The sequence below is a fragment of the Allobosea sp. RIT-PG3_2 genome (assembly GCF_057321085.1).
Genome location: NZ_JBXWCA010000002.1, coordinates 742452 through 797963 on the forward strand (window position 1 = coordinate 742452; position 55512 = coordinate 797963).

Annotated in this window: 54 protein-coding genes and 1 pseudogene (2 of these 55 running past the window's edge); 32 read left to right on the top strand and 23 right to left on the bottom strand. The window is 62.5% G+C overall.

Translation table 11 applies throughout. The features are described from left to right. The 7 genes from AC2FAN_RS09065 to AC2FAN_RS09095 all read left to right on the top strand — a co-directional run. Window positions 1–638 carry the 3' portion of a sn-glycerol-3-phosphate ABC transporter ATP-binding protein UgpC gene (locus AC2FAN_RS09065; RefSeq protein WP_199084949.1) on the top strand. The gene continues 415 nt to the left of window position 1, outside the view, so the window shows 638 of its 1053 coding nt (coding positions 416–1053); the start codon falls outside the window, past its left edge; its stop codon occupies window positions 636–638. A 75-nt stretch (window positions 639–713) separates the two neighbouring features. Beyond that, window positions 714–1652 (top strand): carbohydrate ABC transporter permease, encoded by a 939-nt coding sequence (locus AC2FAN_RS09070; RefSeq protein ID WP_199084950.1) that lies wholly within the window; start codon window positions 714–716, stop codon window positions 1650–1652. Between the two features lie 10 nt (window positions 1653–1662). Next, a complete protein-coding gene (locus AC2FAN_RS09075) occupies window positions 1663–2511 on the top strand; it encodes a carbohydrate ABC transporter permease (protein WP_199084951.1) in 849 nt (282 codons plus the stop codon). A 56-nt stretch (window positions 2512–2567) separates the two neighbouring features. Continuing rightward, window positions 2568–3866, top strand: a complete 1299-nt coding sequence (locus AC2FAN_RS09080; RefSeq protein WP_485173456.1) for an ABC transporter substrate-binding protein — start codon at window positions 2568–2570, stop codon at window positions 3864–3866. Between the two features lie 70 nt (window positions 3867–3936). Further along, entirely contained in the window at window positions 3937–4785 is an 849-nt protein-coding gene (locus AC2FAN_RS09085) for a fumarylacetoacetate hydrolase family protein (protein WP_485173457.1), read from the top strand. A gap of 242 nt (window positions 4786–5027) precedes the next feature. Further along, window positions 5028–7004 carry an alpha/beta hydrolase domain-containing protein gene (locus AC2FAN_RS09090; protein ID WP_485173458.1) on the top strand — a complete coding sequence of 659 codons (1977 nt, stop codon included), beginning with the start codon at window positions 5028–5030 and terminating at the stop codon, window positions 7002–7004. A gap of 79 nt (window positions 7005–7083) precedes the next feature. After that, window positions 7084–7848 carry a fumarylacetoacetate hydrolase family protein gene (locus tag AC2FAN_RS09095; protein WP_485173459.1) on the top strand — a complete coding sequence of 255 codons (765 nt, stop codon included), beginning with the start codon at window positions 7084–7086 and terminating at the stop codon, window positions 7846–7848. 161 nt (window positions 7849–8009) lie between these two features. Here AC2FAN_RS09095 and AC2FAN_RS09100 read toward each other — a convergent pair whose 3' ends face one another. Genes AC2FAN_RS09100 through AC2FAN_RS09110 form a run of 3 tightly spaced genes read right to left on the bottom strand, consistent with a single transcriptional unit; the run spans window position 8010 to window position 9269 of the window. Then, window positions 8010–8402 (bottom strand): PPC domain-containing DNA-binding protein, encoded by a 393-nt coding sequence (locus AC2FAN_RS09100; protein ID WP_485173460.1) that lies wholly within the window; start codon window positions 8400–8402, stop codon window positions 8010–8012. Then, on the bottom strand, window positions 8395–8949 hold the full coding sequence (locus tag AC2FAN_RS09105; protein WP_485173461.1) for a PPC domain-containing DNA-binding protein: 555 nt from the start codon (window positions 8947–8949) through the stop codon (window positions 8395–8397). Before AC2FAN_RS09105 ends, AC2FAN_RS09100 begins: the two co-directional genes overlap by 8 nt. Beyond that, entirely contained in the window at window positions 8946–9269 is a 324-nt protein-coding gene (locus tag AC2FAN_RS09110; RefSeq protein ID WP_485173462.1) for a hypothetical protein, read from the bottom strand. The genes AC2FAN_RS09105 and AC2FAN_RS09110 overlap by 4 nt, the downstream gene beginning before the upstream one ends. Before the next feature lie 107 nt (window positions 9270–9376). Here AC2FAN_RS09110 and AC2FAN_RS09115 point away from each other — a divergent pair, with 107 nt between their 5' ends. After that, window positions 9377–9850 (top strand): Lrp/AsnC family transcriptional regulator, encoded by a 474-nt coding sequence (locus AC2FAN_RS09115; protein WP_485173463.1) that lies wholly within the window; start codon window positions 9377–9379, stop codon window positions 9848–9850. Between the two features lie 63 nt (window positions 9851–9913). On the opposite strand, the gene AC2FAN_RS09120 is transcribed toward AC2FAN_RS09115, so the two are convergent. After that, a complete protein-coding gene (locus AC2FAN_RS09120) occupies window positions 9914–10768 on the bottom strand; it encodes an alpha/beta fold hydrolase (RefSeq protein ID WP_485173464.1) in 855 nt (284 codons plus the stop codon). A 70-nt stretch (window positions 10769–10838) separates the two neighbouring features. After that, the gene (locus tag AC2FAN_RS09125) at window positions 10839–11726 is read right to left on the bottom strand and encodes an IclR family transcriptional regulator (protein WP_485173465.1); all 888 of its coding nucleotides are present in this window, start codon (window positions 11724–11726) and stop codon (window positions 10839–10841) included. Window positions 11727–11930: 204 nt separating this feature from the next. On the opposite strand from AC2FAN_RS09125, the gene AC2FAN_RS09130 reads away from it, so the two are divergent. The 9 genes from AC2FAN_RS09130 (at window position 11931) to AC2FAN_RS09170 (ending at window position 22170) form a co-directional block, all read left to right on the top strand. Beyond that, on the top strand, window positions 11931–13019 hold the full coding sequence (locus AC2FAN_RS09130; protein WP_485173466.1) for a TRAP transporter substrate-binding protein: 1089 nt from the start codon (window positions 11931–11933) through the stop codon (window positions 13017–13019). Between the two features lie 125 nt (window positions 13020–13144). Continuing rightward, window positions 13145–14314, top strand: a complete 1170-nt coding sequence (locus AC2FAN_RS09135; protein WP_485173744.1) for an acetyl-CoA acetyltransferase — start codon at window positions 13145–13147, stop codon at window positions 14312–14314. Continuing rightward, entirely contained in the window at window positions 14311–15948 is a 1638-nt protein-coding gene (locus tag AC2FAN_RS09140) for an acyl-CoA synthetase (RefSeq protein WP_485173467.1), read from the top strand. Before AC2FAN_RS09135 ends, AC2FAN_RS09140 begins: the two co-directional genes overlap by 4 nt. 75 nt (window positions 15949–16023) lie before the next feature. Beyond that, complete coding sequence (locus AC2FAN_RS09145; RefSeq protein WP_485173468.1) at window positions 16024–16776, top strand: SDR family NAD(P)-dependent oxidoreductase; 753 nt, start codon at window positions 16024–16026, stop codon at window positions 16774–16776. 46 nt (window positions 16777–16822) lie between these two features. Further along, entirely contained in the window at window positions 16823–17620 is a 798-nt protein-coding gene (locus AC2FAN_RS09150) for an SDR family NAD(P)-dependent oxidoreductase (RefSeq protein WP_485173469.1), read from the top strand. 159 nt (window positions 17621–17779) lie between these two features. After that, the gene (locus AC2FAN_RS09155; RefSeq protein WP_485173470.1) at window positions 17780–18658 is read left to right on the top strand and encodes an HpcH/HpaI aldolase/citrate lyase family protein; all 879 of its coding nucleotides are present in this window, start codon (window positions 17780–17782) and stop codon (window positions 18656–18658) included. 62 nt (window positions 18659–18720) lie between these two features. Next, window positions 18721–19653, top strand: coding sequence for an alpha/beta fold hydrolase (locus tag AC2FAN_RS09160; RefSeq protein ID WP_485173471.1), 933 nt, complete (start codon window positions 18721–18723; stop codon window positions 19651–19653). An 82-nt stretch (window positions 19654–19735) separates the two neighbouring features. After that, the gene (locus AC2FAN_RS09165) at window positions 19736–20335 is read left to right on the top strand and encodes a TRAP transporter small permease subunit (RefSeq protein WP_485173472.1); all 600 of its coding nucleotides are present in this window, start codon (window positions 19736–19738) and stop codon (window positions 20333–20335) included. 158 nt (window positions 20336–20493) lie between these two features. Further along, window positions 20494–22170, top strand: a complete 1677-nt coding sequence (locus tag AC2FAN_RS09170; protein WP_485173746.1) for a TRAP transporter large permease — start codon at window positions 20494–20496, stop codon at window positions 22168–22170. 286 nt (window positions 22171–22456) lie between these two features. Here the strand turns inward: AC2FAN_RS09170 and AC2FAN_RS09175 are convergent, their stop codons facing one another. Continuing rightward, window positions 22457–23899, bottom strand: a complete 1443-nt coding sequence (locus AC2FAN_RS09175; RefSeq protein ID WP_485173473.1) for a helix-turn-helix domain-containing protein — start codon at window positions 23897–23899, stop codon at window positions 22457–22459. A 117-nt stretch (window positions 23900–24016) separates the two neighbouring features. Here AC2FAN_RS09175 and AC2FAN_RS09180 point away from each other — a divergent pair, with 117 nt between their 5' ends. The 3 genes from AC2FAN_RS09180 (at window position 24017) to AC2FAN_RS09190 (ending at window position 28279) form a co-directional block, all read left to right on the top strand. Continuing rightward, window positions 24017–25546, top strand: coding sequence for an acyl-CoA carboxylase subunit beta (locus AC2FAN_RS09180; protein WP_485173474.1), 1530 nt, complete (start codon window positions 24017–24019; stop codon window positions 25544–25546). 273 nt (window positions 25547–25819) lie between these two features. After that, complete coding sequence (locus tag AC2FAN_RS09185) at window positions 25820–27820, top strand: acetyl-CoA carboxylase biotin carboxylase subunit (protein WP_485173475.1); 2001 nt, start codon at window positions 25820–25822, stop codon at window positions 27818–27820. An 81-nt stretch (window positions 27821–27901) separates the two neighbouring features. After that, window positions 27902–28279 carry a helix-turn-helix domain-containing protein gene (locus tag AC2FAN_RS09190; protein ID WP_485173476.1) on the top strand — a complete coding sequence of 126 codons (378 nt, stop codon included), beginning with the start codon at window positions 27902–27904 and terminating at the stop codon, window positions 28277–28279. Here AC2FAN_RS09190 and AC2FAN_RS09195 read toward each other — a convergent pair. Further along, entirely contained in the window at window positions 28263–29000 is a 738-nt protein-coding gene (locus tag AC2FAN_RS09195; RefSeq protein WP_485173477.1) for a TetR/AcrR family transcriptional regulator, read from the bottom strand. The two genes, AC2FAN_RS09190 and AC2FAN_RS09195, sit on opposite strands and share 17 nt — an antisense overlap. Window positions 29001–29292: 292 nt before the next feature. Between AC2FAN_RS09195 and AC2FAN_RS09200 the strand changes: the two genes are divergently transcribed. From AC2FAN_RS09200 to AC2FAN_RS09220, 5 genes are all read left to right on the top strand, one after another. Beyond that, window positions 29293–30954: an AMP-binding protein gene (locus AC2FAN_RS09200; protein WP_485173478.1), complete on the top strand. Its 1662-nt coding sequence runs from the start codon at window positions 29293–29295 to the stop codon at window positions 30952–30954. A gap of 6 nt (window positions 30955–30960) precedes the next feature. Then, window positions 30961–31701, top strand: a complete 741-nt coding sequence (locus AC2FAN_RS09205) for a nitroreductase (RefSeq protein ID WP_485173479.1) — start codon at window positions 30961–30963, stop codon at window positions 31699–31701. A gap of 28 nt (window positions 31702–31729) precedes the next feature. Continuing rightward, on the top strand, window positions 31730–32500 hold the full coding sequence (locus tag AC2FAN_RS09210; RefSeq protein ID WP_485173480.1) for a 3-hydroxyacyl-CoA dehydrogenase: 771 nt from the start codon (window positions 31730–31732) through the stop codon (window positions 32498–32500). 28 nt (window positions 32501–32528) lie between these two features. Then, a complete protein-coding gene (locus AC2FAN_RS09215) occupies window positions 32529–33719 on the top strand; it encodes an acetyl-CoA C-acyltransferase (RefSeq protein WP_485173748.1) in 1191 nt (396 codons plus the stop codon). Between the two features lie 96 nt (window positions 33720–33815). After that, window positions 33816–35474, top strand: a complete 1659-nt coding sequence (locus AC2FAN_RS09220; RefSeq protein WP_485173481.1) for an MFS transporter — start codon at window positions 33816–33818, stop codon at window positions 35472–35474. A 143-nt stretch (window positions 35475–35617) separates the two neighbouring features. Here the strand turns inward: AC2FAN_RS09220 and AC2FAN_RS09225 are convergent, their stop codons facing one another. Together AC2FAN_RS09225 and AC2FAN_RS09230 are read right to left on the bottom strand one after the other, a co-directional pair. After that, window positions 35618–36115, bottom strand: coding sequence for an MbcA/ParS/Xre antitoxin family protein (locus tag AC2FAN_RS09225; protein ID WP_485173482.1), 498 nt, complete (start codon window positions 36113–36115; stop codon window positions 35618–35620). 545 nt (window positions 36116–36660) lie between these two features. Next, on the bottom strand, window positions 36661–37470 hold the full coding sequence (locus AC2FAN_RS09230) for an IclR family transcriptional regulator (RefSeq protein ID WP_485173483.1): 810 nt from the start codon (window positions 37468–37470) through the stop codon (window positions 36661–36663). Window positions 37471–37646: 176 nt separating this feature from the next. Between AC2FAN_RS09230 and AC2FAN_RS09235 the strand changes: the two genes are divergently transcribed. The 5 genes from AC2FAN_RS09235 (at window position 37647) to AC2FAN_RS09255 (ending at window position 41724) form a co-directional block, all read left to right on the top strand. Further along, a complete protein-coding gene (locus AC2FAN_RS09235) occupies window positions 37647–38660 on the top strand; it encodes a TRAP transporter substrate-binding protein (protein WP_485173484.1) in 1014 nt (337 codons plus the stop codon). Between the two features lie 7 nt (window positions 38661–38667). After that, window positions 38668–39378: a hypothetical protein gene (locus tag AC2FAN_RS09240; RefSeq protein WP_485173485.1), complete on the top strand. Its 711-nt coding sequence runs from the start codon at window positions 38668–38670 to the stop codon at window positions 39376–39378. 4 nt (window positions 39379–39382) lie between these two features. After that, window positions 39383–39898: a TRAP transporter small permease gene (locus AC2FAN_RS09245; protein ID WP_485173486.1), complete on the top strand. Its 516-nt coding sequence runs from the start codon at window positions 39383–39385 to the stop codon at window positions 39896–39898. Next, complete coding sequence (locus AC2FAN_RS09250) at window positions 39895–41172, top strand: TRAP transporter large permease subunit (protein ID WP_485173487.1); 1278 nt, start codon at window positions 39895–39897, stop codon at window positions 41170–41172. The genes AC2FAN_RS09245 and AC2FAN_RS09250 overlap by 4 nt, the downstream gene beginning before the upstream one ends. 282 nt (window positions 41173–41454) lie before the next feature. Next, a complete protein-coding gene (locus AC2FAN_RS09255; RefSeq protein ID WP_485173488.1) occupies window positions 41455–41724 on the top strand; it encodes a hypothetical protein in 270 nt (89 codons plus the stop codon). On the opposite strand, the gene AC2FAN_RS09260 is transcribed toward AC2FAN_RS09255, so the two are convergent. From AC2FAN_RS09260 to AC2FAN_RS09315, 12 genes are read right to left on the bottom strand one after another with little or no spacing between them, the layout of a single operon-like run. Then, window positions 41711–42508, bottom strand: coding sequence for an SDR family NAD(P)-dependent oxidoreductase (locus tag AC2FAN_RS09260; RefSeq protein ID WP_485173489.1), 798 nt, complete (start codon window positions 42506–42508; stop codon window positions 41711–41713). The two genes, AC2FAN_RS09255 and AC2FAN_RS09260, sit on opposite strands and share 14 nt — an antisense overlap. Before the next feature lie 42 nt (window positions 42509–42550). Next, window positions 42551–43252, bottom strand: coding sequence for an SDR family NAD(P)-dependent oxidoreductase (locus AC2FAN_RS09265; protein WP_485173490.1), 702 nt, complete (start codon window positions 43250–43252; stop codon window positions 42551–42553). Window position 43253: 1 nt separating this feature from the next. Then, window positions 43254–44324, bottom strand: a complete 1071-nt coding sequence (locus tag AC2FAN_RS09270) for an ABC transporter substrate-binding protein (RefSeq protein WP_485173491.1) — start codon at window positions 44322–44324, stop codon at window positions 43254–43256. A gap of 44 nt (window positions 44325–44368) precedes the next feature. After that, window positions 44369–45232: an amidohydrolase family protein gene (locus tag AC2FAN_RS09275; protein ID WP_485173492.1), complete on the bottom strand. Its 864-nt coding sequence runs from the start codon at window positions 45230–45232 to the stop codon at window positions 44369–44371. Then, the gene (locus tag AC2FAN_RS09280) at window positions 45229–46296 is read right to left on the bottom strand and encodes an ABC transporter substrate-binding protein (RefSeq protein ID WP_485173493.1); all 1068 of its coding nucleotides are present in this window, start codon (window positions 46294–46296) and stop codon (window positions 45229–45231) included. Before AC2FAN_RS09280 ends, AC2FAN_RS09275 begins: the two co-directional genes overlap by 4 nt. 41 nt (window positions 46297–46337) lie before the next feature. Next, window positions 46338–47210 carry an ABC transporter permease gene (locus AC2FAN_RS09285; RefSeq protein ID WP_485173494.1) on the bottom strand — a complete coding sequence of 291 codons (873 nt, stop codon included), beginning with the start codon at window positions 47208–47210 and terminating at the stop codon, window positions 46338–46340. Beyond that, window positions 47210–48022 (bottom strand): ABC transporter ATP-binding protein, encoded by an 813-nt coding sequence (locus tag AC2FAN_RS09290; RefSeq protein WP_485173495.1) that lies wholly within the window; start codon window positions 48020–48022, stop codon window positions 47210–47212. The genes AC2FAN_RS09285 and AC2FAN_RS09290 overlap by 1 nt, the downstream gene beginning before the upstream one ends. Window positions 48023–48052: 30 nt before the next feature. Further along, window positions 48053–49255: a sialidase family protein gene (locus AC2FAN_RS09295; protein WP_485173496.1), complete on the bottom strand. Its 1203-nt coding sequence runs from the start codon at window positions 49253–49255 to the stop codon at window positions 48053–48055. Next, on the bottom strand, window positions 49255–50415 hold the full coding sequence (locus AC2FAN_RS09300) for an iron-containing alcohol dehydrogenase (protein WP_485173497.1): 1161 nt from the start codon (window positions 50413–50415) through the stop codon (window positions 49255–49257). The genes AC2FAN_RS09295 and AC2FAN_RS09300 overlap by 1 nt, the downstream gene beginning before the upstream one ends. A gap of 13 nt (window positions 50416–50428) precedes the next feature. Beyond that, complete coding sequence (gene pdxA, locus AC2FAN_RS09305) at window positions 50429–51469, bottom strand: 4-hydroxythreonine-4-phosphate dehydrogenase PdxA (protein ID WP_485173498.1); 1041 nt, start codon at window positions 51467–51469, stop codon at window positions 50429–50431. Next, window positions 51466–52581: a four-carbon acid sugar kinase family protein gene (locus AC2FAN_RS09310; protein WP_485173499.1), complete on the bottom strand. Its 1116-nt coding sequence runs from the start codon at window positions 52579–52581 to the stop codon at window positions 51466–51468. Before AC2FAN_RS09310 ends, pdxA begins: the two co-directional genes overlap by 4 nt. A 7-nt stretch (window positions 52582–52588) precedes the next feature. Then, window positions 52589–53356 (bottom strand): HpcH/HpaI aldolase family protein, encoded by a 768-nt coding sequence (locus AC2FAN_RS09315; RefSeq protein ID WP_485173500.1) that lies wholly within the window; start codon window positions 53354–53356, stop codon window positions 52589–52591. A 242-nt stretch (window positions 53357–53598) separates the two neighbouring features. On the opposite strand from AC2FAN_RS09315, the gene AC2FAN_RS09320 reads away from it, so the two are divergent. Together AC2FAN_RS09320 and AC2FAN_RS09325 are read left to right on the top strand one after the other, a co-directional pair. Next, window positions 53599–54330 (top strand): FadR/GntR family transcriptional regulator, encoded by a 732-nt coding sequence (locus tag AC2FAN_RS09320; protein ID WP_485173501.1) that lies wholly within the window; start codon window positions 53599–53601, stop codon window positions 54328–54330. Between the two features lie 36 nt (window positions 54331–54366). Continuing rightward, window positions 54367–54465, top strand: a pseudogene (locus tag AC2FAN_RS09325) (branched-chain amino acid ABC transporter permease); the annotation flags it as partial. Between the two features lie 197 nt (window positions 54466–54662). Here AC2FAN_RS09325 and AC2FAN_RS09330 read toward each other — a convergent pair. Continuing rightward, on the bottom strand, window positions 54663–55418 hold the full coding sequence (locus tag AC2FAN_RS09330; protein WP_485173502.1) for an SOS response-associated peptidase: 756 nt from the start codon (window positions 55416–55418) through the stop codon (window positions 54663–54665). Window positions 55419–55472: 54 nt separating this feature from the next. Then, window positions 55473–55512 carry the 3' portion of a hypothetical protein gene (locus tag AC2FAN_RS09335; RefSeq protein ID WP_485173503.1) on the bottom strand. 278 nt of this gene lie beyond the right edge of the window, so 40 of the gene's 318 nt are visible here — the last part of the coding sequence; the start codon falls outside the window, past its right edge; it ends in the stop codon at window positions 55473–55475.

Genomic DNA, 55512 nt, shown 5'->3' on the forward strand with positions numbered 1-55512 from the left:
GTCAGCGCGTGGCGATGGGCCGCGCGATTGTCAGAAATCCGCAGGTCTTCCTCTTCGACGAGCCGCTCTCCAACCTCGATGCCAAGCTCCGGGTGCAGATGCGCACGGAGATCAAGGAGCTGCATCAGCGCCTGAAGACCACGACCGTTTACGTGACGCACGACCAGGTCGAGGCCATGACCATGGCCGACAAAATCGTCGTGATGCATGATGGGATTGTGGAGCAGGTCGGCGCCCCGCTTGAGCTGTATAACAACCCCGCCAACATGTTTGTGGCTGGGTTCATCGGCTCTCCGGCCATGAACTTCCTGAAAGGCAGCTGCGAGAACGGCCGGTTCCTGCTTGAGGACGGATCGACGCTGCCTCTGCCGTCACGCCTCGCGCATCTGTCGTCCGACGCGGTCTACGGTGTGAGGCCCGAGCATCTCGTTCGCAGCGATGACGGATTGGCTCTTACAGTAGCCGTTGTCGAACCTACGGGCGCTGAGACACAGGTCATTGCTCGGCACGGGTCGCACAGCATCGTTTGCATTTTCCGAGACTCGGATTTGCCGCAGCCTGGCGAAACCATTCGAGTCAGGCCGGATGTTTCGCGCGTTCATCTGTTCAGCGAACGCGACGGACGCCGCCTCTCCTGAGTGCCGAAGCATTTTCTCCCTGGCTGCATCGTGCGCGATTGCAGCTGTGGTCGAGAGAACTCGAACGGAATCAAAATGTCAGCAAGCCCCACACAGGCCGCGATCACCTCTCCCAGCGCTGGTCTTCTAGGCGACGCGCCGGATGCAAGCAGCCAAATTCGCTTCTCTTGGGCTCCCTATCTTTGGTTCGCCCCAGCGATCGTGATCCTGTTTCTTGTCACCCTCTACCCGACGTTCTTCGTCACCTGGCTTAGCTTTCAGAAAACTCGGTATTACGAGCTGACTGGTTTCGTAGGTCTGGCCAACTATGCTGAGGTTTTCGGTTCCTCAGCATTCTGGGACACCGTGTTCGTCTCGCTGGCCTACGTTGTAGGCTCGCTCGCAGGTGCGCTGGTTCTCGGTATGGCGGCCGCCCTCGTGCTAAACAACGCGGGCCCGACCGGCACCGTCCTGCGAGTGTTCATTCTATTCCCCTGGACGCTGTCGATGTCGGTTGTCGGCAGCATCTGGCTTTGGCTTCTGAACCCGTCTTTCGGACCTATCCCCTATCTGATGCACGTTGCCGGGATCGAGCCAGGCCTCATGTTGGGCGACCCGAGCCTCGCGTTGCCCCTTATCATTGTCGTCACCGCCTGGTGGTCGTTTCCTTACGTCATGGTCATGGCCACCGCTGCCATGCAGTCAATTCCGAAAGAACTCTACGAAGCCGTGGAAATTGATGGCGGAGGGGCGTTCATCAAGTTTCGGTATGTCACGCTGACGCAGATCCTCCCAACGCTGGGTAGCACCGCGCTTACCCTGTCGATTATGTACCTGACCCTGATGACTCTGATCATCGTCATGACCGGCGGCGGACCGCTTGGGTCGACGACGACCCTCAGTTTCGAGGCTTTCCGTGGAACCGTACAGGCCGTCAACATAGGCCCAACCGCGGTTGTCTCGATCGTCGTCCTCCTGATCAACGTCGCCCTTGGCGTGATCTACACCCGGCTCACTGGCCGCGTCACTGGATAGGATTTTGCAGATGAGCGCAGCTGTATCGACTGGCCGCCAGACAGGGCGCGTCCCCGCAATCCTCCTGTCGTTCGTTTTTGCGGTCGTTGTTCTCGGGCCGGTGGTCTGGGCTCTTGCGACCTCATTCAAAACTGAAGTTGAAGCGGTGGCCGTGCCGCCCACCCTCTGGCCCAGCGCGGCAACGCTGGAAAACTATTTCAAGGTCTTCCGCGATCAGTCGTTCGCTCGGGATTTCTGGAACTCTGTCATTTACGCCGTTGGAGCGGTGGCGGTCGCACTGCTGGTCGGCATTCCCGCTGGTTACGCTGCCGCTCGCTTTTCCTTCAAAGGCAAGCGAGCCCTCATGCTCGTGATCTTGGCGACATCGATGGTCCCAGGTGTCGCGTTGCTTGTGCCCACCTACTACCTGCTCGACACACTCGGGCTGCTCAACAGCGGCATTGTTGTGACGATCATCCTAGCGGCCCGGATCATTCCCCAGACTGTGTGGTTCATTGCCAACTTCGTAGAGGCCGTTCCGATCGAGATCGAAGACTCGGCGTTTATGGATGGGGCGAACCGCTTCCAGATCATTTGGAACCTGATTCTGCCGTTAATCCGTCCTGGTATCGCGGCCGTCGCGACGATTGGAATTGTGACAACTTGGAACGATTACATCACTGTCGCGGTGTTCGCGCCTGAAGTCGCTAAGAGGACACTTCAAGTTGCGCTAGTCAATCAAGTGTTCGACGCGATCGGAATCTCCTGGTCGTACATGATGGCCTTCGTTGTGATCGCGTCAATGCCGGTCATCCTTATGTTTGGCCTTGTCCAAAAATGGTTCATCTCCGGACTTACTGCCGGCGCGGTGAAGGGCTGACGGGCACTTTTCTATGCCTTGTCCGTGTAGAACTACAAACTAGAGAGGGAACAACTATGGACGTTAAGTCTCGTCGAGCAATTTTCAAGACAGCTGCCGCATTTGCCGTCTATGCGAGCGTTTCCGCCGCACTCACCGGCAACGCCGCCGCTCAGGGCACGGAGATCGTCTATTCGACCTTCCTCGACCCGAACAACGCCAGCGACCCGCGTGCCGCGGCCCAGACCAAGATGATCCAGGCTTTCGAGGCCAAGAACCCCGATATCAAGATCAAGCTGCTTGTTGACCCGACCCTTCAAACTGTCGCAAGAGCTATCAAATCCCGCAGCGAGACCCCAGACGTCGTCCGTATCGTCGGGTTCGCGATTTCCGAATTCGCGGCGACCGGAAACATCGCCCAGCTCGATGATCTGGTAAAAAAGGACGGCATCCCAGTTGATGACTTCCTTCTTCCGCTTTCGACCGCCCAGGTGGACGGAAAGCTTTTCAGCCTTCCCCAGGATTTCCGGATTCCGATCCTCTTCTATCGGAAAGCGGCCCTGAAGGAAGCCCGCGTGACCCCGCCGAAGACCTGGGACGAGGTCTGTGCAGCAGGCGGAAAATTCACGCAGAACAACGTAGCGGGATTTGCCGTTCCTCTGGGCGCGACCGGCGGTCTCGGAGGCGCTCAAGGCCTCGGCGAGTTCTTTATCAGTTCGATGTTCCCGGGAAACAATGGCCAGTACTTCGGCCCGGGGGGCAAAATCGCCTTCACCAAGGAAGACTTTGTTCGGGCAGCCCAGACGATCAAGGACCTCTATACGACGTGCAAGGTGACGCCGCTCCGCAGCGCTCAGATGGGTATCAACGAGGTGCATGATGGCCTCAGGTCCGGCACCATTGCGATGACGAACTTCGGGCTCTATCGCTTTAAGACCATTCAGCAGCAAGGCGGCGGCGATGATCTTGGGTGGGCGCCTGCGCCATCGTACTCCGTCACTGATAAGCAGACGGTCTACAGTTATCATATCGCCTTGAACAAGCAGTCCAAGAAGCAGGACGCCGCCTGGACCTTCATCAAGTTCATGATCAGCCCCGAGGCTCAAGCGCTCGCGGCCGAGGGCGGCGAGGTCGTTTCGCGGAAGTCGGCGTATAGCGCCCCTTACTTCCAGACCGAAGCAGCGGCCAACCAGAAGCAGTGGGCCGATCTCATCGCCCAACGCGGTCGCACCGTTGGCTACACGCCGATCCTGTCTGCCTTCCACACCATCGTCGGCGAAGCATTTCAGAAGATCGTGCTGCGCGGCGAGACCCCAGAGAGCGCCTACGCTGAAGTCGTGAAGCGTTACGACGAAGCGTTGGCCAAGGCGCAGTGAGCGCCGGCTAAAGCCAAAGCGGGTGGGGCGGTTGCTTTCCACTCCACCCGCAGATGATGGAGAATCAGTCATGAAGTTGTTTCGCTACGGACCGGTGGGTGCAGAGAGGCCGGCTCTTCTCGAAGACGACGGCACTGTCCGAGATCTGAGCCGGGTCGTTCAAGACATCAATGGCGAGTCCGTGACGCCCGATGGCCTCCGCCAGATTGCAGCGCTCGACCCAAAAACGCTGCCTATCGTTAGCGACGTAGGGCGGATCGGCTCGTGCATCAGTGGTGTTGGGAAGTTTATCTGTATCGGGCTCAATTACATCGATCACGCGCGTGAGACGGGTAACGAGGCTCCGGCCGAGCCGGTCGTGTTTCTGAAGGCAACGAGCGCAATCGTCGGCCCCAATGACAACATCGTTCAACCCCGCGGATCCACCAAGCTGGACTGGGAGGTCGAGCTAGGGGTCGTGATCGGAACGAAGGCCAAATACGTTTCCCAAGAGCGCGCGCTTAATCACGTTGCAGGCTACTTCCTCGCGAACGATGTGTCCGAGCGAGCTTTCCAGACCGAGGGGACAGGTCAGTGGACCAAGGGCAAGAGCTGCGACACCTTCGGACCAATCGGGCCTTGGCTCGTCACCGCCGATGAGGTCCCCAATCCTCAAGCGCTCCGGCTCTGGCTTGATGTCGACGGCGTGCGACGTCAGGACGGCACTACTGAGAACATGATTTTTAGCATCGCAGAGATCGTCAGCTATCTCAGCGGTCTGATGACGCTTAATCCTGGCGACGTGATCATAACCGGCACGCCGGCCGGCGTCGGGCAGGGCATGAAGCCGCCGATCTATCTGCGTCCTGGCCAGATCGTCACGCTAGGGATCGAAGGGCTGGGCGAGCAGCGCCAGACCGTCGTCGCCGACGCGGCCTGACATGCCTCGCCCTACGGGGCCAGGCATATGCGACATGACCGCGGCAAACCATGTCGCGGGACCATGGTTCTGAGGTCGCGGCCGCGAGGCATCGAAGCCCAGCCGGTCGCCGGCAGCGTCCCTCCCGCTCAGTTTCGATCGTGATCAAACTTTTGCTTCGCGTTCAGTTTTCTAGCCTCCCGCCTCTGCTCGTCCCTCTCAACCAAGCTTTGTGATGCCAAAGTTACCGTCAGGAGAGTTTCATGCGCCGTACGTGGCTATTGAGTTCCCTAGGCCTCTCGGTTCTCGCGGCGACGCCCGCCGTGTCCGAGGTGACTAAATTTGAAATCGTGTCACGCGGCCCGGCCTTCGAGGGCCGCAGCTTCGGAGCCGCCGGACCAGTCGAGATGATCGTCGGCAAGGCGACCTTCGCGGTTGACCCGATGAACATTACCAACCGCCATATCGTCGACCTCGAACGCGCGCCGCGCAACGCGCGCGGTCATGTCGAGGCAACCACCGATGTTGTCATCCTGCGGCCGCGCATCGCGACGGGCCCGATGCTGGTGGACCTTCCCAACCGTGGCGATGTCTTGCTCAATCGATGGCTTCACGACGCGACCGACGCGCCTCCCAGCGGCCCGGCCTCGACCGGATCGCAGCCGGTGCGGTCGTTGGGCGCGGTGTTCAGCAAGGCTTCGAATGGCGGCAGCGGCTTCTTGTTCGAAAACGGCATGACTGTTGTCGAAGTCGGCTGGCAGGGCGATGTTCCCACCGGCATCGGCCTGCAAGCTCCGGTGATCGAGGGCCTGACCGGCCCGTCGCGGGAAAGCTTCACCTTCGCCGGGGTCAACACTGTCCAGAAAGTCATTCTGAGCTATCCGGCCGCGGCGGGCGGCACGGGCACCATCACCGCGCGGACAACGCCAGACGCCGACGCCACCGCTGTGGACGGCCTGACCTATCGCCAGCTCGATCCCAGGACCATCGAGGTCACCCGCCCCGCCGGGATGGGCCAACGGACCGTCTACGAATTCAATTACATCGCCACCGATCCGGCTGTGATGGGCATGGGCTTCGCCGCGCTGCGCGATGTCGTGTCGTTCCTGAAGTTTGACAAAAGCGCATCCAACCCTCTAGCGCCCGACAGGCCCCCGCAGACAATCGGCTTCGGCATTTCTCAATCGGGCCGCGCCCTGCGCGACTTCCTGTATTTCGGGTTCAACGTCGACGAGCAGAACCGGCAGGTGTTCGATGGCATGATGCCCGTTGTGCCAGGTGCCCGTAAGAGCTTCACCAACGCCCGCTTCGCCCAGCCGAGCCGCAACCCGGGACCGTCGGCCGACCGCTTGTATCCCGTTGCGCAATTTCCGTTCGCGTACGAAACGAGCGTCGATCCGAGCACCGGCGCCCAAGACGGCCTCCTTAAGCAGTGCCGCGTGACCAGCACTTGCCCCAAGATTGTGCAAATCGATTCCGAATACGAGTTCTGGGCCTCGCAGGCGGGCCTGAACGTCACTGACGTTACTGGCAAGCCATTGGCCTTGCCCCCCGAGGTGCGCGCCTTCCTGATCGTTGGGGCTCCGCACTCAAGCTGGGGCGGTCGCGTCTCCCAACCGACGCCCGCCTGCAAGCTCGCCAGCAGTTCCGTTCAAGGTCCGCCTTTGATCCGTGCCCTCATCGTCTCGCTCAATCAGTGGCTCGGCGGAACTCCGCCGCCTGCCAGCCGCTACCCAACGTTGGAAGACGGCACTCTCGGCGCCGCGTCGAGCGCGTACCCCGGCAGCGATGCTCTGCCTTATCGAGGGCAGTACGCGCGAGCCTATAGGGTCGCTCAGACACCCACAGGCCCCGTCGTGGAGGGCACGTTCAACCTGATGGTTCCCCAGGCGGGTACCGACGGCAACTCACGCGGCGGCGTGAAGATGCCAATGGTCGCCGTACCCCGCGGCTCCTATACAGGCTGGAATCCGCTGAAGGGCGCCGAGGGACCGGAAGATCTATGCGAGGCACAAGGTAGTGCCGTGCCCTTCGCCGCCACCCGCGCCCAGAGAGCCGCAAACGATACCCGCCCAACGATCGAGGAACTGTACCACACGGAGGCCGACTATGTGGCCAAGGTGAAGGCTGCTGCCGACGAGCTCGTAGCCGCGCGGTTACTGCTCCCGGCTGATGCGGAGGCCGATGTCAAACTGGCCGAAGCCGGAAAGTTGGCAAGGCTCACGCCGCCCGCCAACTAGCGGACAGACACAGGAACGGTCGCGGGCGAAATCTGCCACGGCCCGCGACATCACATCGGACAATGACACGAGGCCAGGGATGACGCAGAATAATTCTCGCTCCGACAACACCGAAGCACTCGCCGTCGCCCTCGTTCGTGCGAACGCGGCCGGGATCGGCGTAGCGAGCGCCGGACTGCCCGTGCCGGAGCACGCGGACCAAGCCATGGAGGTTCAAGCGCTCGTCCAACGCCGTTTGGACCGGACCGTGCGCGGCTGGAAAGTGGCCCTGGGCCCGGAGAAACAGCCAATCGCCGCTCCGCTGCAGGATATGCACACCGCATACTCCGAGATCACCTTGTTTCCAAATTGTACGATCGAAGTCGAACTGGCGGTCCGTCTCGGGAGGAATTTACCAACGCGAGAGACCGGCTCTTACGATCGCTCCGATATCCTCGACGCGATCGAGAGCCTGGTTCTAGGTATTGAAGTGATCGGCGGGCGGTTTGAGGACCCGAAAAATGTGCCATTCTTATCATTTTTGGCAGATAATCTCGGAAATCGAGCTTACATCATTGGCGATAGTTTGCCACTCAATACACTTGAGCAGGTCGGGGAATTAAACTGTAAAGTATCTCTGAATGAACAGTCAATCTATCAAGCTCCCGCATCCCATCCTGCTGGAGATCCACTGTTGCCTCTACTGGCTTATGCAAACAGGCAAAGCGATTATCTTGGGGGATTGAAGGCAGGGCAGATCGTGACCACTGGGACCCTTTGTGGTGTTCTGCCGGTCCATGCCGCCGGACTTCTGACAGCTCAGCTGGATAAGGTCGGCCAAGTATCCGTTCGGTTCGCTATTTAGTGTCTAGTTCAGCTCCAGGTGCGATTTAATGAAGGCCCATTGTTCACTGGAGTAACGAGTTCGATCATTTCACGCCGATGGCGCTTGCCAACCCGATCGTCATCTTGAGCCCGATCTGCCACCGATATCGTGCCGACGAGGAGGCATCGTCTTGTACGCGCTCAACCTGCTGGAAGCCATTCTTCGAGGGTAACCTCGAAGGTCATGCAGATGGGATTTGCACCCGCTACAAACGGGCCGCCGGAGACGTTGCCGTCCGTATCAGCCACCACGCCCGTTAGCGATGCTCTCAAAGAGCCGTCGTTCTGAGACCTTACCTCTCCCGCGAGGCTGACGATTTCGACGGCCGGCCCGTGGATATGCAGGTAACTTCCATCGCGACTGACCAAGCAGGCATCGACAAGGCTGCCAAGAGCTCCACGGACGAAGGCATTGCGAAAACCTTCGGCCAGGCAAAGCTTTTCGATGCCCTGTACGAGATCTTCGTTGGGAGCGATCCGGGCATACGCCACGCGTCCCATCGTTCCGGTTTCGACGACGGCTGAGCTAGACATGATGCTCGTCCCGGTATGGCTGGAGGAGCGGAATGTTCGTTTCGGGATCGTACATCTGGCGTAGTTCGAAGCCGTCCAGCGACGTCACCAGTACAGAGATGGCGGTTGGACCGACGATGCATCTGTCAGTCAGGAGATGGCCGCCCTTCACGATGCCGTCTTCGGTCCGTAGCGTAGCGTGGCAATGCACGAGGGGAACTCCCTCGGAACTCCTGCCCAGCGTTGCGTTTCCGAAGATCAAGGTGGCACGGCCCGCATCGATTGGCGCCGTATAGGCAATAACGGCCCTGCCCTTCGGATCAGGCGGAGCGACGCAATATTGAAGCTCCCTGAAGAACCCACCCAATATGGTGGTTGAGGCGTTCGTCACACCCACCTCGGCGAGCGGCTTCACCAGGCCGTCAAACAGACTAACGCCCGGCTGAAGCAGGAGCCGGAAATGTCTCCCTGCCTCTGCGCTCAGACTGAGAATCCGGTGCGGGCGAGGGCGACCCGGATGGATAAGCGTTCGAGGCCGCGGCGCCCGCGCCAGAAGGTCCATGCTCATGAGGCGCTGACCTGAAGCGAGCCGTGCGTCACCCTCTCGATTCCAGGCATGCGGCTGATGCGCTCAATGAAGGTCGAAACGGAAAGCTGGCCCGCCGGGAGAAATTGAACACTGATCCGGGCAGACTCTCCGGCCTCTGCTTCCACGGAAGCTCGGCGAAGTTGGAATCCCAGGTTCCGCAAGGAGTCCAGCACGCGCGGCAGATCATTCAGCGGGTCGCTTGAAGCGAACTCAGCACGGTACATCAGCAGCCCTCCCAAGGCTGCTGGATCATAGCCCTGTCGAAACAAAACATGTTTCGGATCAGCCGGGGTCTTCAACCAATTTTCAAAAGAAAATTTTGAGATAAAGTCTCATTACAATATCATTGTCGGCATATGCCGAAGAGTGCCGATACCCGGTTCGGTATTGGAGTGAGGGTTTGAAAGTGGCGCGTCAGATTGATTCCATCGACCGGAAGATCCTCAAGGAGCTCCTGGGAAACGCCCGGCTGACGAGCACACAGCTCTCCGAGAAGGTCAATTTATCGGCTAGTCAGTGCTGGCAGCGCGTAAAGCGGCTGGAGGACGACGGGTTTATCCAGGGCTATGCCGCTATCCTGGACCAGTCCCTGCTCGGACTGTCCGAGACCGTCATCATAGAGGTGAACCTGGAGCACCATGACGATGACGTGTTGGCGCGCTTCGGAGCCGCGCTCGCCGAATTTCCGGAGGTGTTGGAGGCGTATCTTCTGACCGGCGAGTACGACTACTTCATCAAAGTCGCCGTCAGTGGAACGGCTGGCTATGAGGAGTTCCTGCGCAACAAGCTCTATAAAGTGCCGGGCGTACGACATACGCGGTCGTGCTTTGCGCTGCGCTGTCTAAAGCGCAGCCTGTCGGTGGTGCCTGAAGCGAGATAAGGCCGTTCGGGGTGGCCGGGCGGCCATATGTTCCAGCGGCCGCCCGAGCCTGAGATCATTCCGCTATTGGCCTTCAGCGGCAAAAAAAGCCAAGAGCTTGTCGGCGAGGATCTGGGGCTGCTCTTCCGGAATCCAGTGGCCGCATTGCTCGATCACGCCCCCTCGGACATTGACGGCCAAGCGGTCCAGGGACGCCTTGACTTCAAGTCCGCGCCCCCAGCTATCGGCTCCGCCCAGGGCCAGAACCGGCATCGGCAGCTTGAGATTCTCGGCCGCCGCCGCATTGTCCGCGATGTCCTGAGGAAGCGCCCGATATAGGCTGAAACCCGCTTTCATGGCGCCGGGCTTCCGGTAGCAGCGCAAATATTCCGCGACGTCCTCCTCGGGAATGACGCCGGGGCGATGGCCGTAGTTGTCATAGAACCAGCGAAGATAGACATCTTCGCGTCCTTCGACGAGCCGCTCGGGCAGATCCATGGTCTGATGAAAAGCGTGGTGCCAGCGCTTCCCGCCTTGGCTGATATTCGGGCTGCCGTCGCCGGGAATGGCAACATCAAGGATCGTGAGCGTACGAATGGCGTCCGGGTGTTGCACAGCGGTCGCGTAGGCGACGGGGCCTCCCCAATCATGTCCGACGAGATGAAATTGCGAATACCCAAGAACGTTATGCATCAGCCCCCAGATATCGCCGGCCATGGTGCGCTTGTCGAAGCCGGTGCCGGGGCCGATTGAATCGCCAAGGCCTCGCAAGTCGGGAGCAATAACTCGGTATTGACCGCCCAGGAGGCGCATGACATGGCGCCATGCGAACCAGGTTTGTGGCCAGCCGTGGATCAATGCGACCGGATCGCCTTGGCCGTAAGACACATAGTGAAGGTCGACCTCGCCGACCTGCGCCCGGTGATGCTCGAAGTCCATGGTCGTTTCTCCTCGGCTAGTTTTTCTTTGTGATGTCGCTGAACTGCTGCGCCGCGTGATTGAGAGAGAGCTATCGCGGAAGCTTCGACCTTCGACCGCTGTCTCCGACCGCCTTCGGTTTGGCTGCTTCGGTCACGCGCTGGCGGCGACGAGAGCTGCCCTGATCATGAAAGCGACGTAGCTTCTCCTGGACCCTATGCGCCTCCTCTTGGAGGAGCTTAGCGATTTCCTGCTGTCTGGTGGGCCCGAGGCGAGATTCGATGGCTGCTATGCTTAAGGCTCCGACCGGAGCGTCATCATCCGGCCCCCGCACCACGACTCCGACGCCCCAGGAGCCGGCGACCACGAGTCCCTCGTTTACGGCGTAGCCGCGCTCGCGGGTTTCGCCGACAAGCCGCCAGATCAACGCACGATTGAAGGCGGGGTACCGACCTGAAAGGGCAGGGAAGTTGGCATCGATCGCCTCGTCGATGGCGTCATCCGGCATGGCCGCGAGCAGCGCCAGGCTTCCGGCTCCGACACCGAGAGGGTAGCGATCGCCGGCATTGAGTGCCTGGGTCCGAATTGGAAAGGCTCCTTCCTCTCGGTGAAGGCAAACCGACAGGGAGCCGCGCGGAACCGAGAAGAACGCCGAATCCTCCGTCACCGTGGCCAGGCGGGAGAGGGAGTCGAGGGCCTGCTTGTGCGCCCCGAACCGAGAGCTGGCGAGCGCACCTAGCAGAAAGGCCTCCACCCCGAGGTGGAAGGCCTTTGTTCGCGCGTCCTGCTCAACCAGGCCCTCCCCAACAAGCGCCTGCACGAGGCGGGACACGGTAGGTTGCTTGAGCTCGGTGCTGGCCACCAGCTGGCTCAGCCGTACGCCCTCGTCTCCCGCCGAAGCTATCCGGCGCAATAGATCGAAAACCCGCTCGATGCTCTGCGTCCCGGAAGGGCCACCTGGTTGAACTGGAGAAGCCATTTTTCAATCCATAATATGGATGAATATCTCTTGAGTTTTAGGGGTGAAATCCGGTCTTGACAAGAGGTATTGAACTTGCCCAATCTAATAAACGCCAAATGCAATCCATATTGTGGATGTAATCAATCGACGACTTTACGATCGATAATGAAAACAGCCTGGCACGCTGCACCGCGTCGGACGACGCGATTGGGAGGATATGAGATGAAACGACGCGCGTTGCTGAAGACGGCTGCGGTCGGAGCCGTTGCCGCGGCCTTCCCGAAACCCGCCCTTGCCCAGTCCATGCCTGAGATTAAGTGGCGCCTGACAACAGCCGTTCCGAAGTCATTGGAGACGCTTCACGGCGGCTCTGTGCGCATCGCCAAGAACGTCGCAGAAGCGACCGACGGCCGCTTTCAGATCCAGGTTTTCTCAGCCGGCGAAATCGTTCCAGGTCTTCAAACGCTTGACGCGGTGTCGACGGGCACGGTGGAGCTCGGCCACACCTTCACGTCCTATAGCGTCGGCAAGGATCCGACCTTTGTTTTCGGGACGGTACTGCCGTTCGGCCTAAATCCGCGGCAGACGCAAGCATGGCTGACCCATGGCGGCGGAAACGAGCTCGTGAACGACTTTCTGGCCGGGCATAACCTGTACTCGATGCCAGCGGGGAACACCGGCGTGCAGATGGGGGGCTGGTTCCGGAAGGAGATCAAGACGCCTGCAGATATGAATGGCCTGAAGTTCCGCATTTCTGGCTTGGGTGGTCGCATACTGGCGAAACTGGGAGTAGTTCCGCAGCAGTTGGCCGCCGGCGATGTCTATCCCGCTCTAGAAAGAGGAACCCTCGACGCCGCTGAATTCTCCAGCCCCATCGATGACGAGAAGCTCGGGTTCCAGAACGTCGCAAAATACTACCATTTCCCCGGCTGGTGGGATTGCGGCACGAATTTTTCGCTACTCGTCAATCTGGACAAGTGGCGGCAGCTGCCGCCCGTCTACCAGAAGGTCCTCCAGCAGGCCTCGGCCGAAGTCGGCAGCTGGATGCTGTCCAAATACGACGACGGAAATCCGGCTGCTCTCCGCCGCTTGCTCTCGGCGGGGACGCAGCTGCGAGCTTTTCCGCGAAGCGTGCTGGAAGCTAGCTTCAACGCCTCCCAGGAAGTCTATGCCGAGATCGCCGCGACCAATCCGGGCTTCAAGAAGATCCTCGATTCCTACGTGGCCTATCGCAGGGAGCAGTACCTGTGGTGGCAGGTCGCCGAGTATCCCCAGGATACCATCATGCTGCAGCTCCGCGATCGCCTTTGACGACTTGGCCGTCTCGCCCGTGCGGGCGGGACGGCTCCCCTAGCCGATAAGGCGTGGGGGATTTTGAGCGCCTGTCGGCCGGTTCGCTGAGGACCGGGCAGAATGAGCAATGGAAAGAATCCGCCATGACCCGCGCCTGCATCGTCGGATACTCGCACTCGCCTTTCGGCAAACTGGAGGATCCGGATACAGAATCCTTGATCTCACGCGTCGCCGGCGCGGCTTTGGAGAATGCGGGGGTCGCCGCTGAGCAGGTGGACGGCATCTATGTCGGCGTTATGAACTCCGGCTTCCAGAAGCAGGACTTTCAAGGTGGCCTGGTCGGGGTCATCGACGAGCGTCTGGCCTATGTTCCAGCGACCCGTGTTGAGAATGCCTGCGCGACCGGCTCGGCAGCCATCTACAACGCATTGGACTTCGTCGAGTCCGGTCGAGGAAAGGTCGCGCTGGTCGTTGGCGTCGAGAAGATGACGGCGAAGCCGACGGCCGAGGTCGGCGACATCCTGCTGAACGCCTCCTACCGCAAAGAGGAAGCCGATATCGAGGGCGGTTTCGCGGGCGTCTTCGGTACCATCGCCAACTCGTATTTTCAGCGCTACGGAGATCGATCGGCCGATCTCGCGATGATTGCGGCGAAAAACCACCGCAACGGAGTGGCAAACCCGTACGCCCAGATGCGCAAGGATCTGGGGTTCGAATTCTGCAACACCGTTTCCGAGAAGAATCCGTTGGTGGCCGGGCCGCTGCGGCGCACAGATTGTTCTCTAGTGTCTGATGGTGCGGCCGCGCTCGTGATTGCATCCGAGGATGTGGCGCGGGATCTTCCTCGCGCCATCGCGTTCCGAGCTCGTTCCCATCGCAACGACATCATGCCGCTCTCCCGTCGCGATTCGACGGCCTTTGAAGGTGCGCGGCGCGCCTGGGCGGCGGCACTGTCTGATGCCAGAATGTCGATCTTCGACCTCGATCTCGTCGAGACGCATGACTGCTTCACGATCGCGGAACTGATCGAATACGAAGCCATGGGCCTGGCGGCGCCCGGCCAAGGCTTCAAAGTCGTCCGCGAAGGCATCGCACAGAAGGACGGGCGCTTGCCAGTCAATGCGTCCGGAGGCCTCAAGGCGAAGGGACATCCTGTTGGCGCAACAGGCGTATCGATGCACGTGCTGTGCTCGATGCAGCTCCTCGGCGAGGCAGGCGGCATGCAAATCCAGAACGCAGAGACGGCCGCCGTCTTCAACATGGGTGGTGCGGCTGTGGCGAACTACGTCTCCGTGCTGGAGCGCCTGAAATGAGTTCGCTGACTCCGCATGGTGGCGTCGCTCCCTGCAGCAAACGGGTCATGAATCTCGCGAATTTTCTCGCTCAGGCCGCCCGCCGGTATCCCGATGAGATCGGCTTCGTCCAGGGAGAAAGCCGGACGACTTGGTCTGTTCTCTATGCCCGCGTTCAGGCGATGGCCGGGGCGCTACTGGCCAGAGGTGTCTCCAAGGGCGACCGCGTTCTGGTTCAGTCGAAGAACTGCCAGCAGCTCTTCGAATCGATGTTCGCGTGTTTCCATACCGGCGCCGTCTGGGTCCCGACCAACTATAGGCAGACGCCGGCGGAAGTTGCCTATCTCGCTCAAGCGTCGGGCGCGTCCGTGATGATCTGTCACTCGGACTTTCCAGAGCACGTGATTGCGGCGAGAGCCCAGGCCCCAGCAATCCAGCATGTGATCTCGATTGGCGGCGCTCCTTTCGGCGAAGACTACGACGCCCTGGTGGTGGAGCACGCGAGCGCGGGCACTTCGCTTACGAGCGTCGAGCACGACGATCCATGCTGGTTCTTCTTTACGTCCGGCACGACGGGTCGTCCGAAGGCCGCTGTGTTGACGCACGGCCAGATGGGTTTCGTGGTTACGAACCATTTGTGCGACCTCATGCCTAGCACGACCCATCACGACGCTTCGCTCGTCGTCGCGCCTCTGTCCCATGGCGCGGGTATCCATCAGCTCGTGCAGACCGTACGAGCGGTGAAGACGGTCCTGCTGCCAACCGAAAAATTCGATGTTGAAGAGGCATGGCGGCTCGTCGAGCAATGGCGCGTGAGCAACATGTTCACCGTCCCTACCATCCTGAAGATGTTGGTCGAGCACCCTTCGGTGGACAATTTCGATCGTTCCTCGCTGCGGCATGTGATCTACGCCGGCGCGCCCATGTACCGCGAAGACCAGAAACGGGCTCTCGCCAAACTCGGCCCCGTGCTGGTGCAGTATTTTGGCCTCGGAGAGGTGACGGGAAATATCACGGTACTGCCACCGGAGTTGCACGAGCCGGACGACGCAGGGGCGACCCGGATCGGCACCTGCGGCTATGAACGCACGGGCATGCAGGTCCAAATCCAGGACGACCAGGGCAACGAGGTGGCTGCCGGCGAGACCGGCGAAATCTGTGTCTGCGGCCTGGCTGTGTTCGCGGGGTACTACAACAACCCCGAGGCCAATGCGAAATCGTTCAGGAACGGCTGGTTTCGCACCGGCGATCTCGGACACGTCGACGAGCGCGGGTTTCTCTATATCACCGGCCGCGCCTCCGACATGTACATCTCCGGCGGCTCCAACGTGTATCCGCGGGAGATCGAGGAGCAGATCCTTCAGCATCCCGATATGGTCGAGGTTGCGATCGTCGGTGTCCCGGATCGCACATGGGGCGAGGTGGGCGTCGCCGTCTGTGTCGCCAAGCCGGGGACAGATCCAAGCGAGCGCGATCTCCTGGAATTTCTCGACGGCCGCATCGCCAAATACAAGACGCCCAAGCGGGTCGTTTTCTGGGACGCGTTGCCCAAATCCGCCTACGGCAAAATCACCAAGAAAATGGTCCTTGAGGAACTCAAGGCACGCGAGGCTGCCGGCGAGCCTGCGAACGAACCGCTTCTCGAAAAAGTTTGACCTGCCGAACGGTTTTCGCCGCGCGCGCGGTTGCGTTGCGGGACTCGATGGCGAGCTGCAAGGTTAGAGGACAACATGGATCGCAGCATTGTTGCTATCACGGGCGGAGCGTCCGGGATTGGCTTTGCCGCCGCGCAGTCGGCGATTGCTAAGGGTTGGAAGGTCGCCATTGCCGATCGAGATCCCAAAGCGCTGGCGGCCGCGGAAGCGCTTTTGGGAGAGCAGGCCTCATTCACGGTCGTCGACGTGACCGATGAAGCGGCCACAGAAGCCTGGCTGAGAGATGCCGCGGTTGGCGCGCGTTTGATCGGGGCGATCGCTTCAGCGGGCATCGGTGCTGACGTGCCGGCGCTCGAAACGTCCGTCGAGTTGTTCCAGCGGATCCACGCGATCAACGTCCTAGGGACGTTCATCACCGCCCGTGCGGCGGCCCGTATCATGGTTGAAGCCGGCGGTGGCTCGATCGTCGCGATCGCCTCGGTTTCCGGTTTGCGCGGCTCCAAGGGAAGGGCGGCCTATGGCTCGTCAAAGGCCGCCGTCATCAACCTGGCGCAGGCGCTAGCCGTTGATCTCGCCAAGCAGAATATCCGGGTGAATGCCGTTTGCCCCGGCCCCGTCGAGACGCCGATGGTGGCGAACATGCACGATGCGGCAACGCGCGAACACTGGACCCGCCATGTTCCGATGCGTCGTTACGGGACGCCGGAGGAGATCGCCTCGCTCGTGGCCTTCCTGATCGATCAGAACCAATCGGCTTACCTGACGGGCCAGGCCATCGCCGTCGACGGCGGGTATGCCGGCGCCGGGATGACGGCACTCGACAGCTAGGCACTGCCGGCAGTGTCGGAGGAATGGTTATTTGCGAAGGTGAGCGATGTCTGAGCGTATGAGGGGCAAGCGTGTCTTGGTGACGGGAGCGGGGTCGAGCGGGGAAGGGTGGGGCAACGGCAAGGCCGCCGCCGTTCTCTATGCCCGTGAAGGGGCGCGGGTCTTTGCGGTTGATCGCTCGATCGAGGCGGCCCGGCAAACCCAGGACATCATCGAGGGGGAAGGCGGTACCTGTATCGCTTTTGCCGCCGACGTCGCCGACGGCAAGCAATGCGAGGCGATGATCGAGCGCTGCGTAGAAGCCTTTGGTGGGATCGACACGCTTCACAATAATGTTGGCATTGCTGAAACAGGTGGTCCCGTGGAGGCCAGTGAAGAGAGCTGGAACCGCGTCATCGCGGTCAACCAGACAAGCGTTTTCCTGACCTGCAAATACGCCATTCCCCAAATGCTGCGCCAGGGCGGTGGAAGCATCGTGAATATCGCTTCGATCGCGGGAATTCGGTGGATTGGCTTTCCCTATGCGGCCTATTCGGCTTCCAAGGCGGGCGTCATCGCCCTCACTCAGAACATCGCGATCCAATATGCCGGCCGTGGGATCCGCGCGAACTGCGTTTTGCCGGGGCTGATGAACACTCCCATGATCAAGGCGCCCCTCGTTGAGAGCTACGGGGGAGATATCGACGAGATGATTGCGAAGCGCGACAGCGTCTCTCCGACAGGGAAAATGGGCGACGCCTGGGACACCGCTTATGCCGCGCTCTTTCTGGCTTCCGACGAAGCCCGGTACGTAAACGGACTTCAACTCGTCGTCGACGGCGGTCTGACGGTGCGATGCGCATGACCCCGTCGGAGAGACCACGCGGCCTATGTCCACGGCTGTTCAGAATCGAGAGGTGCAGTGTTCCTCACGAGTTCGCACGCCCTCAATATCATTGATCCCGAACTGGCACTTCTCGGGTGACCGCACCACTGCCGGTGGCAGCCAGAAGGAACCGCAAAGATGAGGAAACGCGCGCCACACAATCGGCGATCTTGGCTCTTCGTTCCTGGATCCGAGCGCGGAAAGCTCGACCAGGCGCCGGCATCCGACGCAGACGTTCTGATCCAGGAGTTGGAGGACTTTACGCCGCCTGAGCGGCGGCCAGAGGCGCGAGCTCTGGCTCCGGCCACGCTGCAGCAATGGCGGAGTTCATCGCGTGTGTCGGCGGTTCGCATCAATCCGATCGAGGACTGCGGCATGATCGACCTTGAAGCGATCATGCCGGGTCGACCCGATGTGGTGATGATGGCCATGGTCGAGTCCGTCGACCAGGTTCGTGCATTGGATCGCGAGATTACTCGCCACGAGCAGCAAGTCGGCATTCCGATCGGATCGACCGAAATCGTGCCCAACATCGAAACGGCGAGAGCGCTGGTCAGAACTGGCGAGATCGCGGCTGCTTCAGCCCGAGTCACCGGCCTCTTGTTGGCGACGGAAGATATGGTTGCCGATCTGGGTGGCGAGAGAACGCCGGAGGGGCGCGAGCTCTCTTATGTCCGCTCTCGCTTTTTGGTCGAGTGTGTAGCAGCAGGGGTGGTGGCGATCGATTGCCCCTATACCTACAGCAATCCCTCCCACCTCGAGGCCGATATCTCCTATGCGCGCTCGCTCGGCTACAAGGCCAAGAGCGTCGTGAATACCGATCAGGTCGAGGCGATCAACCGGCTGCTGACGCCCTCCGGTAAGGAGGTCTCGCAGGCCCGCGCACTGGTCAGCGCTTTTGAAATAGCCCGTGGCCGCGGTCTCGATCGCGCCGAGGTCGACGGCCTCATGGTCGAGGTACCGACCTATCGAGCGGCCAAGCGGCTGATCCAGCGACATCAGGAACTGCTCGGCTGAGAACCGAGCTCGCTGCGCTGCGATCCTTTGAGAAACCTCAGGAACTACCGGTTGGTGTGACTATGAACGCCCTTGTCGATCTTTTTCCTGGATTTGAGACATCGACCTTCGATACGCTCGCGGGTCCACTTTTTGTGCGCGCAGGCGGATGCGGACCTGCTCTGCTACTCCTCCATGGCTTTCCGCAGACGGGTGAGATGTGGCACCGGCTGGCGCCGGCCTTGGCCCAATCCTATCGCGTCGTCATCCCGGATTTGCCGGGCTATGGGAGGAGCGCGGCTCCGCCGCCCAGAGAGGACCACTGGCCATACTCGAAGCGGGCGATGGCCGATGCAATGAAATCGCTCATGGACGGTCTGGGCCATGAGAAGTTCTTTATCGCCGCGCATGATCGCGGAGCTCGCGTGGCGTATCGCCTCGCCCTGGATTACCCGGCTAGCGTCGTTCAGTTCGCGGCGCTTGACATCGTGCCTACGCTCTCGATGTGGGACGGAATTGACCGCGCCACGGCGCTTCTGGTGTATCACTGGACTTTCCTGGCCCAACCGCACCCGTTTCCAGAACGGATGATCGGCAACGACCCACAGGCCTTTCTCGAATGGACCTTGGCGAGTTGGACCGCCTCGAAAGATCTCTCGGCTTTCGACCCCAGGGCGCTTGCGCACTACCGAGCGAGCTTTTCCAAAGCACAACAGATCCTAGCGGCCTGTGAGGATTACCGCGCGGGTGCATCCACTGATGTGGATCACGACCTCGCGGATCTGAACGAGGGCCGCACCATTGCCTGCCCCGTTCTGGCGGTTTGGGCCGACAATGGCATTCCCAGCCGCGGTTCGAGCCCCCTCGACGCCTGGCGTCGCTTTGCCGGGCAGCTTCAGGGCGTTGCGATTCCGGGCGGTCATTTCCTCTGCGAGGAGTCCCCCGCGGAAGTGCTGAAAGAGCTGGAGCGGTTCTTTGGCTGCCCTGAACGCGGGGCAGTCAACGCCCAAGCATGACTACGAGGGCCGGACCATCCGCCGGCTCCAAATAACTTGGATCAAGAGAATCCGGTCGGGTGTGGATCCTTTGGGAGGAACCATGAATACGTTCTTGAAAGTCGCCAGGGTCATCGACTCGCTAAACGGCTTCATCGGCAGGAAGACTGCCTGGCTGATCCTGTTCGCGGTCATCGTGGCAACCGTCAACGCCATCATCCGGAAGCTCTTCAACGTTTCGTCGAACGCCTGGCTAGAGCTGCAGTGGATGCTCTTCGGCGCCGTCTTCCTGATGTGCGCCTCCTGGACGATGCAGGTGAAGGAGCACATCCGCATCGACATCGTGAACAGCATGCTGCCGCAGCGCGCCCGCCAGTGGATCGAGCTGCTCGGCCACCTGCTCTTCCTGATGCCGTTCTGCCTGCTGATCGTCTACCATTCCTGGCCGTTCTTCTGGCGGTCCTACGCCATCAACGAGCAATCGCTCTCGGCTGGCGGCCTGCCGCAATGGCCGGCCAAGGGGCTCGTCGTGGTCGGCTTCGTGATGCTGACCTTCCAGGGCATCTCCGAGATCATCAAGATGATCGCGATCATGCGCGGCGACTTGGAAGATGCCGAGATGGCTCTCGGCCATGCCGCGGCGGCCGAGGCGGAAGCCCAGCGCCTGCTCGACCAAGCCAAGGAACAGGGCCTCGCCTCGTGAGCGGCCCGCAAGAAGTCCGGAACCGTCCCATGCACGCTCATCGCCTTCCGCGCGTCGCCGGCCTGCTGCTCGCGCTCACCGTCGTCGCCTTCTTCGGCCTTCATACCGGCGACGCTCTCGCGGCGGGCGGCGGTGTCGGCGATTTCCTGCGCGTCAACATGGCGCCGGTGATGTTCGCCGCGCTCGTCGTCTTCCTGCTGCTCGGCTATCCCGTCGCCTTCGCGCTGGCCGCCAACGGCCTGCTCTTCGCGCTGATCGGCATCGAGCTCGGCCTGTTCCAGGAAAACTTCCTGCAGGCCCTGCCTGAGCGCATCTACGGCACGATGAACAACGACGTGCTGCTGGCCGTGCCGTTCTTCACCTTCATGGGCCTGATTCTCGAACGCTCCGGCATGGCGGAGGACCTGCTCGACACCATCGGCCAGCTCTTCGGGCCGATCCGCGGCGGCCTCGCCTATGCGGTGATCTTCGTCGGCGCCCTGCTCGCCGCGACCACCGGCGTCGTCGCGGCCTCGGTGATCTCGATGGGCCTGATCTCGCTGCCGATCATGCTGCGCTACGGCTATGATCGGCGCCTCGCCTCCGGCGTCATCGCGGCGTCCGGCACGCTCGCGCAGATCATCCCGCCCTCGCTTGTCCTGATCGTGCTCGCCGACCAACTCGGCCGTTCGGTTGGCGACATGTACGAGGGCGCTTTCATTCCCGGCCTCGTCCTCTCGGCGATGTATGCAGGCTATGTCTTTCTCGTCACCATGGTCTACCCCAACCGCGCGCCCGGCCTGCCTCCGGAGGCGCAGACCCTGCGTGACGCCGACGGCCAGACGCGGCGCCTTTCGCTGCTCGTCGTTTCAGTGATCTCGCTGGCGCTGGCCTATGCCTATATGAAGCTCTTCACCACGCTGAAGGCCGGGGCGGATTTCGTGGTGCTGACGATGTCGCTGATGGTGGCGATCGCCTTCGTCATCGCGTTGCTCAACAAGCTCCTGCGCCTGAATCTGCTCTCGCGAATGACGGAGCAGGTCATCTTCGTGATGGTGCCGCCGCTAGCGCTGATCTTCCTGGTCCTCGGCACGATCTTCATCGGCGTCGCCACGCCGACGGAAGGCGGCGCGATGGGCGCCGCCGGCGCGATCCTGCTCGCCTATGGCAAGAAGCGCATGACCTTCGAACTGCTCCGGCAGGCGACGGAATCGACCGCCAAGCTCTCGGCCTTCGTGCTCTTCATCCTGGTCGGCGCGCGCGTGTTCTCGCTGACCTTCTACGGCGTCAACGGCCATCTCTGGGTCGAGCATCTGCTGGTCGGCCTGCCCGGCGGCGCGACGGGCTTCTTGATCGTCGTCAACGTGATGGTCTTCCTGCTCGCCTTCTTCCTCGACTTTTTCGAGCTGGCCTTCATCATCGTGCCGCTGCTCGGTCCCGCCGCGGAGAAGCTCGGCATCGACCTGATCTGGTTCGGCGTCATCCTCGGCGTGAACATGCAGACCTCCTTCATGCATCCGCCCTTCGGCTTCGCGCTGTTCTTCCTGCGCTCGGTCGCGCCGAAGAACGCCTACCGGGACAAGGTCACCGGCCGGATGATGGAACCGGTCACCACCGGCCAGATCTACTGGGGTGCGGTGCCCTTCGTGGTGATCCAGTGCATCATGGTCGCGCTCGTCGTGATCTTCCCGAGCATGGTGATGCACTACAAGGCCTCGGCCGTGCAGCTCGACCAGAAGGCGATCGACAAGCAGTTCGACTCGATCCAGATCCCAGGCCTTGGCGGGCCGGGCGGATTGCCGGGCGGCCTCGACTTCAATGCGCCGCCCTCGATCGGTGCGCCGCCCAAGCCGTAAGGGGACGATCTTCAGGATGAAGTGGCTGGCGGCGCGCGGCGCCGCGGCGGGAGTGTTCCTGACACGGGCAGCGGCCTTGGCGGGCTTCGATGTTCACTAAGGTTTGGGTCGCTAGAGTTTAGGCTCGAACCGCCAGATGCTCCGCATGCGCTTGGCCAAGCAGAACGAGTCGAGCCTTCTGAACGAACGGCGGCGTGGGCGGCACCTGCGAAAGCAGGGCCGTACGTCCGAATCGTCTGAGTTCTCGGATATGGCATTTCTAAGCAGCCGGGCGGCGGTCTTCTCTCTACTCGCTTCGCTGGGCCCGCAAACTGTAGGGCACGACAAACCTATTGTCGTGGTCGACGCGGATCGACCTTCCCGCCGGCGGAAATGCTCGCTGCGTGCAGTTGTCGCGCTCGCAGAGGCGACAGCTAGTGCCGATCAGAGCGATCTGTTTGGGGTTCGTCGTATCCAAATCGTCCGCGTAGACGACCTGGTCAGCATCCCGAAGCTCGCAGCCCAGCCCGATGGCGTAGCGTCGTCTTGGAGCCGAATGGCCTATTCCGGCCTTGGTGATGGCTTGGGCCAGAGACAGATAACGAACTCCCTCTGGCATTTCCGCAATCTGGACGGAAATCCGATCAGGTGCTTCGAATGCCTCGTGCACATTCCAAAGCGGGCAGGCTCCCCCGTATCGGGCGAAGCGAAGCCGCGTCGCACTGTGCCGCTTCGTGATGTTGCCTGCCCGGTCCACACGCAGAAAGTAGAATGGGATTCCTTGCGCTTGCGGACGCTGAAGGGTCGATAGCCGATGGCCGACCTGTTCGAGACTGGCTCCAAATAGCTGGGTCAGCACGCTGAGATCGTGCCGGTGTGTGCGGGCCGCTGCCAGAAAGTCCCCGTATGGAAGAAGAACGGCCCCGGCGAAATAATTGGCCAGCGCGATTTCACACACGGCGTTGGCGTCGGGGCTGCGGAAGGCTGCCTGCCTGACGACATCCGCGATCTTGTCGTCCGCCTCCAAAATCGCGAGTTGATGAGCGAGCGCAAAGGTTTGACTGGAGCGTTCTGCGTAACCGTCAATCGTTATGGTCCTGGACGAGCGATCCACTCGGCGGAGCGCTCGCTCGCCTGAAAGATTGCGGTCGAACCCGACGCTGAGGTTGTGGCGATTTGCCAGGCGTTCAATGAGCGCTTCACTCAGGAGCGCGGGATCCGCCCGCAGCTCGGCGCGCAGGCGTTCTCCCTGTAGATCAAGAGGGTCGACATAGTTTCCGATGCGATGGAAGAAATCGCGGACCTCGTCATAGGGAAATGACAGGCTCGCGCCCGGCTTTTCCTGCTCGGACGAGAGAAGCGTGCCATCGAGAGCCTGATACTTGTCTTCGATCGCACGGTAGGCCGCCTGCAAATGCACGACGGCCCGCGCGATACCCGGAGCGTATTGGATCGTCGCCTTGAGCTCGGTCTGGCCTATGGGAATGGGAGCGAGGATTGGCTCAGCCACTGCATCACGGAGGTCGACCAAGAGACGATGCTCGTCGTTCTCCGAGAACGTCGAGACGTCGACTTTGAAAACGCGCGCGAGTTCGATGAGCACTGCAGCGCTCAGCGGCCGCTGCCCGTGCTCAATCTGGTTGAGATAGCCCGCCGATATGCCCAGCTTCTTGGCAACTTCGCCTTGAGCCCAGCCAAACTCCTCCCGAAGACGCCTGACGACGGGACCTGCAAATAACTTTCTTCGCATGTTCTGCTAAATTTGCCCGATTAGCTTTTTAGCAGTTTGACACCAATTTTGGAGATCGAAAAGACGCATTGGCCTATGGAGCCTGTGACCCTGAATTCGCCGCGGCGGGCCCGTTCCATGCGCACTATCCTCGAACAGCTCGAATCGCGCCGCGAGGGCGCCCGCAAGGGCGGCGGCGAGCGGCGCATCGAGGCGCAGCACAAGCGCGGCAAGCTGACGGCGCGCGAGCGCATCGAATTGCTGCTCGACAAGGACTCCTTCGAGGAGTTCGACATGTTCGTGCAGCACCGTGCCGTCGATTTCGGCATGGACAAGGCCGAGAAGATCCCTGGCGACGGCGTCGTCACCGGCTGGGGCACGGTCAACGGCCGCACCGTCTTCGTCTTCTCCAAGGACTTCACCGTCTTCGGCGGCTCGCTCTCCGAGACCCACGCCCAGAAGATCACCAAGATCCAGGACATGGCGCTGAAGATGCGCGCGCCGATCGTCGGCCTGTTCGATGCCGGCGGCGCCCGCATCCAGGAGGGCGTCGCGGCGCTGGGCGGCTACGGCGAGGTCTTCAAGCGGAACGTGCAGGCTTCCGGCGTCATCCCGCAGATCTCGGTGATCATGGGTCCCTGCGCCGGTGGCGACGTCTATTCCCCGGCGATGACCGACTTCATCTTCATGGTCCGCGACACCAGCTACATGTTCGTCACCGGCCCGGAGGTGGTGAAGACCGTCACCAACGAGACCGTGACCTCCGAGGAGCTCGGCGGCGCCAAGGTCCATACCTCTAAATCCTCGGTCGCCGACGGCTCCTTCGAGAACGATGTCGAGGCGCTGCTGCAGGTGCGCCGCCTGCTCGATTTCCTTCCCGCCAATAACACGGCGGGCGTGCCGGAATGGCCGTCCTTCGACGTACCGGATCGCGTCGACATGAGCCTCGACACGCTCGTGCCCGACAATCCGAACAAGCCCTACGACATCAAGGAACTGATCCTGAAGACGGTCGACGAGGGCGACTTCTTCGAGATCCAGCAGGCTTACGCCGGCAATATCGTTACCGGCTTCGGCCGCATCGAGGGCCGCACGGTCGGCATCGTCGCCAACCAGCCGATGGTTCTGGCCGGCGTGCTCGACTCCGACGCCTCGCGCAAGGCCGCCCGCTTCGTGCGCTATTGCGACGCTTTCGAGATCCCGATCGTCTCGCTCGTCGACGTTCCCGGCTTCCTGCCCGGCACGGCGCAGGAATATGGCGGCCTGATCAAGCACGGCGCCAAGCTGCTCTTCGCCTATTCGGAATGCACCGTACCGCTGGTCACGATCATCACGCGCAAGGCCTTCGGCGGCGCCTATGACGTGATGGCCTCCAAGCATATTGGCGCCGACGTGAACTATGCCTGGCCGACGGCGCAGATCGCGGTGATGGGCGCCAAGGGCGCGGTCGAGATCATCTTCCGCGGCGGCGATGCGGAGACCATCGCGCGCCAGACCAAGGAATACGAGGACCGCTTCATGTCGCCCTTCGTCGCGGCCGAGCGCGGCTATATCGACGAAGTCATCATGCCGCACTCGACCCGGCGCCGCATCGCTCGCGCGCTCGCCATGCTCAGGACCAAGAGCGTCGAGCGTCCCTGGCGCAAGCACGACAACATCCCGCTCTGAGATGAGGCAGCCGATGACCGCTCGTCACCCCATGCCTGAGGCGAATGTCCAAAACCTGGCGAAGAGGCTGATCGAGGTGGTCGACCGAGCATCGGACCCACGTCAGACCGCAGAGATGCTCGATGAAGTGTCCGAGCTCCTCTGGCTCGCGAGCGGCTTGGATCCCGAGGCTGAGAGTCAGATGAGCCGATCGCGCTACCTCTCCCGGACCCCGCATGGCGACGAGCCGAGTGAGACCTCTTGTTGATTTCCCCAGTTGAAGAAGACCAGCGCATGTTCTCGAAGATCCTGATCGCGAACCGCGGCGAGATCGCCTGCCGTGTCATCAAGACGGCGCGGCGGATGGGCATTAAGACGGTCGCCGTCTATTCCGACGCGGATCGCGATGCGCTGCATGTCGAGATGGCCGACGAGGCCGTTCATATCGGCGCCGCGCCCGCCGCCCAGTCCTACCTGCTGATCGACAAGATCATCGATGCCTGCAAGGCCACCGGGGCTGAAGCGGTCCATCCCGGCTACGGCTTCCTGTCCGAGCGCGAGGCCTTCGCCCAGGCCCTCAAGGATAACGGCATCGTCTTCATCGGGCCCAATCCCGGCGCCATCGCCGCGATGGGCGACAAGATCGAGTCGAAGAAGGCCGCGGCCGCGGCCAAGGTCTCGACCGTTCCCGGCTTCCTCGGCATCATCGAGAGCCCCGAGCATGCGGTGACCATCGCCGACGAGATCGGCTATCCCGTGATGATCAAGGCCTCGGCCGGTGGTGGCGGCAAGGGCATGCGCATCGCCCATTCTTCGGGCGAAGTAGCTGAAGGTTTCGCCCGCGCCAAGTCGGAAGCCGCGTCCTCCTTCGGAGACGATCGCGTCTTCGTCGAGAAGTTCATCGTCGATCCCCGCCATATCGAGATCCAGGTTCTCGGCGACAAGCACGGCAACGTCATCTATCTCGGCGAGCGCGAATGCTCGATCCAGCGCCGCAACCAGAAGGTTCTGGAGGAGGCGCCGTCGCCGCTGCTCGACGAAGCCACCCGCAAGAAGATGGGCGAGCAGGCCGTCGCGCTGGCCAAGGCCGTGAACTACGACTCGGCCGGCACGGTCGAATTCGTCGCCGGGCAGGACAAGTCGTTCTACTTCCTGGAGATGAACACCCGCCTGCAGGTCGAGCACCCGGTGACCGAGATGATCACCGGCATCGACCTCGTTGAGCAGATGATCCGGGTGGCCTATGGCGAGAAGCTTGCGATCACGCAGGCGGAGGTGAAGCTAGACGGCTGGGCGGTCGAGAGCCGCGTCTATGCCGAGGACCCGACCCGCAATTTTCTGCCCTCGACCGGGCGGCTTGTGACCTATCGGCCGCCGAGCGAGGGGCCGGACGGCGAGGCGATGGTGCGCAACGATACGGGCGTCTTCGAGGGCGGCGAGATCTCGATCTACTACGACCCGATGATCGCGAAGCTCGTGACCCATGCCCCGACGCGCGAGGCGGCGATCAAGGCGCAGGCGCGTGCGCTCGATGCCTTCGCCATCGACGGCATCCGCCACAATATCCCCTTCGTCGCGGCGGTGATGCAGCATCCGCGCTGGATCGCCGGCAATCTCTCGACCGGCTTCATCGCCGAGGAGTTCCCTGAGGGCTTCTCGCTGCCGGCGCCGCAGGGGGAAACCGCACAGCGCATGGCGGCGATCGCGATCGCCTGCGACCACAAGCTCAACCAGCGCAAGCGCCATGTTTCGGCGCAGATGGAGGGCTGGCGCAGGGTCTCCTTCGATCGGCAGCGCATCGTCCAGCTCGGCGCGGAGCGTTTCGAGGGAGAGGTGACCGAACAGGGCGGGGCGGTGCTCATCGCCTTCCCGGGCCGCAGCGTCAGCGTGGTCAGCGACTGGGTCCCGGGCGAGCCGGTCTGGCACGGCACGCTCGACGGGGTGAAGGTCGCGGCGCAGGTCCGGCCGATCCTGAACGGCGTCGCGCTCGGCCATGCCGGCGCCTATGCCAACGCGCATGTCTATACGCAGCGCGAGGCGGAGCTCGCTGCGCTGATGCCCGAGAAGGAGGCGGCCGATACCGGCAAGTTCCTGCTCTGCCCGATGCCGGGCCTGGTCAAGTCGATCGCTGTCGCGGTCGGGCAGGAGGTCAAGGCCGGCGAGCCGCTGGCCATGGTCGAGGCGATGAAGATGGAAAACGTGCTGCGCGCCGAGAAGGATGTCACCATCGCCAAGATCCTGGCGAAGGAGGGCGACTCGCTCGCCGTCGATGCCGTGATCATGGAATTCGTGTGAGGCGCATGGAATCCTCGCGAGAAGCCCACGGGCGTGCATCTTGTTCGAATTCTGAGGGTTCCGCTTGCGGAAGTTCGTAGAATGCCCTGTGCCGCAACTTGGGGTGCCTCCGGTCGGCCGATCAATGGTGACACCGCGGAATTCAACTCGGATCTGCACGCCGATTATCTTGAAGCCGGCTTTGCTGAACGCCTGTCGAGCTTGAGCAAAGCACATCGCGATATCCTGTCGCTGACAGCGCGAGGTTATCTCAACAAGGAAATCGCCTGGCTCCGAGGTTCCTCCGAAGCGACCATCAAAGCGCAGCAGCAGGAAATTCTGAGACGATTAGGATTGCGCTCCCGCACGCAGGCGGCAGTCCAGTACGCGATCTATCGCGAGCGAATGCGCGGTACGACGGGGCAATCGGCTGAGATGCGCTCGCGCCCCGGTTTCCTAAGCTTCAAACTTGGCCCCTGACCTCGGGCAACGTGCCGGAATGGCCAACGCCACGAAGACAGAATGCAACGATGGATTTCGCGTGGGCTTCGCGGTCGGCATCAGTTCGGCTGCCATCGAGCGCCAAAGGGCCGACCAGGCCTTCGAAAAGCGATCCTACGATGCATGCTGCCGATGCCTGAGCATCTTGCGCGGGAAACTCCTCTGCCCGAATGCCCTGGTCAATCACCGTCTCGAAGACGCGCGCCAGCTTGCGGCGATAGGTTAGACGCGCAGTTTCGATCTCTGGTTCAACGGGCTCCGCCACCAAGGCATGCGCGAGACGGTACCCCCTCAGCGCGCGGCTCGCGAAGATCCACGCCGCGGCCCAAAGACGCTCGGCAGCTGATCCATCGCTCACGGTCATTCCGGCTGCGGCGTCCACCTCGCGTTGGGACACGATGCCGACGACCTCGACCATGAGCTCGGCCTTCGACGAAAAGTTTCGATAGAGCGTCGCGAGGGCGACGCCAGCCTCCTCGGCCACCGCATTCATCTGGGATTCTCTGAAGCCCACCCTGGTCACGAGCTCGCGAGCGGCACGCAGGATGGCGAGGCGCTTCTCGTTGGCGGCTGGCCCGCTCCGGCGTTTTCGTCCGGCCTGGTTCGGAAGACTCATCCCGAAGTCGTCGTTCGGTTCAGCATCGAAGTCCCTGCCCTCAGGAGCCGCTACACCCGCGTTTCTATCGGCAGTTTCCTGCATAAGCCAACCTCTCGGCAAAAAAGCGATCTTGGGTGGCGACAAGCAAGGTAGGCGCTTGACAAAAGTAGAATTGAGATTCTACTTATCTTCAATCGAGAGAACATAAAGACCGCAAAAATGCGGCATACGGCAGGACGCCGTGAATTTGGGAGAGAATCATGATTATCAATTCATCGGGTTGAATCGACGTCAGGATGGGGCTTCCCGGTCGGGAGGCTGCCGACGCGCGCGATCGCCCAAGCTCCGTCGATTGGGCGCTTCAACAAAATGAAGATCACCGGGAGTGTCCGAGATGGCAGTCAATTACGCGTCAGCGCTCGTGCGCGTGAAGGAACTCGTCGAGCTTTACAGCGCGCCTGATTTGAGCGTGGCGGCGCAGCTTTGTGACAGCAGGCCGAGCGACGCTATCGCGTACAAGGTCATCTCGGGCGATCTCACGTCTTTCGATTTGACTTACGGGGATTTGCGCCGGCGCTCCGAGCAGTTCGCCGCCTCACTCCACGACCTTGGTGTCCGGCCCGGGGATCGCGTGGCGACGCTGATGGGCAAGAGTGTCGAATACCTCGTCACGCTCATGGGAATCTGGAGGCTCGGCGCCGTTCACGTACCGATTTTCACCGCCTTCGCCCCGCCGGCTATCGCGTTCAGGCTCAAGGGCAGTGAAGCAAAATTCGTGGTTTGCGACGAGTCGCAGCAGGCGAAGCTGTCGCCCGGTGAGGATATTCCCTTTCCATCTCCGTGGAAGATCATTTCGACAGCGCCGGTGGAAACCATCCCCGAGGGGGCGCTTCAGTTCTCGCAGGTTCTCGAAGCCTCACGCCCGGGTTTCAAAGCGGCAGCTCTGGGTGGTGATGCTCCGATCGTCCAGATCTTCACTTCAGGCACGACAGGCACGCCCAAGGGCGTCGCCGTGCCAGCCAGGGCCCTGGCCGGTTTTCAAGTATACGCCGAATACGGGCTAGGGCTCACAAGCGACGATCTCTACTGGTGCGCTGCAGATCCTGGTTGGGCCTATGGGCTGTATTTCGGCATCCTCGGGTCGTTCACGACCGGAGTGCCCAGCCTGCTGTTGCAGGCAAATTTCGACCCCGCCACCACCTTCGGAGTGCTGGCCAAGTTCGGTGTCACGAACTTCACGGCGGCGCCGACGGTCTATCGATCGCTTCGCGCTTACACCGGCAGCGTACCGTCGATCACCCAGCTGCGTTGCGCTTCCAGCGCCGGCGAGCCCCTTACCCCTGAGGTCAATGAATGGGCCAGCGGCGTCTTGGGCGTACCCGTCCATGACCACTTCGGTCAGACCGAGGCGGGCATGCTGCTCAACAACCATCACCATCCCGATCTCACCTGCGACCTCAAGCCCGGATCGATGGGCATACCTTTGCCCGGTTGGTCCGCTCTCGTCTTGAAGGAGCGTGATGACGAGCCCGCCGAGATCGGCGAACTCGGCCGCGTCGCAATCGAGCTGAAGGACAGTCCCCTCGCCTGGTTCAGCGGCTATCTGAACGACCCCAAGAAGAGCGCCGAAAAGTTCGCCGGAAATGGGCGCTGGTACCTGACCGGTGATGCCGGTCGGCGAGACGAGGACGGGTACTACTTCTTTTCGTCGCGCGACGACGACGTGATCATTATGGCCGGCTATCGCATCGGGCCCTTCGAAATCGAGTCTGTCATCGTGACCCATCCGGCGGTGACCGAATGCGCCGTCGTTGCTGTGCCGGATCCGACGCGTGGGGAGGTCCTAGAGGCCTATGTTGTCCTCAAGAGCGGCGAGACGCCATCCCCTGAGCTGACCAAGAATATCCAGAGCTGGGTCAAGGTGAAGTACGCGGCGCATGCATATCCGCGAGCCATTCACTACGTCGATACGCTTCCAAAGACGGCGAGCGGCAAAATCCAACGCTTCGTCCTGCGGCAGGAACGCCGAGCTCAACTAGCCACTGCCGCGGAGTGAACGGGGGTGCTGGAAAACCGACTTGCCGTTCTTTCGCAACCGGAGACGGACACACCTCACCCAGCGGAGCCGTGCGAGACCCGGCTGTCAGTCCTCGAGGCCGTCGAAGGACGTCGATCGATTCGTCGGTTTCTTCCTGAGCCCGTTTCTCAGGAGACCATCGCCAGGATCTTGGCTGCCGCGGCCAGAGCGCCTTCGGGAACCAATTTCCAACCCTGGCACGTGCATGTCGTCGTTGGCGAGACTCGCGATCGCCTGTCACGCGCGGTGATCGCAGCCGCCGAAGCTGGCGATCGATCCGACGAGTATGCTTACGCACCTGTGCCGCTACCGGAACCCTATCTCTCGCGTCGCCGAGAGGTCGGATACGCCCTGTATCGTCTCTACGGCATCGAGCGCACCGATTACGAGAGCCGGAAGCGGGCGATGCTCCGGAACTTCGAGTTCTTCGGCGCTCCCATGGGCCTGTTCTTCACCATGGAGAAGAGCCTGCTCCACGGCTCGTGGCTCGACTGCGGCATGTTCATGCAGAACGTCATGGTGCTGGCCCGCGCATTCGGCCTGGAGACGTGCCCGCAGCAAGCCTGGTGTGAGTACGGGCGTGTTGTCCACGAGCAGCTCGGCATTCCCGACACCCATGTCGTGCTGTCCGGAATGGCCATCGGCAAGGCCGATCCGAGCGCTCCCGAGAACTCCCTGATCAGCGAGCGCGTCCATCTCGCCCAGTTCACCCGGTTCCACGAGTGACGGCACCAGCTCTCCAGGAGGCTTTATCATGACCATTGATGGTGCCGTTTTTCTCGTAACCGGCGCGAGCTCCGGTCTCGGAGAGACGTTGGCGCGCGCGCTTGTTGCCAGAGGCGCTCAGGTCGTTGCGGTTGATGTAAACGCCGAGCCTGGCGAGGCCGTAGCAAGAGACCTTGGAGCCAACGCGAAGTTCGTCCGCACCGACGTCACGAAAATTGAAGACGCCACCAATGCGGTGAGCGAAACGCTGGCGAGGTTCGGACGGCTGAATGGGCTTGTGAATTGCGCCGGCGTCGCGCCGGGAGAGCGGATCCTCTCGAAGAGTGGTCCTCATCGCCTGGAGAGTTTCGCTCGGGCGGTCGAGATCAACGTCGTCGGCACCTTCAATATGCTGCGCCTCGCCGCAGAGGCGATAGCGAAGAATGAGCCGGCCGGGGCTGACGGAGAGCGCGGAGTCATCATCAACACCGCGTCCATCGCTGCGTTCGATGGGCAGATCGGACAGGCCGCCTATGCCGCCTCGAAGGGAGCGGTGGCAGCGCTTACGCTTCCAGCGGCCCGAGAGCTCGCGCAATTCGGAATCAGGGTGGTGACGATCGCCCCCGGCATCTTCCAGACGCCGATGATGGCCGCGATGCCGGAACCGGTCCAGGCTGCGCTGGGAGCAACCGTACCGTTTCCCAAACGTCTTGGCTGGCCGAGCGAATACGCAGCCCTGGTCGCGCACATCTGTGAAAACCCAATGCTCAACGGCGAGGTCATCCGCCTCGACGGAGCACTGCGCATGGCACCTCGGTAGTCCGTCCCTCCAAGCGAAAGCGGGTTCGATGTCCAAAGATCCGATCGTCATCGTCGGTGCCGCCAGGACGCCGATGGGCGCCTTCCAGGGCTGCCTCAGTAACGTTAGTGCAGCCGAACTCGGCGCGCATGCCATTGCCGCCGCTGTCACCCGATCCGGGCTCGGGCCAGATTGCGTCCAAGAGACGATCTTCGGCTGTGTGCTGACAGCTGGGCAAGGTCAGGCCCCCGCTCGCCAAGCCGCCATAGGGGCAAGCATCCCGGTCGGCGCAGGCGCGACGACGGTGAACAAGATGTGCGGGTCCGGCATGAAGGCAGCCATGCTGGCGACCGACCTGCTGGTGGCGGGAAGCGTAGACGTCGCCGTCGCCGGTGGGATGGAGAGCATGAGCAATGCTCCCTATCTGCTCGATCGCGCGCGCTCCGGCTATCGCATGGGGCACGGACGGGTCGTCGATCACATGTTCATGGATGGCCTCGAAGACGCCTATGAGAAGGGCAGTCTGATGGGCGTCTTCGCCGAGCAGTGCGCCGAAGAGTTTCAGTTCAGCCGCGAGCTTCAGGATGAATATGCGATCCGATCGCTGTCGCGCGCCCAATCGGCGATAAACGAGGGCCGCTTCGCCGCTGAAATCGCCCCGATCACCGTGGCGCAGAAGCAGGCTGGCCCGCAGGTCGTCTCGGTCGACGAACAGCCTGGGAAGGCTCGCATCGAGAAGATTCCCACATTGCGCCCGGCATTTCGACCCGGGGGCACCGTCACTGCTGCCAATTCCTCCTCGATTTCGGACGGCGCGGCAGCATTGGTCCTCATACGTCGGTCCGAGGCGGAAAGGCGCGGACTTACGCCGCTGGCCGCGATCGCAGGACATGCGACCCATGGCGACGCACCCAATCGCTTCCCGACCGCGCCAGTACAGGCCACACGCACTCTCATGGAGAAAGTCGGTTGGCGCATCGACGACGTCGACCTTTTCGAGATCAATGAGGCTTTCGCGGTCGTGCCAATGGCCGCCATGCGCGAGCTCGGATTGCAGGCGGAGCGCGTGAACGTCAACGGCGGCGCCTGTGCTCTTGGACATCCTATCGGCGCTTCCGGCGCACGGATCATAGTCACCCTTCTATCTGCCCTGCAGCAGGCGAAGCTGACCCGCGGCATCGCCTCGGTCTGCATCGGCGGCGGCGAAGCTACGGCGATCGCCATCGAGATTTGCCATTAGGGGCCGCAAGGCCGCGGAAGCGGTAGGCGAAAAGCAAAATCAAAGAGCGTCATACAGGAATTGGCGTCACACACCTTAATTCTGGGAGGAAATCGCGTGACTACACTGGAAGCAGTAGCGGAAAATCAAAACATATCTGCGAGAGATAGGCGAGTTATCGTCGCCGCGTCTCTTGGAACGGTGTTTGAGTTCTATGATTTCTTTCTGATCGGTCTCCTGGCTTCCGAGATCGCGAAAGCGTTCTTCTCTGGCGTCAACCCGACCGCAGGGTTCATTTTCACGCTACTCGGCTTTGCCGCGGGCTTCATGCTGCGCCCGTTCGGAGCTCTTGTTTTCGGCCGCCTTGGCGACATGGTGGGTCGGAAATACACCTTCCTCATCACAATCCTGCTGATGGGTCTTTCGACCTTTGTCATCGGCCTTCTCCCAGCCTATGCCACGATGGGCATGGCAGCGCCCATCCTGTTCATCTCGATGCGCATGTTGCAGGGCCTGGCGCTTGGCGGTGAGTTCGGCGGTGCCATGATCTACGTGGCCGAGCACGCGCCGTCGGGGAGGCGCGCCGCCTGGACGGCTTACGTCATTCTGACGGCTGCGCTGGGCTTCTTGCTCGCCGTCGCCGTTATCATCCCTCTGCGACTGTCGATCGGTGCCGACGCCTTCACCAACTGGGGCTGGCGCGTTCCCTTCTTGGTCTCGATCGCACTCCTCGGCGTTTCCTTGTGGATCCGGCTGAAGCTGGACGAGTCTCCTGAGTTCAAGCGCATGAAGGCCGAAGGCAAGGCATCCAAGGCGCCTCTCGCCGAGGCCTTCGGCAGCTGGAAAAACGCGCGTTACATCATCATCGGCGCGCTGTGCATCCTGCCAGCCCAGGCCGTAATTTGGTATACGGGACAGTTCTATTCCCTGTTCTTCCTGACCAAAGTCCTTCGAATCGAAGCGCTGACCGCCAACACCTTGTTGATCGTCGCGACGGTGATCACAGTCCCGCTATACGTCGTCTTCGGAAGCCTTTCGGATCGTTTTGGCCGAAAGCCCGTCTACCTGGCGGGTTACCTGCTAGCGGCAGCGCTTACGGTCCCGATTTTTCAGGGCCTCACCCACTTCGGGAATCCGGCGCTGGAGCGCGCGCAGCAGAATCACCCGATCTCGATCGTAGCCAATAGCAACGACTGCTCGCTCCAGTTCAATCCGCTGGGAACGTCGAAGTTTACTTCGTCGTGCGACGTGGTGAGCGACTCCCTGGCGAAGCTGGGACTGAACTACTCGACCGTCAAATCGGGCGATGCAGGCGTTGCTCAGGTCCGGGTCGGTGACAAAACCATCATTGGCTATCTGGGCGATGCCTCCGACGCCGCCGCACAGAAGGCGCGTTTCGACAAGGAACTGGCAACGACGCTGACCGAAAAACTATATCCTCTCGGTAATGCCGCTGCCGGAGATATCAACGCACCGGTAATCGTCCTGCTGCTCTCGCTCCTGCTGACATTTGGCGCAATGACGTTTGCGCCGACGACGACCTCGCTGATGGAGATGTTTCCCTCGCGGATCCGCTACACTGCGATGTCGTTTCCGTATCATATGAGTGCGGCTTGGTTCGGCGGGTTCTTGCCGGCGACCGCCTTCACAATTGTGGCGGCCACGGGCAACATTTACTCCGGTCTGTATTATCCGGCCGGTATTGCGGCAGCATGCTTTGTGCTTAGCCTGATTTTCGCACGCGAGACCTATAAGGTCGATCTGTCCCGCGCGTAGCGAAGTCATTGTCTTCGAGCGCGCGCGTTAGCCAGAGCGAACGCGCGCGCCCCCACTCGGATCGGCGATGTCACCGAACAGGTCGATGGGGAACACCCGGTACGGCTTAGGCCGACTCTTCCGCGCAATCGGCGTCCGTTCGGTCACCAGGCTCCTCGCTCCGCATCGAGATACGAACGGACTCGGGCCAGGGAAAAGATGCTTCCTTCAGCCATAATCTCAACAGGCGCGCGTCCGCCGAAGGCGTCGTTCGGCCGCCTGACCCAAGCGTAGCCGCGTTCGGCTTTGGTGAAGAGGGTCCGTAGCGCCTTATGGATGCCCATTAGCAACGAGAGCCGCGTTGCCAGGTCCCTGTTGATGCGACCGTGATCTCCGGCCTTCCAGCGAGCATATCTTCGAGGTGATAAGCCCCCCAGGATCTCGCGCGCATCCGTATCCGGAAGCTCCCACTTCTCAAACAACGTGACGACGGCGCGCGCCGCAGCAGATGCCTCCTCCGCAGTTATGTGCGGAATTTCCGGGTGAGCGGCAGTGCGCGGTATCTCAGTGAGCATATTTTCAGCTCTGGTTTGGCATAAAGTTGCATGCGAGCCGACAAGCGACAAGATGTCGATCGCAACCGGTCCGGCGTATTCGATCAAGGCCCGCGCCGAATGAATGGTCGAGGCGACCCGCGCCGGCGCGTCTTCGCATTCTTCGTCGGTGATTGCCTGCGCCTGTGCGGTTAAAGCCTGCCTTCCGTGCGCCCCGGCGTCGGCGACAAGATCCGCCGCGAGCCGGTGGCATCGTCGACATAATAACACCCTGGAAGTTGCCGATCCGTGCCTCAGAATCCCTTTCGGAACCCGATCTCAAGGGCCTTCCGGCCGACAAGGCGTTCCAGCACGGCGATGCGCGCCTCGTGGGCTTCTTAGCGCAGGCTTCGATGTCGATCAGGCACGCCGGCAGGTTGGCGAATAACGGCAAGACCTTCGCCCTCCTGAGCTGGCGAGGGATCGCACTCCCCGACTACATCCACACCGTGAAACTAAAACGTGCTTGGCGATAGCTAAACCGACCATCACAACCCCGACCATGACGCTCTGCCATGCAGGAGCTAGGCTCTCGCAGAGGGGAGAACGGTCCACCGCGTCACATTCGGACGCCATCGCGGGCCCTGGATGCCTGACCGTAACGCTTGGCTGCCCTAGTCCATCTGATTGCCCCATGTCCCGAGCCGCGACGACCTAAGCATGGGCGATGCATGGGTCGCTTGCGCGAGTTCGGCCGCGGCTGCGCGTAGCGGCTCGGCGAACTGCAGCATCCGCTCCTGAGTTAGGCGCATCGACGGGCCTGCGATGATGATGACGCCACGGGTAGGCTCGCCCGCTTCCTGAACCGGCGCAGCGATCGAGCTCATGCCGGGCGCATAGACGTCCCGCAGCATGCTGTAGCCGCGCTCGCGGCTGGCACGCAACATATCCAGGAGAGCGCCAATGGTGGTCGGAGCGTTCGGACCGAATTGGGCCGGCTGGCCAAAGCCCTGCCGCGTGACTGCCTCCAGCGCCTCCTCTTCGGATAGCGTCATCAGCCAGGCATGACCAGCCGCGCTGCAGGACAGACGCAATTCAATGCCCATGTCGGGGTCATAGAGCAGGCCGGATTTCGCGCCCTGCGCCTTAGCGACAAGCGTCAGTCGCTCTCCATCCACGATCGCCAGCCGAACCAGCTCTTCGGTCGCCCGCGCCAGCCGATCGATGACCGGCTGAGCTATGTCGACCACACCCGATTTACTCAGGAAGCTCAGCCCGAGCGATGCGAGCTTCGTGGTCAGCGCGTAGTCGCCCCGGATCGGCAAGGCCCGCACATATCCGTAGCGGACGAGTTCCTGGATCGTGCGGTGACATCCGCTTCGAGGCTGCTGGAGATCGTCGGCGACCGCCGCCAGCGAAGCGCCGGCCGGCCGGGCCGACAGGTACTCCAGTATCGCCAAAGACTTCTCCAGTGAACCGCTCATCGCCCGCCCCAGTGCTCGGCCGCACCCTATCGACGGAATGCGTGACCGTCAAAAAAATCTTGAACGTCGTTAAAAAATAGAATGGTATTCAAAAAATGTGGACTGCGGGTTGGCCGCCTGATATTGGCCGTTCATCAAGAGGCGGAACCAGCGCCCGAATTCCATGAGGAGGAACGATGAAGACGATCCCGCTTAGCCGGCGTGCGCTCGGCTGCCTTGCCGCCTTGGCCGTACTGGCCTCGTCCACGAGCGTGTTGGCGCAGGAGAAGACGCTGAAATTCGCCTTCAGCCTGGCCAAGGAGCATCCGATCGGCATCGGAGCGCAGAAATTCGCAGATCTCGTCGCTGCCAAGAGCGGCGGCAAGCTCAAGGTCAATCTGTTCCCGAACGCGGTGCTCGGCAGCGATCCGCAGAATCTCTCGGCCGTCCGCGGCGGCACGCTTGATTTCACCACCATGGCCACCGGCCTGCTTGCCGGGCTGAACAAGGAGTTCATGGTCTTCGACTTCCCGTTCCTCTTCCGGGACTTCAAGGAGGCCTATGCGCTGAGCGACGGGCCGATCGCGAAGAACCTGCTCGGCAAGCTCGGCGAGCAGGGTGTCGTCGGGCTCGGCATCTGGGACCTTGGATTCCGCAATATCACCAACAGCCGCCGGCCGATCACGAAGCCGGAGGATCTCGAAGGGCTGAAGCTGCGTGTCATCGCCTCGCCAATCTATATCGAGACCTTCAAGGCGCTCGGCGCCAACCCGGTGCCGATGACCTTCGGCGAGGTCTACGGCGCGCTTGAATCGCGGGCGATCGACGGCCAGGACAATCCCGTCGCAGTCATCGAGTCGGCCAAGTTCGCGGAGGTCCAGAAATTCCTCTCGCTGACGCGCCATCTCTACACCGGCATGCCGCTGCTGATGAGCAAGAAGACCTGGGATGCACTCTCGCCGGAGGAGCGCAGCGTGATCCAGACTGCAGCCGACGAGGCCAAGGTCGAAGAGCGTAAGGCGATCCAGGTTCAGGAGACTCAGGCGATAGACCGGCTGCGCAAGGCGATGCAGGTCAACGAGGTCTCGGCTGTCGAGCTTGAGCGGATGCGCCAGAAGGTGCAGCCAGTCGTGCAGAAGTTCGCGACGGAGGTCGGCGAAGGTCTTTCGAAGCAGGTGGCCGACGAGTTGGCCCGGCTGCGTGGCAACTGAGGCCGGCATGGCTCTGCTGGGTACGGCCGCGGTGGCGATGTGGTGGGACATCGCCGCGCCGATGCGGCATGAGTTCGAGGACTGGCACTCACACGAGCATTTTCCCGAGCGGATGAGGATTCCCGGCTTCCGCCGGGGATCGCGTTGGGCCGATGCCGATGGAGGTGAAGGCTTCTTCATCCTCTACGAGCTCGATCGCTACGAGACGCTCAGCTCTCCCGGCTATCTGGGGCATCTCAACACGCCGACGCCGTGGTCGGCGAAGATGATGCCGCATCATCGCAATATGGTGCGCAGCCAGTGCCGCATCCTCGCGAGCTTCGGAGGCGGTGTCGGCCAGTATATGCTGACGCTGCGCCTATCCCCCGCGGCGGGCAAGGAAGAGGCGCTGCAGCAGCAGTTGCACGACAAGCTTGCGAGCTTGCCGCAGCAGCCGGGCCTGACCGGGTGTCATCTGCTCAGGACCGACACGCCTGCGATCGCGGCGACAACGGAGCAGCGGATCCGCGGCGGCGATGCCGTCGCCGACTGGATCCTGCTCGTGGCCGGTTATGAGCGGGCGTCCTTGGAGCGGGTCGGGCAGCAAGAACTCGACCGCGCTCGCCTAGTCGAGGCGGGTGCGCATGAGACGATCGCGAGCAAGGTCTTCCGACTCTCCTACAGCCTGGCGGCGACGGATCTCGCCGCAGCGCAAACGACCGATCCGAAGGCGGCCTGAAGGCATGGTCGACAGGCTCATTGACCGCTGCTGCAAGCTGATCGAGATGATCACCGTCGCCTGCCTGGCGGCAATGGTCGTGCTCGTCCTCGCCAATGTGATCCTGCGCTACGCCTTCAACTCCGGCATCACGGTCGCCGAGGAGTTGTCGCGCTGGATATTCGTCTGGACGACCTTCCTCGGCAGCGTCGTCGCATTGCGTGCGCATGGCCATCTCGGAACCGAGTTCCTGGTGGGGCGGCTCGGGCCTATGGGGAAGCGGTTTTGCCTGGCGCTCGGCTATGTGCTGATGCTGTTCATCTGCTGGCTGATCTTCGAGGGCGCCCTGGCGCAGACGCGGCTCAACTGGAACGTTAGCGCGCCGTCCAGCGGGGCATCTCTGGCGTGGTTCTATTCGGCCGGCGTGGTCTTCTCCGTCGTGGCCGCGGTCATCCTGCTGCATGAGCTCTTCCGCCTGCTCAGCGGGCGCTTGCGCGACGAGGATCTCGTCATCGTCAAGGAAAACGAGGACCAGGCATGACGATCGCCGTCTTTGTGGTCTCGCTCATCGGCGCCATGGCGCTCGGGATCCCGATTGCATTCGCGCTGCTGGTCTGCGGCGCTACGTTGATGTGGCACCTCGACATGTTCGATGCGCAGATCCTCGCCGAGAACGTGATCCATGGCGCCGACAGCTATCCGCTGCTCGCCATTCCGTTCTTCCTCCTCGCCGGCGAGGTGATGAACGCGGGTGGACTGTCGCGCCGGATCATCGCGCTAGCCCTCGCGATGTTCGGCCATATCCGCGGCGGGCTAGGCTTCGTCACTATCTTCGCCGGCCTGCTGCTCGCGGCGCTCTCGGGCTCGGCCGTGGCGGATGCAGCTGCTCTGTCGGCCCTGCTGCTGCCGATGATGGTCGCTGCCGGCTACGACAAGCCCCGCTCCGCCGGCCTCATTGCCTCGACCAGCATCATCGCGCCCGTCCTGCCGCCGAGCATTGGCTATGTCGTCTTCGGCGTGGCTGCGAATGTCTCGATCTCGCGCCTGTTCATGGCCGGCATCTTCCCCGGCATCATGCTCGGTGCGACGCTCTGCCTGACTTGGTGGTGGGTGTCCCGGCGCGAGTCCTTTTCGCCACCATCGCGAAAGTCCCTGGCGGAGCTGTTGCAAGCTTTTCGCGAAGCCGCCTGGGCGCTCGTCCTGCCGGTGATCATCATCGCTGGCCTGAAGATGGGCGTGTTCACGCCGACTGAGGCCGGCGTGGTCGCGGCGGCCTATGCCCTGCTGATCTCCAGCCTCGTCTATCGCGAACTCAGCTGGACCGAGCTATACCACGTCTTCGCCAGGGCGGTGCGGACCAGCGCCGTGGTGATGTTCCTGGTAGCGGCGGCCGCGGTCAGCGCCTGGTTGATCACGGTCGCTAACATCCCGGAGCAGGTGGTGTCGCTGCTGGAGCCGCTCATCGCGACGCCGACCCTGCTAATGATGGCGATTATGGTGCTCGTCATGTTCGTCGGCACGGCCATGGACCTGACGCCGACGATCTTGATTCTGACGCCCGTGCTGATGCCACTGGTCAAGGCGGCAGGCATCGACCCGGTTTATTTCGGCGTGCTGTTCATGATCAACAACGCCATCGGGCTGATTACCCCGCCAGTCGGCGTCGTGCTGAACACCGTCGCGGGCGTGGGGAGGGTCAGCATGGATGCAGTGACCCGAGGCGTGCTGCCATTCATGATCGCTGAGTTCGCGGTCATGTTCCTGATGGTCCTGTTCCCGAAGCTCGTTACGGTTCCCGCACTCTGGTTCTACTGAGCGCCATGTGTGGACGGCTCTCCGCTAGCAAGGGTTTTTGAGCGTTCGCAGAGCTGGTCGGTGGGGCCATGTGTTTCACCCGTTGGTGCGGTGCGAAGGGCGCCTGGCCGGGTCCCGCCAAAAGCACGCGCTTGAAGCAATGTCGCGCAAATGGTTTCCCGTTCTTCGTTCGGCCGCCTGGCTGCGTTACGTTCGTGGTGCCCTTCCCAAACTCTTCAGCGCGGTTCGCCTAATTTCTATGAGACCTGCCTGACTGGCTCGTTATCGGGCTTGCCGGCCGCCATGATCGCCCCGACCATCTGGGCTATTTTGATAGCCAAGGCGACGGTCGCGATCTTCTTTGTCGTTCGCCTTGCCGCACTGCATCAGACATGTCCGGCGCGTGCCGTTCCGCGTCGTTGCGCTCGTTTACCTGCCGCCGGATTACAATCATGCCCTCAGGTCGACACCGTGCACCTGAAAGACCGATTTTGCGATATCCAATTCGATCGCAACCGGACGCCCGCCCAAATACCCAACATTGGTAGCAGCTATCGCCCTATTCCCCAGTGAAGTAAGCCTGCAGCCAACCCCTCGCATGTGCAACGCCGCCCGTCGTCAATCCTCCGTCGGCTGTGACTTCACTGCCAGTCATGAAAGAGGCTTCGTTCGACGCCAAGAAGAGCACGATGTTTGCGATCTCGTCTGGGCTGGACTCACGCCCCATCGGTATCACAGCGCGGTTGGCCTCCATGTGCCCTTTCGGCGCAGCAAAAGTCAGTGGGGTTGCGATCATCGCCGGATGAACAGAGTTCACGCGAATACCGTCTGCGCTTAGTTCCAACGCTGCGGATTTGGTTAGCCCGCGGACAGCCCATTTGCTTGCCGTATAGGACGGGTCGCCATGCGCAATGATGCCGGCGGTCGACGAAATGTTAACGATCGCCGACGGCGCCTTAGCGGCAAGAAGTGGCCGGCAATGCTGCATGCCGAGAAACACGCCCGCGACGTTGATGCTCATGGCCCGGTCCCACTCGGCCTTCGAGGTCTGTGCAAGTGATTTCCTGATGATGATGCCGGCGTTGTTCACTAGAACATCGAGACCGCCGTCCACTGCGTGGAGTGTGGCAACGAGCTGACGCCAGTCGTTTTCATCCGTGACGTCAAGATGATGTGCCGTTGCCGCCAGGCCTCTGGAGCGAAATTCCGTCGCAAGTTGTGCAGCCTCTTCGTCGAGAACGTCTGCGATGTGGACCTGGGCTCCGGCCTCGGCGAAGGACCGCGCAATTGCGGAGCCAAGGCCTCGGGCCGCGCCGGTGACGCAGACCGAGCGGTCCTGAAATTTTTTGCTAGTCATTGCTGGATTCCGAGTCGTGGTGCCGGCTCTGGCCGGTGCTGTTCAAAGCGACGCGCCGCCGCAGACGATGATCTGCTGGCCGGTGATGCTGGCGGCGCCTTCCGACAGCAGGAACGCCGTCGTCGCTGCAATCTCCTCGGGTTTCACCAACCGCCCGATGGGCGGCATCTTCGGCGCTACCGAGGCTCGCCTGGGATCACGCAGCATCGGTGTGTCGGTCGCGCCAGGCGCGACGACATTCACGGTGATCTGTCGCGGCGCGAGCTCGATGGCGAATGAGCGCGCCATGCCGACGACGGCGGCCTTGGTCGCAGCATATTGCGCACGCCCGGGCGAACCCGCAGCTGTGCGGCTGCCGAGCAGCACGATGCGCGCCCCGTCGGGAAGCGATGGCACCAGCGCTTCGACGATCTGCTCGGCGGCGTCTACATGCAGCCGCCACATCTCGCGACCGTTCTCAGGTGCGAGTTCCCCCAGCCGGCCGACGCGGAGAATGCCGGCGGCGTGAACGATGGCGTCTAGCGGATCCACCTCGCTCAGGACGATGGCAAGCGACGCCCTGTCTGAGAGGTCGACCGCCTTATGGGTCATCCGGTCCGCCTCGAAAGTCGGCTTGCTTCGGCTGAGCGCTACGACCTCCCAGCCGTCGGCAATCAGACGCTGCGCGATTGCCTCGCCTATACCGGAACTAGCGCCGGTGACGAGCGCGCGTTTGGCGCGCCCGTCTTCTCGATTGTTGGTCATCCTAACCCACATAAGCCCGCGCTTGCGCGCGGATCTGCTCGGCGTCGAACTTATTGATCTCCTCGATAAGGTCGTTCGTGTAGATTTTCGAGAAATCCTTGATGTCCCAGCCGTTCATCTGCGCTTCGGTGGCGAACTCCTCCTCGCGGATAGCGCCCATTTTGGCGCCCTGATAGGGAGGCTCGTAGAGCTTGATGCGGCGGCTGATCGCCTCGAGCACCGATTTGACCGCCTGCTCGGCGGTGGAGCCGCGCGGCGCCGTCTCCGGATACATCTTGAGGAAGGCCTGCGCGCCCGCCGTCGGATTGGCGAGCAGGAAGACCGAGGCCTTCGCCACCGAGCGGCCATAGCCGACAAAGAGGGCGCGATCGGCCTCGATGCGCGCGCGCTGCGCCATCAGGAATTGGCCGCCGATCATCGGAAGCTTGTCGGGGCGTGGTAGCATGTCGATCGCCATGCCCGCCGCCTCGATCTGGCCGAAGCCGGTGTCGTAATAGGCGAGCGCGTCTATCGCACCGCGGTCGAGTGCGACGCCAGCGGGAATGCCGTTGCCGACGGCGGTCCACTTAACGTCCTTTTCGGGATCGAGCCCCAGGCTGCGCAGTACATTCTTCGTGACTGGGAACTCAGTGCCTGCGAAATCTGAGACGCCAATATTCTTGCCCTTAAGCTCGGTATAACTCTTGATCGCGGCGCCCTTCTTAACCGCGATATCCCACTTATAGGGATAGGTATACTCGTAAAAGTTGATAGCGGTGCCCCACTCACCTTTCGACAGTATCGGCAGTGCGGTCGACGGCACGCCGATGCCGACATCGACATCGCCGCGGTCTGTGGCGACCTGGACGTTGTTGTTTCCGCCCAGCGCCATGCCCTGAACCTTGAAGCCCTCGGCCGCATTGTAGCCGAGGGTCTCGCCGATCAGGAGATTGATAAGGTTCGGGCTGATCGCCTTCTGCCCAAAACCGACCTTGAGGGTCTTGGCACCCTGGGCAAAACCAGCGCGGGACCCCATGGTCAGCGCCGCGGTGAAGGCGCTGCTTGCCAGAAGCCATTCTCTGCGTGTGATCATCGTTTTCTCTCCCTCTGCTGAAGAAAGCCCTGTTGTCCGGGCCGTTACTTGAAATCGTAGAGTTCGTCGGCATTGCCGCGCAGGATTTGCCCACGCAGCGTTTCGTCATCGAACGTGCGGCAGAACTCCGTTAGGAGGTTAGCCGTCTCCGGAACCGCGTCCATCAGCGGATGCGGCCAGTCCGTGCCCCACAGGCAACGCTCCGGCGCAGCGGCGGCGAAACGTTGGAGATAGGGCCGCATCTGATCGCCTTTGCTGCCAGGCGGCGAGCATCGGTAGTCGATCAGCTTGATCCAGCCGCGCCCGCTGGCGAGAAGGTCCAGCATCGCTCGCATCGCTGGCTGGTCCTGCCCTTCGCGAGGATCGATCCGGCCGCAATGATCGATCACGATATTGACCGGCAATTCGCGCAGCAGGACCGCGTGTGTGACGATCTGGTCCGGCCGAGCGTGGAACTGGAGATGCCATCCTAGGTCAGCGATCGCCGAGGCACGCGCTATGATGGTCGCCGCATCGATGCCGGCGTCCGAGATCGCGTTAACCCGGACGCCGCGCACGCCGCCCGCATGGAGGCGCTGCAGATCAGCCGCCGTCTCGGAGCCGTCCAGCACCGCTATGCCGCGTACCCGCTCCGCTCCAAGGGCTTGGATGGCGGCGAGCATGGCGCTGTTATCAGCGCCGTAGCAGCCGCCCTGCACGACGACCATGCGCTCGATCCCGAGCCCGTCGGCCATTTGACGGTAGGCCGCCGGCGTCGCCTCCCGCGGCGCATAGGAGGGCGAAGCCGGCAACGGAAAGCGATCATAGGGTCCGAAGACATGGAAATGCGTGTCGCAGATGCCGACATCCACCGGCCCTGCGCTGAGTGGCGTGCTCCGTGTTTCCATATCGGCGGCCCCGATGCTCATGCGTAGGCCAAGGCCTGCCGCTTGATCTCCTCTCGATCGAAATTGTTGATCTCGTCGATCAATTCATTCGTCAGAAAGTCATCCAGCGAGCCGATCTGCATGCCGTTCATCTGCGCCTCGATCCTGAACTCTTCCGGATTGATGCTGCCGATCTTGGCGCCTGCATAAGGCGGGTCGTAGAGTTTGATGCGCCGGGCCGTTGCTACCAGTACCGATTTGATCGCATCCTCCTCGCTCGAACCGCGGGGCGCCGCTTCCGGATACATCTTCAGGAAGGCGCGGGCGCCCGCGCGCGGGCTGGCGGCGAGGAACACAGAGGCTTTCGCAACCGACCGACCATAGCCGACGATGAGGTCGCGATCCTTCGCGATGCGCTCGCGCAGAGTCATCAGGAACTGCCCGCCGACCATGGGGACGTTCTTCGGCAGCGGCAGCGTCTTGAAGGCAATACCGGCGCCTTCGATCTGGCCGAAGCCGGTATCGTAATAGGCAAGCGCGTCGACGGCGCCGCGGTCCAGGGCGACACCCGCGGCCACGCCGGTGCCGACCGCCGTCCATTTGACGTCCCTATCGGGGTCGAGTCCGAGGCTGCGCAGGACGTTCTTGGTTACGGGGAACGGCGTCTCCGCGAAATCGGGCACGCCGATATTCTTTCCCTTGAGCTCCTCATAGCTAGTCAAAGTCGAACCCGGTTTCACCGCCACGTCCCATTTGTAAGGGTAGGTGTACTGGTAGAAATGGATCGCTTTGCCCCATTCGCCCTTGGCCAGGATCGGCAGAGCGAAGGACGGAACACCCGTCGAGATATCGGCATCGCCACGGTCGAGCGCGATCTGGGCGTTCGAGACGCCACCCACCGGCATGAACTGCACCTTGAAGCCCTCGGCCGCGTTGTAGCCAAGTCCTTCGCCGATCAGCAGGTTGACCAGGTTGGGGGCGATCGTCTTCTGGCCGATCGCAACCTTCACAGTGCGGGCCGGCTGGGCGAAGGCCGAGCGGGACGGCAGTGCCAGCGCCGCGGCGACGGCGCCGCTGGCCTGAAGCCATTCTCTGCGTGTAACCATGATTTTCCTCCCGCTTTTGTCGTTTGATCAAGGCCGCCGCATTACTTGCGGCCGCGCTCGCCCCAGTGGACGATCTTCCTTTCCAGCCCGCGGACGATGCTGTGCAGCAGGATGCCCATCCCACCCAGGATAACGAGCGCCGCGAAGACACCCGCAACGTCGGTCACTGCCTGAGCCTGCGTGATGACGACGCCCATGCCCTGCTGCGCCCCGAGGAACTCGGCGACGATCGTGCCGAGCAGCGCGTAGACCACGGCCATGTCGAGCCCGGCGAAAATGAAGGGCGCGGCATTAGGCAACTTGACGATGCGATAGGTCTCGAAGCGCGAGGCGGAGAGCGAGCGCATCAGGTCGATGCGCTCGGGCTCGACGGCGCGCAGGCCCGTGAAGCTGTTGATCAGCATCGGGAAGAAGGCCAGCAGTGCCGAGATCGCAATCTTCGAGCCGTCGCCGAAACCGAACCAGATCACCACCAGCGGCGCGATCGCCACCTTCGGCAGTGATTGCAGCGCGAAGGCATAGGGCATCAGCAGCTTCTCGATTAGCCGGCTCTCGGCCATCAGTGAGCCGAGGACAAGGCCCAGGCCCGATCCGATTGCGAGCCCGATCGCAGCGTTCTTCAGCGTGCCCCAAAGCGGCAGATAATAGCCGAGGGGGCTCGTCGGGTTGACCGCGAGACCGGACCAGAGCGCGTTCCATACCGCCGTCGGGGCGGGCAGGATGTAGGAGGGCACATTGAGATACTTGACCGCCAGCGACCAGCCACTGAACAGGATAACGAGACCGATAAGCGTTACGACGGTGCCGTTGACGCCGTTATTCTCCTTTTGCTTGCCCGCGGCGGTCTTGGGCTTGGGCGCGGCTTTTTCGATCGAAACCGAATCCGCGACGATGGTGGTCTGAGCCTGGCTCATCACTCGTCTCCCTGGGCGTTCAACAGCCCGCGAATTTCCTTGGCGAGCTCGGGATAGGCAGGGTGGCTGATGATAGTGTCGTTGGAGCGCGGGCGTGGGATCGGCACCTCCAGTTCGCGGATGACGCGGCCCGGGCGGGCCGACATCACCACGACGCGATCGGCGAGGAAGATCGCCTCCGATATCGAGTGCGTGATCAGCATCACCGTCTTGCGGCTGGCCTGCCAGATGCGCTGCAATTCGAGGTTCATGCGCTCGCGGGTCAGCGCATCGAGCGCGCCAAAGGGTTCGTCCATAAGCAGGACGCGGGGGCTGCGCACCAGCGCGCGGCAGATTCCGGCTCGCTGCTGCATGCCGCCCGAGAGTTCATACGGAAAGCGCTCGCCGAAATCCCTCAGGCCCGCGACATCGAGCAGCCGGTCGATGTCCTCGGCCTGCCCGGTCTGCTTGCCGCCAACCCGCAACGGCAGCGCGACATTCTGCCGGACGGTGAGCCAGGGCAGCAAGTTCGCCGCCTGGAAGACCACGCCGACATCGCGTGAAGGGCCGGTGATGGCCTTGCCGTCAAGCGCCGCTTCGCCGGTGTCGTAATCATCGAGGCCGGCGAGGATGCGCAGAAGGGTCGACTTGCCACAGCCCGATGGGCCGACGACGCAGACGAACTCGCCGTCCTTGATGTCGAGATCGATGTTCGACAGCGCATGTACGCTGCCGCCGGCATAAGTCTTGTCGAGCCCGCGGATGCTGATCAGATCGCGCGGTGTCTGTGTCTTGGCATCCGCTATCGGATGGACCTGAGCGAGGGCAGCCATGGGGGTCTCCCTGTTCACATTTCTTTTGGTTCAGCCGCGCTGCGCCCAGTCGGGCGAGACACGGACGTGCTTGATGGCGCGACGCCAATAGGTGAAGGCGATCTGGAGCTCGCTGTCGGGCGTCTGGATAATCGAGGGATAGGAGAACTCGCGGTTCAGCCCGTCCTTCGAGTTGTTGGTCATGCAGTAACCGTCGCCGGTCTCTAGATTGCGCCGGACCGGCCAGCTTCGGCCGCCATCGGCGGAGATGGCGAGCGTCATCGGCGCGCGCGGCGCCCCCCAGAAAGCGGTCTTCTCAAACGCGGGGGCCGCAACCGCGGGGGCCGCGACCGGCTCGTCATTCTCGATGTCGTCATAGAGGCCGGTGCGGCGGTCGGTAGCGTCCGCCTTGCTCGACGCGTTGAACACGAGCGCGATGCAGCCGTCCGCCAGCATGGTCGCCTGCACGGAGGAGTTGTTGTTTGGCAGTTCGGTCGGCTCGGGTGCAGACCAGTTCCGACCGTCTGTCGAGCGGCTGAGGTAGATCGAGTCGGCCCAGCGGCTGCGATAGAACGCCAGCAGACCGTCCCGCGTCTTCAGCACATTCATATGCACGCAGCCGAGCGAGTCCGGGACCAGATGCTCCTCCCATGTCCGCCCCTCGTCGGTCGAGACCCGAATGGCACTGACATCGCGGTCGCCGACCCATTTCTGGCCGGGCACGCTGACGCAATGGAAGACCGGGATGACCCAGGCGCCATCGTCGAGGAAGAGCGGCGGCTGGCGCACGAAAAGGCCATGGCCCTGTGGCGCGTCGAACAGCGTCTCGATCGGCCCCCAGCTCGCGCCATGGTCGCGCGAGACGCGCTTACGCACCATCGCGGTGTCCTGGTTGCCCGAGATCTGCGCCGTCCAAATCAGCCAGAGTTGGCCACCGGGCGTGGTGAAAAGGATCGGGTTCTGCTCGGAGCGCGCCGGATCGTCGGAGAGCTTCTCCGGCACCGTCCAGTGATCGCCGCCCTTCGGCAGCCGCGAGAAATAGACCGAGATGTCCGGGATGCCCTCCTGCGTGCCGCCAAACCAGACGCAGGCGAGATCGCCATTGCCGAGCACGGCGAGATTGGCGGCGTGGTTCTGCACGCAAGGCGAAGGCAGATAGGCCTCGACCCGGCCCGGATCGCTCTCATGCGGATGCAGGATGCCGGTTCGCTCCGCCAGGCCGGCAGGCTCGATGGTGGATGAATGAGCGCCCATCAGTAGGCCTCCTCGTAGATGGCGAGGATCTGCTCGCGGCTGATATCACGGGGGTTGTTGTCGAGCAGGCGACGGATGGCATGTGCCTCCATGGCCATGGTCGGCAGGTCGTCGCGCGGGACGTGCAGGGCGGAAAGCTTCATCTCGCAGCCGAGATCTGCGCAGTAGCGATGAGCCGCCGCGCGGATCTCCTCCTCGCGGGGGGAAGCGGGAAGCCCGAGCGCAGCCAAAATCGTGGCCGTCTTTTCCGACGCCACCGGCGCATTGAAGGCGAGCGTGTGCGGGAAGATCAGAGCATTTGCCGCACCATGGGCAATGTGGTGGCGCGTACCGAGCGGATAGGCGACAGCGTGACCTGATGTCGTGTTGACTGGTCCCAGGCAGTAGCCGCCATAGAGCGACGCGAGCGACAGTCCGGCGCGGGCCTCGATGTCGGAACCGTCTGCGATGGCGCGGCCGAGGAAGCGGCCGACCAGCCTGACGCCCTCAAGCGCATACATGTCGATCAGCGGGTGAGCCTTCTTGCTGGTGAAGGCCTCGACGCAATGCGCCATCGCATCGACGCCGGTCGCCGCGGTCACGGCCGGAGGGACGGTCAGAGTCAGCGCCGGGTCGATGATCGCGATGTCGGCCAGCATGTGCAGGCTCTGGACCGCGAGTTTGTTCTGCGTGGCGGGATCAGTAACGAGCGCGCGAGTGCCGGCCTCGCTGCCGGTGCCGGAGGTGGTCGGCACCTGCATCAGCGCCGCGCCCTTCCGCGCCACCTTTTCGGGGCCGACCACCTCAGCCAGGCTTTGCCCGCTGCCGGGGAGGACGGCGACGAGCTTCGCGAGATCCATGGCGCTGCCGCCGCCGAAGCCGATTACGAGATCGGGCTTCACTCGGCCGGCGAGTTTGAGCGCCGCTTCGAGGTTGGGCACGTCCGGCTCGGGGCGGACATCGCCGAAGACGGCTACCTCGCCTTCGAGCTCTAGCACCTCGACGCGCTTTGCGTTGAAGGCGTCGGCGATGACGAGAATGCGCGAAAGCTTCCGCGCGGCGGCCCAGCCACCCGCGAGGCGGGCGGTGCCGGCGCCGAATTCAATGACGCGCGGACGCTGAAGTGTGATCGGTGTCGCGAGGCTCGCTGCCGCGTGGGGGTGAGGTGCGTGGACGTTCATGGGGCGGCCTCCCTTACGCTGCGGATTTGGCGGTGATGCCGCGTGCGGCGGACAGTTTTTCGGCATATTCGATGGCCTCGATCAGGCTGAGCTCGTTGGCGATGCCCTTGCCCGCGATGTCGAAGGCGGTGCCGTGATCGACCGAGACGCGTACGATCGGCAGGCCGAGCGTGATGTTGACGCCCGAAAGCGCGTCCCACTTGCCCGTCTCCGGGTTCACGTTGAAACCGAGCAGCTTCACAGGGATATGCCCTTGGTCGTGGTACATCGCGACGACCGCGTCATACTGGCCGGCCCGCAGCTTCACGAAGACTGTGTCGCCCGGCACCGGTCCGACCACGTCGAACCCGTCCGCCACGGCCTTTGCGATGGTCGGTGCGGAGACTTCGTCGTCCTCCCGACCGAAGAGGCCGCCTTCGCCAGCATGGGGGTTGAGCGCGGCGATCGCGATCTTGCGCCGGCCGAGATCGAGCGCCTGGAGCGCCTCGTCGGTCCGCTCGATCACGTAGCGCAGGCGTTCCGGCGTGAGCTTGCCCGGCACGTCCTTGAGCGCGACATGGGTGGTGACGTGGCTGACACGCATATTACCGTGGGCCAGCATCATCACCGAGCCCTTGGACTCCGTCAGCGTCGCAAGCATGTCAGTATGGCCGGCGAACTTGTAGCCGGCCTTGTTCAGCGCTTCCTTGTTCAGCGGCGCCGTGACAATGCCCTGGATGCGGCCGGCCTGCGCGAGTCGCACGCCCTTCTCGACGGCGAGATAGGCGAAGCGTCCGCCGTCAGATGACAGCACGCCTGGGCGGATCGGCTCGCCTTCGGGGCCGGCCTGCAGGCACGCGAGATTAGGCCAGACGTCCTTCTCCGAAACCTCGGGAATCGCAATCGCGGCGCCGAGCAGGCGCTGCGCTTCGAACAACGCGTAATTGCTGCCGATGACTAGCAGGCGCAGCTCGCCGCTCGCCAGCCTGTCCTTGAGCGCTAGGCAAGCCTTGACGATGATCTCGGGGCCAACGCCGGCAGGATCGCCCATGGTAATGGCCAGATGGGGTTTCATGCTGCTGCTCCGGCAAGGGCCGCGGACGTGTCCGCGACGAGCTGTTTCAGGAGGTCGGGACCGCCGAAGGCCCCGGACTTGGAGACGATCGTGACACCGTCCCAGCGCCCGCCGCGCAGGATCGAGCGGGGCACGCCGGGCATGATGTCGCCGACGACGTCGAGGCGATCGGCACCGAGCGCCTCGCAGAGACCACGAAGCGTCTCGCCGCCGGCCGCGACGAGCGTGCCTGGCCGGCCGAGCGTGGCGAGGAGATCGGCGAAACGGCTTTCGATCATGGCCGCTGCCGCGCGACGCGACGTGCCGGCGGGCAGATCGACGCTGACGAAGACGGCGCCGTCCGCGGCAAGACGTCGGCCGAGCTCAGCGCCGAAGCCCGACCCATCGAGCAGGAGATGGAGTGGGCCGAGGCGAGTGAGCTGCGTCCGGATGACGTCATGCTCCGAGCCGATCAGCCCGAGGATCGGCCGGGGCAAGGCTTCGGCATCTGCCGCGCCTTCAACCTCGGCCGCACGCGCCAGGGCGGCGGCGAGCCCGGCGCTGCCGACCCATAGAACATCCCCGAGAGGCGCCGCCGCAGCGACGATTGCATCGAGCTCCGCATCGCTTTCCGCGTCCCAGAGGCTGACGCCGTCCGGCACCTGCTCTCCCAAGCGGCATTTCGCGATCCGAAGGCCGGCACGCTCCAGATCGGCAGCGAGATCCACAGGCACCGGCCGATCGCCACCGGCTTCTCGGACGTGCTGCCGGCCGTCGCGGGTGATCCGCCGCTGCGCCGGAAAGGCCGGGGCGATGATGCAGTGCCGGGCAGGCACGAACGCAAGGATTGCCGCGATCTCTGCCGCCTCCTGGCCGCGCAGCAGGCTGTCGACCTTCTTGAAGGCGAGGCCTGAGCCTGGCGCCCAGAGCTGACTGGCCACGGCTGCGACGGCCGCCTTCGCCTCTTCGGCCGAAGCCTCGCGCGTGCGACTGTCGAGCGCGACCGCGCCCGCTTCCGGGACCTGGCCGCGCCAGCCCACCGCTACCGGCTCGGCCGAAGAGGCGAAGGCGGCCGCACTGTCGAGTGCGCCCGTCAGGTCGTCGGCGAGCAGACGCAGGGGCTGCCGGCGCATCGCCATCTCAGCCGCCCTTGACCATTGCGAGGAGGGAGCGGGCGCCGCGCGCGACGATCGTCGTGTCATTGGCGACGCCGACGAAATCGATGCCTTGAGCGACGCGACGAATGGCCTCGCACTCATTGTTGGTGAGATAGCCCGCCGGCTTGCCGATCGCCCTCAGGCGCTTGAAGCCGTCGTCGATCGCAGCCTGGACTTCCGGGGCCTGCGTATTGCCGAGATGCCCCATCGAAGCGGCGAGATCTGCCGGGCCGATGAAGACCGCGTCGACGCCCTCGACACTGGCGATCTCCTCAATCTGCGCCAGTGCCTCGGCCGTCTCGATCTGCACGATGACGCAGATCTCCTTCTGGACCTTGGCGAAGTAATCGGGGATCAGCCCATAGGCCGCCGCCCGCGACGAGCCGGAGACGCCACGCACGCCGTGAGGCGGATAGCGGGTATAGCTGACGGCGCGAGCCGCCTCCTCGGCGTTCTGCACGTAGGGGAACAGCAGCGTCTGCGCCCCGAAATCCAGCCAGCGCTTGACAATGACCATATCGTTCCAGGCAGGCCGCACGATCGGCTCGGCCGGCAGCGCGGCCATGACCTGCAGCTGCGCGACGATTTCGGATGGCTCGTTGGGGCTGTGCTCGGTGTCCAGTAGAAGCCAGTCGAAGCCGAGCTGGGCGAACATCTCGGTCAACGCGGGGCTTGCGAAGGTCGAGAAGATGCCAAGCTGCTGTCTGCCTCCGAGATCGCGCTTGAAACGGTTCGTCCTGACGTCTGCCATCATCCACCTGCTCGTTTCGACCGAAAGCAGCGATGATTGACGACCGACATCCGAATGTCGGCCAGTCCAACGTGGGACGCTCCCTCATCGCTAGCCTCTGCGGGCCTTGACGCTATCGAACTCCAGCTGAAGCAAGATGTCAATATGTTGTAATTTTAACTGCCTGATCCGCCGATGGCGGCTATTTCATGAGTTCTCAAGCGCCACGTTGACTGAGTTGTAAAATGTTGTAATCTCGCCGTATGGATGATCGTATCAACAGCCCGCTGCACCCACCGTCGCCACTTGTACAGCGCGTGCACCATCAGTTGCGGGCCCGCATCGCATCAGGGGAATATGCGGCGAATTCCCGTTTACCAGGCGAACACGATCTCGCAGCGCTCTATGGTGTGTCGCGCCCCATTGTCAGGGACGCTTTGCGGCGGCTGCGCGATGACGGGCTGATTTTCTCACGCCAGGGCGCAGGTACCTACGTTCGCGGCGCCGAGCCTGAACAGGGTAACGCGCTGGCATTCGCACCGGTCGGCACCATCGCCGATGTGCAGCGATGCTACGAGTTTCGCCTCGAAGTTGAGCCTGCAAACGCGTTCTACGCTGCCAAGCGGCGGAATGACGCCGCACTTACCGCCATAGAGAGCGCGCTGGAACTTATGCGTGACACGACGCGTGCTCACGGTCACCGCGAGGATGCCGACTATGCTTTCCACATGGCCATCGCCGAGGCGGCGAACAATTATTTCTTTCTGTCGTCCATGCAGGCGCTAAAAGACCACATCAATGTTGGGATGAAGCTTCATGGTCTATCGCTGCTAGGTCCCGCCGGCGGCCTGGTTGGGGTCCTTGAAGAACACGACGCAATTTTTGCCGCGATACGCGATCGGAATTGCGAATTGGCTCGCGACGCCATGCGGCGTCACATTCAAGGCTCTTGCGACCGCCTGTTCGAAGGCAGGATGCTCGACCTCTCACTTTAGCCAATGGCCTAAAGCCCACTAACGCTTTCGTCGCTAATCCGCGACAACGAGCCGCGCGCCATCTCTCTCGGCTCCCGGGCCAGCCGGCATAAGCTCGCCGTCTTCGTGCTCTCGGCCGGGCTTGCCGGGCTCGCCTAGCATGTTGGCGGCCTAGTTTCGAGGAGTCTCGGCGAGGTCTAGCGATAGATGGATTGCGCTACGCGGAGGGCCCTGTTGTGATCGTCGTGGAACGCTCGCCGCGTTAGAGCATCCACCCGATGTATCCGATGACGACCGCGATGATGCTGGTCAGGAGCGGTCTGGAGAAAAGGGCGGTAATCTCGGTCACGGCCTCAAAGTAGCGAAGCTTGGGTCGGCCGCTCGTCGTCACCGCTATCGCCATCCTTCTTCACGCCACGCGCGACGACGTCGAGAGAGCCGTCAGGAAGAGGGCGTTGCAGCGCCATCGCCTCCTGCCATGGCGCCGTCATCCAGAGCTCGCATTCCTCAGGAGTGGTCAGGATCACCGGCATGGCCTTGGGGTGGATCGCCTCGACCTCGGCATTCGGCTTGGTTGTGAGGAAGCCGAAGACGTCGATCGTCTCCATCCCGTTCTTGATCTTGCGGACGCTGGTCCACTGCGGGCACCAGATCCCCGCGAACATGGCGGTCGGCCGCTCCTCTCCAAAGGCGAACCAGATATCGCCGCCCGCGTCCTTGTTGAACTCGCTGAAGCTGTTGAACGGCACCAGGCAGCGGTTCGCCACCCCGAGCCAGGGCTTCCAGTGCTTGCTTTCGGTCCGGCGGACGTTGGCAGTCCCGCTATCGGGCTCCATCCTCAGGAGCTCCTGAAAGTCGAACTCCTTGTTCTTCGCCCGCAGTTTGTCGGCTCGTTTCGTGGCGTCTTTGAAGATCACCTCGCGCGAGGTCGGCATTCCCCAGCGCGTCATCGCCAAGCGCGGCCCGCATTCCTCATTACGGATGATGGGGGCGGCATAGTCCGGGAAGATCCCCGGAAGTGGGGGCACGTTAACGCCGGCATCGTTGAACTTCGCGAACAGGTTCCTGATCGCGTCGACGTTCCGGGTGTGACTGTAAAGATTGCACATGCTTTGCTCCCTGGGACACGCGCGTTCTGAAGGTCGTCGATCCTCCGTATGGGATCAATGAGCTCCCGACTTCAGCCACTCCTCTCGAATTTTC

Excerpts from the sequence above, each read along its gene's own strand:
- AC2FAN_RS09070 (WP_199084950.1), top strand. The coding sequence starts at position 714 with ATGTCAGCAAGCCCCACACAGGCCGCGATCACCTCTCCCAGCGCTGGT.
- AC2FAN_RS09075 (WP_199084951.1), top strand. The coding sequence starts at position 1,663 with ATGAGCGCAGCTGTATCGACTGGCCGCCAGACAGGGCGCGTCCCCGCA.
- AC2FAN_RS09080 (WP_485173456.1), top strand. The coding sequence starts at position 2,568 with ATGGACGTTAAGTCTCGTCGAGCAATTTTCAAGACAGCTGCCGCATTT.
- AC2FAN_RS09085 (WP_485173457.1), top strand. The coding sequence starts at position 3,937 with ATGAAGTTGTTTCGCTACGGACCGGTGGGTGCAGAGAGGCCGGCTCTT.
- AC2FAN_RS09090 (WP_485173458.1), top strand. The coding sequence starts at position 5,028 with ATGCGCCGTACGTGGCTATTGAGTTCCCTAGGCCTCTCGGTTCTCGCG.
- AC2FAN_RS09095 (WP_485173459.1), top strand. The coding sequence starts at position 7,084 with ATGACGCAGAATAATTCTCGCTCCGACAACACCGAAGCACTCGCCGTC.
- AC2FAN_RS09100 (WP_485173460.1), bottom strand. The coding sequence starts at position 8,402 with ATGTCTAGCTCAGCCGTCGTCGAAACCGGAACGATGGGACGCGTGGCG.
- AC2FAN_RS09105 (WP_485173461.1), bottom strand. The coding sequence starts at position 8,949 with ATGAGCATGGACCTTCTGGCGCGGGCGCCGCGGCCTCGAACGCTTATC.
- AC2FAN_RS09120 (WP_485173464.1), bottom strand. The coding sequence starts at position 10,768 with ATGGACTTCGAGCATCACCGGGCGCAGGTCGGCGAGGTCGACCTTCAC.
- AC2FAN_RS09125 (WP_485173465.1), bottom strand. The coding sequence starts at position 11,726 with ATGGCTTCTCCAGTTCAACCAGGTGGCCCTTCCGGGACGCAGAGCATC.
- AC2FAN_RS09130 (WP_485173466.1), top strand. The coding sequence starts at position 11,931 with ATGAAACGACGCGCGTTGCTGAAGACGGCTGCGGTCGGAGCCGTTGCC.
- AC2FAN_RS09135 (WP_485173744.1), top strand. The coding sequence starts at position 13,145 with ATGACCCGCGCCTGCATCGTCGGATACTCGCACTCGCCTTTCGGCAAA.
- AC2FAN_RS09140 (WP_485173467.1), top strand. The coding sequence starts at position 14,311 with ATGAGTTCGCTGACTCCGCATGGTGGCGTCGCTCCCTGCAGCAAACGG.
- AC2FAN_RS09145 (WP_485173468.1), top strand. The coding sequence starts at position 16,024 with ATGGATCGCAGCATTGTTGCTATCACGGGCGGAGCGTCCGGGATTGGC.
- AC2FAN_RS09150 (WP_485173469.1), top strand. The coding sequence starts at position 16,823 with ATGTCTGAGCGTATGAGGGGCAAGCGTGTCTTGGTGACGGGAGCGGGG.
- AC2FAN_RS09155 (WP_485173470.1), top strand. The coding sequence starts at position 17,780 with ATGAGGAAACGCGCGCCACACAATCGGCGATCTTGGCTCTTCGTTCCT.
- AC2FAN_RS09160 (WP_485173471.1), top strand. The coding sequence starts at position 18,721 with ATGAACGCCCTTGTCGATCTTTTTCCTGGATTTGAGACATCGACCTTC.
- AC2FAN_RS09165 (WP_485173472.1), top strand. The coding sequence starts at position 19,736 with ATGAATACGTTCTTGAAAGTCGCCAGGGTCATCGACTCGCTAAACGGC.
- AC2FAN_RS09170 (WP_485173746.1), top strand. The coding sequence starts at position 20,494 with ATGGCGCCGGTGATGTTCGCCGCGCTCGTCGTCTTCCTGCTGCTCGGC.
- AC2FAN_RS09175 (WP_485173473.1), bottom strand. The coding sequence starts at position 23,899 with ATGCGAAGAAAGTTATTTGCAGGTCCCGTCGTCAGGCGTCTTCGGGAG.
- AC2FAN_RS09180 (WP_485173474.1), top strand. The coding sequence starts at position 24,017 with ATGCGCACTATCCTCGAACAGCTCGAATCGCGCCGCGAGGGCGCCCGC.
- AC2FAN_RS09185 (WP_485173475.1), top strand. The coding sequence starts at position 25,820 with ATGTTCTCGAAGATCCTGATCGCGAACCGCGGCGAGATCGCCTGCCGT.
- AC2FAN_RS09190 (WP_485173476.1), top strand. The coding sequence starts at position 27,902 with ATGCCCTGTGCCGCAACTTGGGGTGCCTCCGGTCGGCCGATCAATGGT.
- AC2FAN_RS09195 (WP_485173477.1), bottom strand. The coding sequence starts at position 29,000 with ATGCAGGAAACTGCCGATAGAAACGCGGGTGTAGCGGCTCCTGAGGGC.
- AC2FAN_RS09200 (WP_485173478.1), top strand. The coding sequence starts at position 29,293 with ATGGCAGTCAATTACGCGTCAGCGCTCGTGCGCGTGAAGGAACTCGTC.
- AC2FAN_RS09210 (WP_485173480.1), top strand. The coding sequence starts at position 31,730 with ATGACCATTGATGGTGCCGTTTTTCTCGTAACCGGCGCGAGCTCCGGT.
- AC2FAN_RS09215 (WP_485173748.1), top strand. The coding sequence starts at position 32,529 with ATGTCCAAAGATCCGATCGTCATCGTCGGTGCCGCCAGGACGCCGATG.
- AC2FAN_RS09230 (WP_485173483.1), bottom strand. The coding sequence starts at position 37,470 with ATGAGCGGTTCACTGGAGAAGTCTTTGGCGATACTGGAGTACCTGTCG.
- AC2FAN_RS09235 (WP_485173484.1), top strand. The coding sequence starts at position 37,647 with ATGAAGACGATCCCGCTTAGCCGGCGTGCGCTCGGCTGCCTTGCCGCC.
- AC2FAN_RS09240 (WP_485173485.1), top strand. The coding sequence starts at position 38,668 with ATGGCTCTGCTGGGTACGGCCGCGGTGGCGATGTGGTGGGACATCGCC.
- AC2FAN_RS09245 (WP_485173486.1), top strand. The coding sequence starts at position 39,383 with ATGGTCGACAGGCTCATTGACCGCTGCTGCAAGCTGATCGAGATGATC.
- AC2FAN_RS09250 (WP_485173487.1), top strand. The coding sequence starts at position 39,895 with ATGACGATCGCCGTCTTTGTGGTCTCGCTCATCGGCGCCATGGCGCTC.
- AC2FAN_RS09255 (WP_485173488.1), top strand. The coding sequence starts at position 41,455 with ATGATCGCCCCGACCATCTGGGCTATTTTGATAGCCAAGGCGACGGTC.
- AC2FAN_RS09260 (WP_485173489.1), bottom strand. The coding sequence starts at position 42,508 with ATGACTAGCAAAAAATTTCAGGACCGCTCGGTCTGCGTCACCGGCGCG.
- AC2FAN_RS09265 (WP_485173490.1), bottom strand. The coding sequence starts at position 43,252 with ATGACCAACAATCGAGAAGACGGGCGCGCCAAACGCGCGCTCGTCACC.
- AC2FAN_RS09270 (WP_485173491.1), bottom strand. The coding sequence starts at position 44,324 with ATGATCACACGCAGAGAATGGCTTCTGGCAAGCAGCGCCTTCACCGCG.
- AC2FAN_RS09275 (WP_485173492.1), bottom strand. The coding sequence starts at position 45,232 with ATGAGCATCGGGGCCGCCGATATGGAAACACGGAGCACGCCACTCAGC.
- AC2FAN_RS09280 (WP_485173493.1), bottom strand. The coding sequence starts at position 46,296 with ATGGTTACACGCAGAGAATGGCTTCAGGCCAGCGGCGCCGTCGCCGCG.
- AC2FAN_RS09285 (WP_485173494.1), bottom strand. The coding sequence starts at position 47,210 with ATGAGCCAGGCTCAGACCACCATCGTCGCGGATTCGGTTTCGATCGAA.
- AC2FAN_RS09290 (WP_485173495.1), bottom strand. The coding sequence starts at position 48,022 with ATGGCTGCCCTCGCTCAGGTCCATCCGATAGCGGATGCCAAGACACAG.
- AC2FAN_RS09295 (WP_485173496.1), bottom strand. The coding sequence starts at position 49,255 with ATGGGCGCTCATTCATCCACCATCGAGCCTGCCGGCCTGGCGGAGCGA.
- AC2FAN_RS09300 (WP_485173497.1), bottom strand. The coding sequence starts at position 50,415 with ATGAACGTCCACGCACCTCACCCCCACGCGGCAGCGAGCCTCGCGACA.
- pdxA (WP_485173498.1), bottom strand. The coding sequence starts at position 51,469 with ATGAAACCCCATCTGGCCATTACCATGGGCGATCCTGCCGGCGTTGGC.
- AC2FAN_RS09310 (WP_485173499.1), bottom strand. The coding sequence starts at position 52,581 with ATGCGCCGGCAGCCCCTGCGTCTGCTCGCCGACGACCTGACGGGCGCA.
- AC2FAN_RS09315 (WP_485173500.1), bottom strand. The coding sequence starts at position 53,356 with ATGGCAGACGTCAGGACGAACCGTTTCAAGCGCGATCTCGGAGGCAGA.
- AC2FAN_RS09320 (WP_485173501.1), top strand. The coding sequence starts at position 53,599 with ATGGATGATCGTATCAACAGCCCGCTGCACCCACCGTCGCCACTTGTA.
- AC2FAN_RS09330 (WP_485173502.1), bottom strand. The coding sequence starts at position 55,418 with ATGTGCAATCTTTACAGTCACACCCGGAACGTCGACGCGATCAGGAAC.